Source organism: Blastococcus deserti (assembly GCF_042682525.1).
Classification (GTDB): domain Bacteria; phylum Actinomycetota; class Actinomycetes; order Mycobacteriales; family Geodermatophilaceae; genus Blastococcus_B; species Blastococcus_B deserti.
Map to the genome: position 1 here is coordinate 223,826 of NZ_JBHUHP010000004.1, position 45,931 is coordinate 269,756.

Genomic DNA, 45,931 nt, shown 5'->3' on the forward strand with positions numbered 1-45,931 from the left:
CGACTGGCCGACCGCCCGGCTCGCGACGTCGGGGATCACGGCGACGGATGCCGCGTCGAGCACCTCGGAAAGCGCCGGCCGCGACAGCATGCCCCGGTAGGAGAGCCGGCCACCGATCTCCCGCTGCAGGGCCAGGAGGCGCTCGACCGCCGGCCGGGGCCCGCACGGGAACCCCAGCTGCCGTAACGGGTAGCGTCCAGGCAGTCGAACGCCCTTCACCGGCGGCCCTGCCCGCGAGGACGGCGGTCGCCGAGGTGCTGGGCCGGGAGTTCGACTTCATCCGGGTCGATCTGTACGACGTCGACGGCGCCGTGTGGTTCGGCGAGCCGACCCCCTGTCCCGGTGGGGGGCTCGACCCGTTCGACCCCGGCCTCGACCGGGAACTGGGAGCCGCCTGGGTCCTGCCGCCGCTGGAGGACGTCCGGCCGCGCTGAGATCGGCGTCGTCCTCTAGCGTCCTGGCGGTGGGCAGGCGCGTGGTGGTGATCGGCGGTGACGCGGCCGGCGGCAGCGCCGCCTCACAGGCGAAGAAGCGGCAGCCGGATCTCGACGTGGTCATGTTCGAGCGGGGCCGGGCGACGTCCTACTCGGCGTGCGGGATCCCGTACTGGATCAGCGGGGCCGTCGAGACGGAGTCGTCCCTGGTCGCGCGCACCCCCGCCCAGCACCGGGCGGCGGGGATCGACGTCCGGATGCGCACCGAGGTCGTCGGCATCGACCTGGATCGCCGCGTCGTCCGGTGGCGGGGCCTGGAGGACGGCGGCGAGGGCACCGAGCCCTTCGACGACCTCGTGTACGCGACCGGCAGCGTGCCGATGCGCCCGCCGGTGCCCGGCATCGACGCGGCCGGCGTCTACGGCGTCCAGGTGCTCGACGACGGCGCCGCGCTGCGGACGGAGTTGGACGACGGTTCGGTGCGCAGGGTGGTCGTCGTGGGCGGCGGCTACATCGGGCTGGAGATCGCCGAGGCCTGCCGGGTGCGCGGACTGGAGGTCACGGTCGTCGACCTCTCGGCCACCCCGGTGGGCACCTTCGATCCCGACGTCGGCGCGACCATCGCCGACGCGGTGCGCGCCGAGGGCATCGAGCTGGTCCTCTCCGACGGGGTGGCGGCGATCGAGGTCGGGTCCGACGGCCGCGCATGCGCGGTGGTCACCGCGAGCGGGCGGGAGCTGCCGGCCGACCTGGTGGTGCTGGGCCTGGGCGTGCGGCCGAACGTGCAGCTGGCGCGCGAGGCCGGGATCCCGATCGGGACCTCCGGGGGTGTGGCGGTGGACGCCCGCATGCGCACCGGGATCGACGGGGTCTGGGCCGCCGGCGACTGCGTCGAGTCGTGGCACCGGCTCTCCGGTCAGCGGGTCGTGGTGGCGCTGGGCACGCACGCCAACAAGCAGGGCCGGGTGGCCGGGATCAACATCGGCGGCGGGTACGCGACCTTCCCCGGGGTGATCGGCACGGCGATCACCAAGATCTGCGACTGGGAGGCCGCCCGCACCGGGCTGTCCAGCACCGAGGCGGAGGCGGCCGGGTACTCCTTCGTCACCGCGTGGGTGGACTCCACCACCAAGGCCGGCTACTTCCCGGGCGCCAGCCCGATCCGGGTGAAGATGATCGCCGAGCGCCGCAGCGGACGGCTGCTCGGCGCGCAGATCGTCGGGCGGGAGGGGGCCGCCAAGCGCATCGACGCGCTGGCCATCTGCATCTGGAACGAGATGGGCGTCGACGAGATCCTGTCGCTGGACCTGTCGTACGCGCCGCCGTTCGCGCCGGTGTGGGACCCGGTGCTCATCGCGGCCCGCAAGGCGTTCGAGGCCGTGGAGGCCGACGTCCGGAAGCTGTAGCTCAGCGGGGAGGTGCCGGTGCCACCGGGCGGCGGGCGTCCCGGGGCAGGCACAGCGCGGCGGCCAGCGCCGCGGCGGTCACGGCGGTGGTGACGGCGAACGCCGCCTGGAACGACGCCACGTCGGTGAGCCAGCCGGCGATCAGCGGGCCGGCGATCGCCCCCAGGTCGGCCGACATCTGGAACACCGCCACCACCCGCCCGCCGCGCGCCGGGCTGACGTCGCCGACGAGGGCGGCCGGCACGCTTCCGAGCAGGGAGGCGGCGAGGCCGTAGACGGCCATCGACACGAGGAACGCCCAGAGCGCAGGCGGCAGCACGAGCACCGCCATGGCGCCGGTCGCGAGTGCGGCGCCGAGCACCAGGGAGGGACGGCGGCCCCAGGTGTCGGTCAGCCGGCCCGACCGCAGCAACCCGAGCGCCTGGGCGGCCGAGCCCGCGAGCAGGCCCGCGCCCGCCCACGCGACCGTGCGGCCCAGTTCCTCGGTGACGTAGAGCGGGACCAGGGAGTTGCGCACGCCGAACAGCACCCAGCCGACCCCGAGGTTGGCGACCAGCGCGGCGAGGTAGGCCCGTGAGCGCAGGGCGCGGCGCAATCCGACCCCGTCCGCGCCCAGGTCGGGTGCGGCGGCGGCCGCCGCACCCGCCGCCGACCCCGACGCCGGGACGGGCCGCAGCAGCACGAGCGCGACGCCGCTGGCGACCACGAGGAACCCGGCGTAGAGCAGGAAGGGCAGCCGCGGGGACAGCTCGGCCAGCAGGCCGCCCGCCGCGGGCCCGGCCACCCCGCCGAGCATGAAGCCGCCCTGCCAGGTGGCGGCCGCCCGGCCCCGGTGCGTCGGCGGCGCGGCCCGCAGGAGCAGGGAGAGCGCCGAGACGGTGAACATCGCGCTGCCGACGCCCCCGGCCGCGCGCAGGCCCAGGAAGACCGGGAAGGAGTTCGCCAGCCCGGCCAGCCCCGTGGTCACCGCGACGATCAACAGCCCGGCGGTCAGGACGGTGCGCTCGCCGAACCGCTCGACCAGCGAACCGCCGCTGAAGGCGGAGACGAACCGGAAGAAGGCGAAGGCGCTCACGGCCAGCCCGACGGCGGTGTTCCCCACGCCGAAGGACGAGGCGAAGACGGGGATGGCCGGGGCCACGATCCCGAAGCCGAGCGCGACCACGAACGCGATGACGGCGAGGACCCGGACCTCGCGCGGCAGCTCACTCCGTCCCGCTCCCCGCACGAGGACGGATACTCGCACGCAGGCGGGAGGCGGCCGGCGACCCGGATCAGCCCGGCAGGTCGAGGACTGCGCCTTCTCGGGCATCAGCACCGACGGCGGCTACGCCGAGTACCTCACGACGTCCCTCAAAGGCGTCGCGCAGCGTCGTCCGGATCGACGACCGGCTCGACCCGTCGGACGTGACGGCCCTGGCCGATGCCCGGCCCGACGGTGTACCACGCCGCCGCCAAGGCGGCGCGCAGGCTCCGGCCGGGGGACCGCCGCGTGATGATCGGCGCCGGCGGGCTCGGGCACATCGGCATCCAAGTGCTGGCCGCCCTGTCCCCAGCGGAGATCGTCGTCGTCGACCGGAACCCTCAGGCCGTGAAGCTCGCGGAGTCGATCGGCGCCCACCACGGTGCCGCGGCCGACGGCGGGCACGTGGATCGGGTCCTGGAACTGACCGGGGGGAAGGGCGCCGAGCAGGTCATCGACTTCGTCGGGGAGAACGGGTCGACGTCGGAGGGCATCCGGACGATGCCGGTCGGGTCCGCGGCCGCGCCGTCGTCGTCCCCTGAACAATGACCCCGTCCCCCTCGCCGCTCGCGAGCTCGCGGCGAGCCTCTGGACGGGGCCGATCGAGAGGAAGGAACCAGATGATCTTCATCACCGCCAAGTTCCGGGTGCTGCCCGAGGACGCCGAGTCCTGGCCGCAGATCAGCAAGGCCTTCACCGAGGCGACCCGCGCCGAGCCGGGCTGCCTGTGGTTCGACTGGTCGCGCAGCCTGGACGACCCGAACGAGTACGTGCTCGTCGAGGCGTTCCGGGACGACGACGCCGCCCGCGCGCACGTCACCTCGGAGCACTTCCACGCCGCCCAGAAGGACCTGCCGCCCCACCTTCAGGAGACGCCGCGGATCGTCAACTTCACGGTGCCGCAGGACGACTGGTCGGAGCTGGGGGAGCTGCGGGTCGACCGCGCCGGCTGACGGACTCCACACCCGGCGATCCCGGGCCCGTCTCCGGTGCGGACGGGCCCGGGCAGGCGCGTCCGGTCCCCGTGCGATCTAGTACTGCCGTGCAGGGACTACTGGTCGTGGTGAACCGGGCGGCCGGCACCACCGACGACGACTCCGTGGCCGCGGCGCTGAAGGCGCTCCGTGCGGGGGCGGACGTGCGGGTGGCCGCCACCGCCGGCGCCGACGAGCTCATGGAGGCGGTCGCAACGCGCGGGGACCGGCGGGTGGTCGTCGTGGGCGGTGACGGATCGGTGCACGCCGCTGTCCGGGCGCTGGACCGGGTCGGCGCCCTGGCCACCGAGGAGCCGGTCGGCATCATCCCGCGCGGCACCGGCAACGACCTCGCCGGCACGCTGGGGCTCCCGCCGGATCCGGCCGAGGCCGCTGCCGTGGTGCTGACCGGCGTCGGCCGTCCGGTGGACCTGGTCCGTGACGACGCCGGGGGAGTGGTGGTCAACGCCGTCCACGTGGGCGTGGGTGCCCTGGCCGGCGCGGAGGCGGTCCGGTTCAAGGACCGGCTGGGGGCGGCGGCCTTCCCGCTGGGTGCCGCGATCGCCGGGGCGACCACCAGCGGGTGGCCGCTCCGGGTGGAGGTGGACGGGCGGGTGGCCGTCCACGAGGCGGAGGGCTGGGCGGCGGACGGGAGCACCGACGTCCTCATGGTCGCCGTGTGCACCGGACGGACGATCGGCGGGGGTGCACCGCTGGCCCCCGATGCCCGGGTCGACGACGGCCTGGCCGACGTCGTCGTCTGCGCCGCGACGGGTCCGGTCGCCCGTGCCGCGTTCGCGACGGCCCTGCTCGCCGGCCGGCACGGCGAGCGCGACGACGTCGTCGTCACGCGGGGCCGGGAGGTGAGCTTCTCGGGGCCGCCGGTCGACCTCAACGCCGACGGTGAGCTCCAGGAGGGGGTCGCGTCGCGCACCTGGCGCGTGCAGCGGCACGCCTGGTCGGTGCTCGTCCCGCGGTGACCCGGCGACGGCCGATGGGTCAGTCGCCGTGCACCCGCAGGAGCACGGCCTCGCTCGGTCCCAGGCGCACCCGTCCCAGGTCCCGCTGCGCGCCGTGGTCGGGAGGATCCGCTCGCCCGGGATCGGTGGACACCAGGAGCTCCCACCGCGCGGCCGGGGCGGACAGCACGGCGAGGCCCGTCGGCCCGGGAGCGAAGTTGACCGCGGCGAGCAGGCGCTCGCCGTCGTGCTCGCGCCACCACGCCAGCACGCCCGGCCCCGCGTCCACGGTCTCCTGCCGGCCGGTCTGCAGCGTGCGGGATCGCGCCCGGAGTTCCGCCAGCCGGCGGACGAGGGAGAGCGTGGAGTCCGGGTCCGCGGCCTGGCGCCGGACGCACAGGCGCTCGGCGTCGGCCACCAGCGGCAGCCACGGCTCGCCGGTCGTGAACCCCGCCCCGGGACCGGCGACCGACGGCGGCTCCCAGGGGATGGGTGCCCGCTCGGGATCGCGCCCGTCGACGTCGACGACGCGGTCGGGCGGTATCACGGCGTCCGGGAGCCCCAGCTCGTCGCCCTGGTAGACGAACGGCGTGCCCCGCAGGGCGGTCAGCATGAGCGCGACCGCCCGCGCACGGGCGGGTCCGTGCCCGCCGTCGTCGTAGCGGGTGGCGATGCGGGAGTGGTCGTGGTTGCCCAGGAACCACGCCGGCCAGGCCTCACCCCCGGTCAGCGCCTCGCCCCCGGTCAGCGCCTCGAACCGGTCGATGACCGAGCGAAAGGCGTCGGCGTCCCACGGCAGGTGCAGGAACACGAAGTTGTGGGCCAGGTGGAGCTGGTCGCCGCCCGCGAGGTAGCCGACCACCCTGTCGAGGTCCAGGAGGTAGACCTCGCCGACGATCATGCGGTCGGGGAACTCGTCGACCACCCGCCGGATGCCCCGCAGCCGCTCGTGGGCGGTCGGCCAGTCCTGGTCGTGGCGGCGGGCGGCGCCGGCGTTGCTGCGCAGCAGCGGGTCCTTCGCCAGCCGCTGCAGTGCGTCGATCCGGAGGCCGTCGACGCCCCGGCCGAGCCAGAACCGGACCACGTCGTGCATGGCCGCCTCGACCGCGGGCTCCTCCCAGTTCAGGTCCGGCTGCTGCGGGGTGTAGGAGTGCAGGTACCACTGTCCACTGCCGTCGTCGAAGGTCCACGCCGGGCCCACCGCGGCGAACTCCGACCGCCAGTCGTTGGGCGGGCCGCCGTCGGGGGCGCCGTCCCGCCAGACGTACCAGTTCCGCCGAGGATCGTCGCGGGACGAGCGGGAGGCGCGGAACCACGGGTGCTGGTCGGAGGTGTGGTTGGGCACCCAGTCGAGGACGACCTTGATCCCGCGGTCGTGGCAGTCCTGGACCAGTCGGTCGAGGTCCTCGAGGGTGCCGAACAGCGGGTCGATGTCGCAGAAGTCGGCGACGTCGTAGCCGAAGTCCGCCATCGGCGACGGGAACACCGGCGAGAGCCACACGGCCTCGACGTGCAGGTCGGACAGGTGGTCGAGATGCCCCCGGATCCCGGCGAGGTCGCCGACACCGTCGCCGTCGCCGTCGGCGAACGAGCGCGGGTAGATCTGGTAGACGGCCCCGCGCTGCCACCACGCAGGCGCCGCCATGCCGCCGAGCCTAGGTCGGGCCCGCACCCGATGCCCGCCGACTACGGTTCGACGCCGAGTGCGCGGAAGGCCCGGTCGACGAGCCGGGGGAGGTCCTCGGTGCCGTCGGACTCCACCCAGGTGCCCAGGGCGACGGTGAGCGCGGCGAGCGCGGCGGCGGACTGGACGCGCAGGTCGAGGCTCACGTCGACACCCAGGCGCCGGGCGAGGGCCTCGGCGAACAGCCGCTCGGTGGCGAACTGGTTGTCGGCCATGCGGGCCCGCAGCGCCGGGGTGGTGAAGACCAGCCGCGTGCGGGCGAGGAGGACGTCGCGGTGCTCGGCGTGCACCGCGGCCAGCCCCGAACCGAGGGCGCGGTGCAGAGCGGTGAGCGGCGCCTCGTCCAGGGGGCGCTCGGCGATCAGCCGGGCGATCAGCGGGTCGTAGTCGTCGGTCTCCACCACGGCTTCCTTGGTCGGGAAGTGGCGGAAGAAGGTCATGTGGGAGACGTCGGCCGCCGCGGCGATCTCCTCGACGGTGGTCGCGTCGTAGCCCTTGTCCAGGATCAGGCGCAGAGCCGCCTCCTGGATCCGGCGGCGCGTCTCGGCCTTCTTGCGTTCCCTCAGCCCGGGGCCGGGTCCGGGGGCGCTCACCGATGCTCGACCTCCGGTCCGGGCAGGGACGACGACGGGAGGATTCTGCCCCGTCCGGAACCGAGCGCGGAGGCGAGCCGGGCATCCGGACCGGTCGCCGCGAGGCCGCCGCGCCAGAACAGGTGGGCGTCGGGCCGCACGAGCAACAGCTGCCGCGTGCGCGCGCCCGTTGCCGTCAGCACCTGGACCAGTCCGCCCAGTCGGTGGCGTACCGCCGCGGCGTGGTCGTCGATCCGCGCGGCCTCCCCGGCCGACCGGGCCGGCGGCACGAGCAGGGCCCACCGCGACCCCAGCTCCGCGTGCAGCCGGGTGGTCGATCCGTCGGGACGGCGGCACGGCAGGTCGGCCACCCGGTCACCGGGCCGTGGGCGCCGTCCGGCCGCCGCCCACCGGGAGCCGGCCAGCGGGCCACGCCGGTAGCTGATCCGCAGCTGGGACGCCTGCTCCCAGATCAGCCGCTGGACGGCGGCACGGCGCAGCGCCGGCAGGAAGACGCGGTCGCGCAACAGCCGCGCGGGCAGCGAGTCGCCCATGACCATGCGGGTCAGCGCACTCGTCGACTGCAGCACCTCCTCGGCCACGGGACGCCGCTCGGCCTCGTATGTGTCGAGGAGGACCGGATCGGCCACGCCGTGGGCCACCAGCGCCAGCTTCCACGCCAGGTTCTCGGCGTCGCCGATGCCGGTGTTCAGGCCCTGGCCGCCGACCGGGCTGTGGATGTGCGCGGCGTCGCCGGCAAGCAGCACCCGGCCCCGCCGGTAGTGGTCGGCCAGCCGGCGGTGGATGCGGAAGGTGGAGGTCCACTCCGCCGCGCCGACGACCGAGGGGGGCCAGCCGGTGCGCGCCCGCAGCGCGCCGGTGAGGAGGTCGACCACGGCGCCGTCGTCCAGGTCGTCCGGGGTGCCGGCAGGAGCGGGTGCCATGAGCCGCCACAGGTCCTCCCCGGGGAGCGGGAACGCCGCCACCATGTCCTCGCCGGAGACGAACACCGACACCGTGTCGCGGCCGGCCGGCAACCGGGCGTGGACGTCGGCCAGCAGGAACCGCTCGATGATCTGGACGCCGGGGAAGGGGATGCCGGCGAGCTTGCGCACCCGGCTGTGGGCGCCGTCGCACCCGACCACCCAGTCGGCGGCGAGGGCGGAGCCGTCGCCGAGGACGGTCGTGACGCCGTCGGCGTCCTGGCGGAGGTCGGTGACCTCCTGCCCCCACTCGACCCGTCCGCCGAGCTCGGCCAGGCGCACGCGGAGCCCCGCCTCGATCTCCGCCTGGGACACGAGGAGCCCCGGGCGGGTCACGAGCCGGGTCGTCCTGCCCAGGTCGAGCGTGGCGGCGGTGCGGCTCCCCAGGTGCACCGCCACGCGGGCGATCGGGTTCGACCGCAGCTCGAGGTCACCCAGCCCGCCGGCTCGTTCGAGCACCTCCACGCCGCGCGGCTGGAGCCCGAGCGCCCGCGACGTGGTGGCCGGCCCCGCTGCCGCGTCGACGAGCCGGACCGGGACCCCCGACGCCAGGAGATCGCAGGCGAGGATCAGTCCCGTGGGCCCGGCGCCCACCACGAGGATCGTCCTCTCCGTGTTAGTCACTAACATGCGAGAGAGACTAACGCGACCTTCCTCGCCTGGCAACGCCGTCGCCCGGGAGCAGAATCCTGGCCATGCCCTCCGCCCAGCGCCCGCTGTACGTCGCCCTGGGCGACTCCATCTCCATCGACGAGTACGCCGGCGGGCCGGGGCGCGGCGGGGCCAGCCTGCTGTTCGCGAACCGGGACGACGACTTCCCGGAGTGGCGCGGCCGGGACCTGCTGACCGCCGACCCCGGCACGGAGTTCGCCCTCCTGGCCACGGACGGCGCGACGACCGCGACCCTCCTCGACGCGCAGCTGCCCAGGCTCGCTGCGCGACCGGCGCCCATGCTGGTGACGCTGACCATCGGGGGCAACGACCTGCTGGGCGCCTACGGCGACACCGCCGCCGCCCGGCGGGTGATCTCGCGCGTGGGGGAGGCGGTGGACCGGGCGCTGCCCGTGCTCGCCGACCGGCTCGCCCCGTCGGGCCGCATCGTCGTCGGCACGGTGTACGACCCCAGTGACGGAACCGGCGACGCGGCCCGGCTGGGGCTTCCGCCGTGGCCGGACGCGGTGGCGGTCATCGCCGAGCTGAACGACGTGCTCCGCCGGACGGCGAGGGCGCACGGGGCGCTGGTGGCGGAGATCGCCGAGCGGTTCCGGGGCCACGGACTCTCGGCGGGGGACCCGACCCGCCCCGAGGCCCGGCCCGCGAACCGCCGTCAGTGGTACTGCCGGCTCATCGAGCCCAACGCCTGGGGCGCCGACGGCGTGCGCGCGGCGTTCTGGGCCGCGCTGCACCCCGGCGGATGAGAGCGCCCGTGGCACGGTCCCGGCGGTGGACGCGCGCCACGGGGTCATCCGGGCGGTCGGGGGCCGCCGGGGCCCCACGGGCCGGCTCAGCTGGTGATGGCGATCCGCCGGCGCTTCACGTGGGCGGCCTTCGGGATCCGCACGGTCAGGACACCGTCGCGCAGCTGGGCGTCCACCCCGTCGGCGTCGACGTCACCGGGCAGGGTCACCGCGTAGTGGAACCGGCCCACCCGGCGGTTGCGGCGGTGCAGGATGCCCTTGCGCTTCTTCTCGCGCACCTCGCCGGAGACGGTCAGCACGCGGTCGTCGAGCTGGACGTCGACGTCGTCGTCACCGGCGCCGGGCAGCTCGAGCTCCACCGAGTAGGCGTCGTCGGTCTCCTCCAGGTCCGCGAGCGGGACCCAGCGGTCCAGTCCGCTGCCGAGCACCGGCTCCCACAGGCTGGTGAGGCGCTCGCTCAACTCTTCGAGCTCCCGGAAGGGGTCCGGAGCGGACTGGGCGCGGGAGCGGATGGGAACGGGCAGTGCCATCGGATCCTCCTCTCAAGTGCGCTGCGTGATCGGGACACCGACAAGAACTTCCAGTGAGCGCTGTAGATTCCCGGGAGCAGCGTCAGTTGCCGTGCAGCGCGGCGAACTCTCCCGGGGTCATCGAGGTCACCCGGCCGAAGTCGCGGATGAAGTGCGGCTGGTCGGCGTAGCCGAGCGCCGCGGCCACCTCCGCGGGGCTCGCGGAGCCGGTGCGCAGCAGCTCGGCCGCCTCCTGCAACCGGCGTCGCTGGATGAGCCACTTGGGCGTCAGGCCCAGGCGGCGGTGGACCAGGCGCTGCAGCGCCCGCTCGGAGAGGTCGAACTCGCGGCAGACCTGGGCGACCCGCGTGACGTCGCTCCGCGACTCCACGAAGGTCACCAGCCGGTTGACCAGCCGCCCCTCGGGGTCGACGGGCAGGAACGGCCGGAGCGCCTCCCCGTAGGCCTCCATGGCGGCCCGGTGCGCGTCGGGCGCCGAGGGATCGGCGGCCATCGCGGTGCGGACCCGCTCCACCAGCGGGCCGGCCGCGTCCCCGAGGACCTCGGCGACGTCGACGAACCGGTCGGTGTAGGCCGCCATGGGCGCCCGCGCGATCAGGTGTCCGGCCGCCGGCTCGCACATCACCCCGACGGCCCACCCCGTCCCGGTCAGCGTGGTCGTCGACAGGCCGGACACGACGCCGTAGAACCGGGCGTAGTCCGGTGTGATCACGACGAGGCTCACCGGGTACTGCAGCACCCGCTGCGGCGCCTCCTGACCCGGTGGCACCGACCAGACGGGGATCCAGAACCGTTGCAGCAGCCCCTCGAAGGCGGGCGGGCGCTCGTACCGGTGCATCACGTGCGAGACGTCGCCGGGGTCCTTGAGGTGCGCGCGGTCGATCCGGTCCCGTTCGGCCGCAGCCGCAGCGGTGCCGGAGCTGTCGGGTTTCATCAATACCCAGGGTGCCGCACGGACCTAGCGTGCGGCCCATGACGACCACATCGACGCAGTACGAGAACGCCTCCCGCCCCCTGCTCGCCGTCCTCGAGGCGGTTCCCCGCGACGGCTGGGACAACGCGTCGCCGTGTGCCGGATGGTCCGCTCGGGACGTCCTCGCCCACGTGATCGAGACCCAGCGCGACTTCCTCGCCGGACGCGGCATCGAGCTCGGGCCGGCCCCCGACGTGGCGGCGGATCCCGTGGCGGCGTGGCGGGACCACGCCGAGCGCGTCACGGCGGTGATCTCCGACGATCGGGTCGTGGACACCGGGTACGACGGGTTCTTCGGCCCCACCACGGTGGGGGCGACCTTCGACCAGGCCTACGTGTGGGACATGCTCGTGCACCGCTGGGACATCGCCCGGTCGGTCGGCGCGGACGCCCGGCTCTCCGACGCCGAGCTCGACCGCATCGAGGCGGGCGCGGACAGCTTCGGCGAGGCGCTCTACATGGAGGGCATCTGCCGCCGCGGCGTCGAGCCCCCGGAGGACGCCGGCCGTGCGGCCCGCGTCCTCGCCCGGCTCGGTCGGAGCGCCTGAGCGGCCCGACCACGCGCCGGACCGGACTCCGGGCGCCGGACCGGACTCCGGCGCGCGGTCCCTCGGTGCAGCGCCGGGGGACCGGCGTCGTGTTGACTCCTGGTTGAGCGCTTGACGGCGACCGGTCCGTCGGCGCACCGCCGCGCCCGGGAGGACCGCCGTGCACCTCGGTATCGACAGTTTCGTCGCGGCGGTGACCGACCCCTCGACCGGCCGCCGGATCGGGCCCGCGGAGCGGATGGAGCACCTGCTGGAGGAGATCGCCCTGGCCGACGAGGTCGGGCTGTACTCCTTCGGGATCGGCGAGCACCACCGCAGCGAGTACTACGACTCCGCACCCCCGGTGATCCTGGCGGCGGCCGCGGCGCGGACCTCGCGCATCCGCCTGGGCAGCGCGGTCACCGTGCTCAGCGCTGCCGATCCCGTGCGGGTGTTCCAGCAGTTCGCCACCCTCGACCTGATCTCGAAGGGGCGCATCGACCTGGTCGTGGGCCGTGGCTCCTTCACCGAGGCGTTCCCCCTGTTCGGGCTGAGCCTGGCCGACTACGACTCGCTGTTCACCGAGAAGCTCGACCTGCTGCTGCGCATCCGGGAGTCCGAGCACGTCACCTGGTCGGGCCGGCACCGCCCGCCACTGACCGGGCAGGGCGTGTACCCCCGGGCGGTGCAGGATCCACTGCCCGTCTGGGTCGGCGTCGGCGGCACGCCGGAGTCCTTCGTCCGCGCCGGGCTGCTGGGCCTGCCGCTCATGGTCGCGATCATCGGCGGCCAGCCGCGCCAGTTCGCGCCGCTCGTGGACCTGTACCGGCGCGCGGGGGCGCAGGCCGGACACCCGCCGGAGCAACTGAAGGTCGGGCTGCACGTCTTCGGCTTCGTCGCCGAGAGCACGCAGGCGGCCGCCGACACCATCTATCCGGGCTGGCACGAGATGTTCACCAAGGTGTCCCGCGAGCGAGGGTTCGCGCCACCGACCCGGGCCCAGTTCGACGCGACCAGCGGTCCGGACGGCGCGTTCTTCACGGGCGATCCGGACACCGTGGCCGCCAAGCTGGTGCGCGTCTCCCACCAGCTGGGCGGGGTGGACCGGATCGCCCTGCAGATGACCAATCCGCGCCTGGCCCACGCCGACCTGCTGCGGGGGATCGAACTGCTCGGCACCGAGGTCGTGCCGCGGGTGGCCGGGGCGGCGTGACCCGCCCGGTCCGTCGTCAGGGCCGGCCCGAGGCCGCCGACCCCAGCGGGTCGACCCCGTCGAGGGTGCCCGACGTCGACCGGACGGCGAAGCGGGCGAACAGCTCCTCGGCGTACCACCCCTCCCGGGCGGTCCGGTCGACGACGGCGACGTGGGCGGTCCGCCGGTAGGCGAACGCGTTGAGCGCCGAGCCGGAGTCCCAGACGCTGAAGGTGCCCTGCAGCCCCACGGGTGCCTCGCCGATGCCCAGCGCCAGCCGCAGACCCGCGGTCCGGTGCAGGTCGGCGGACACGGGCGGGACGGCGGCCCAGAACCGCGCCGCCCGCCGCAGCACCAGGCGGGCCCGCGTGATCGCGGCGACCGGTCCCTCCCACGCCCGCGGCCGGGGGTGGCCGAACGGCTCCTGCCCCGACCAGCGGCCCCGCGCGGCCAGCGGCTCCAGACGAGCGACCCACTCCTCCGCGGAGAAGCGACGCCAGCGTCCGGGCACCGGCCCCTGCTCGAAGGCGGACGCCGCCGCGGCGTCGTCCCAGACGGCGAGCAGCCCCCACCGGCGCAGATCGGCGTCCCGGGCGGTGAAGGTCCGGCCGCTGCCGGTGCCCAGGAGCTTCGCGAAGCGCAGCCCGGGCGTGGCCCGCAGGGGTCCACGGTCGGTGGCCATGTGCGCCACGGCCCGCGGCACGGCGCGTGCGGGCACCCCCCAGAGGTGCATCGTCACGACGGCGGGACCGGTCACACCGACGATGCTGCCCGACGTCTCCCCGGCGTGCCGGTGCACCGCCGGCGTCAGGCCCGCGCCGTCCCGCCGTTCCGGCCGGGCGAACCGGGGCGGCTCAGCAGGGCCCGGGCCGGTGCCCCGTCGGCGCCGGGAATCCGCAGGGGCAGGCAGGTGAGGGTCCACCAGCCCGGCTCGACGCCGCGGAGGTCGAGCGTCTCGAGCACGGTGACGCCGGCCCGGAGGAACGTCTCGTGCGTCGGTCCCGGGTCCTGGTACGGGGCGATGGACAGGTAGTCGATGCCGACGAGCAGCAGGCGGCGACGAGCCAGGGCCTCGGCGGCGTCCGGCATCAGGGCGACGAAGTCCTCGACGAACGCCGGGGCATCCCACAGCGCGGAGTTCGACGTCCTGAACAGCACGCGGTCGGCCTCGTCGGGGATCTCCAGACGGTCCAGGGCCGCGGCGTCGATGTGGCCGTGCACGCCGCCGGCGTCGGCGACCCACGCCGGTCCGAGCAACGTCTCGACCGGCACGGCCTCGATCCCGGGGGAGCCGTCGAGGAAGTGCACGGGCGCGTCGACGTGCGTGCCGCAGTGCAGCGAGCAGGTGAGCGAGGAGACGTTGGCGGGCGCGCCACGCGCCCGGTGCTGCTCGCGCCGGACCTCGAGTTCGGTGTCGCCGGGGTACAGCGGCACGCGACCCGGGACGAGGGGCACGGTCACGTCGACGTAGTAGGTCACGGCGGCGTGCTACCCACGAGGCGGGCGACCCACGACCTCCGGGTGCCAACGGTTGCGGGGCCGGTCACCCGTCGGGCTGGTGTGCCGCCGACCGGCGCGGCGGCTCGACGACGCCGGATCCCGCCCTGGCAGGATCCGCGGGTGGCACATGTGGCGCGACGGCGCGCCCGGACCCGGAGGTGGCGATGACCCGGTCCCGCGAGTGGACGCTCGACGGCCACGGCGGCCGCCTGGTCGCCCGGACGTGGGAGGGCCAGGGCGCCCCGTCCTACCTGGTCCTCCTGGCCCACGGTTACGGCGAGCACGTCGGGCGGTACGAGCACGTCGCGAGTGCCCTGGTGGCCCACGGGGCCGTCGTCCACGCCGTGGACCACGTGGGCCACGGCAAGAGCGAGGGTGAGCGGGTTGTGATCGCCGATTTCGAGCGGGTCGTCGACGATCTGCACGAGGTGGACCGGAAGGCCCGCGAGGAGCATCCGGACCTGCCGGTGGTCCTGGTCGGCCACTCGATGGGTGGGCTCATCGCCGCCCGGTACGCGCAGCGCTACGGCGACTCGCTGGCCGCCGTCGTCCTCTCCGGGCCGCTGGTGGGACGGTGGGAGGCGGCCGCGGCACTGCTGGCGCTGCCGGAGATGCCCGACGTCCCGCTGGACAGCACGACGCTCAGCCGCGACCCCGAGGTGGGCAGGGCCTACGACGACGACCCCCTCGTCTGGCACGGGCCCTTCCGCCGCACCACGGTCGAGGCGATCGAGCGCGCACTGGCCGCCGTGCAGGCAGGCCCGTCGCTGGGGTCCCTGCCGCTGATGTGGGCCCACGGGGAGGCCGACCAGCTGGTCCCCGTCGGTGGCACCCGCAGCGGGATCGAGCACGTGCGGGGCGAGCGCTACGTCGAGCGGATCTACCCGGAGGCCCGGCACGAGATCTTCAACGAGACCAACGCCGACGAAGTGCTGTCCGACGTCACCGCCTTCGTCGACGAGGCCCTGCGGGTGCGGCGGGCCTGACCGGCCGCCCCCGGCCGCCGCGCCGGCTCACGGGCCGGCGAGCAGCGCCCGGACGGCGTCGACGGTGTCGGCGTCCGCCGGGCTCTTGTCCGGCCGGTAGCGCACCACGCGGGCGAACCGCAGTGCCACCCCGCCCGGATACCGCGGGCTGCGCTGCGCGCCGTCCAGCGCGATCTCGACGACGAGCTCCGGCCGCAGCCGCAGGCCCCACCCGGTCCGCTCGGCGGCGTGCGCGGGGAACGTCCGCGTCTGCCAGTCGAGCAGCTCGTCGGTCATCCCCTTGAACGTCTTGCCCACCATGACCGGCTCGCCGCCGTCGGGGTCGCGGGCGCCGAGGTGGATGTTCGAGAGCTTTCCCGAGCGGCGGCCGTAGCCCCATTCCGCGCCCAGCACGACCAGGTCGAGGGTGTGGACGGGTTTCACCTTCTGCCAGGCCCTGCCCCGCCGGCCGGCCGCGTAGGCGGCGCCGAGCGCCTTGACGACGACGCCCTCGTGGCCGGCGTCGAGGGCGGCGTCCAGCACCGCGGCCGCCTGCCCGGGGTCCGGCTCGCGGACGCCCGGCATGCGCAGCGGGGCGTGCTCCTCGGCCGACAGCAGCCCGGCCAGCGCGTCGAGGCGGACGTGCAGCGGTTCGTCGAGGAGATCACGCCCGTCCAGGTGCAGCAGGTCGAAGAAGAACGGGCTGAGCAGCACCCCCTCGTCCGCCGTCTCCCCGCCCGCCCCGCTGCCGAAGCGGCTCATCGTGTCCTGGAAGGCGCGTGGCCGGCCGTCGTCGTCCAGGGCCAGGGTCTCGCCGTCGAGCACGGCGGTGTCGCACGGCAGGGCCCGGACCCGGTCGACGAGCTCGGGCACGCCGCCGGTCACCTCGCGCAGCGTGCGGGTCCACACCCGCACCACGTCGCCGTCCCGGTGCACCTGGATGCGCGCGCCGTCGAGCTTGTGCTCGACGGTGACCCCGGGGCCCAGGTCGGCGAGTGCGGCGTCGAGCGAGGCCCCCGGGCTCGCCAGCATCGGGCGCACCGGACGGCCCACCTCGAGGCGCACGGCGTCGAGCGCGGCCACTCCGCCGGTCAGGGCCAGGGCGGCGGTCCCGGGGAGCCGGCCGGACAGCATGAAGGCCCGGCGCACGGCCGCGGACGGCACGCCGGCCGCCGCCGCGACGGCGTCCAGCACGACTCCCTCCAGCGCCCCCTGGCGCAGCTCGCCGGAGAGCAGCCGGACGAGGAAGTGCTGCTCCTCCGCGGTGGCCGCGGCCAGCAGCGCGGTCACCGTCGCGTCGCGACGCGCTGTCGAGCCCGCGCCACCCGTGGCGGCGAGGTCCGTGAGGGCGCCGTCGACCTCGACGACCTCCAGCGACGGCGCCGCGGCGGGTTCGCCCGCCAGCCGGGACAGCGTGCGCCACCCGACGCCCAGCCGGCCCTGCCGTGCCTCCCCGGCCAGCCAGCCCGTGACCGGCTCCACCTCGTCGATGCCGGCCCGGCGCAGCAGGTCGGCGATGACCGCGGCCTTGCCCGTGCGGGACCGCGTGCCCGCGACCGCGGCGGAGGCGGTGACGACGTCGGCGAGGAGCACCGCGCCATGCTCGCAGGGGCGGCCCCGCGGCGGCATTCCCGGACGCCGGCCGCGGCTGCCCTTCCGGCTAGAGCCGGCCGAGGGCCCGGTCGATCGCGGCGCGGAGGTCGTCGATGCCCTCGCCGGTGAGCGCCGAGACGGGAATCGCGGCCGGATAGGCGCTGCGCAGGGCGGCCACCCACTCCGGCGGTGCGACGTCGATCTTGTTGATGGCCAGGAGCTCGGGCTTGTCGCGGGCGCCGATCTCGTAGAGCACCCCGCGCACCGTGGTCACCTGCGCCATGGCGTCGGCAGCGGTCGCGTCGACGACGTGCAGCACCAGGTCGGCGTCCACCACCTCCTCCAGCGTGCTCCGGAAGGCGTCGACGAGCTGGTGCGGCAGGTGCCGGACGAATCCGACCGTGTCGGTCAGGGTGTACTCGCGTCCCCCGGCCGTCCGGGTCCGGCGCACGGTGGGGTCCAGCGTGGCGAACAGGGCGTCCTGGACCAGCACGTCGGCGCCGGTGAGCCGGTTCAGCAGAGCGGACTTCCCGGCGTTGGTGTACCCGGTCAGCGCCACCGAGGGCACCTGGTTGCGCCGGCGGCGGGAGCGGGTCCGCTCCCGGCGCTTGCCGGTCTCCTCGACCTGCCGGCGCAGGACGGTCATCCGGCGGCGCAGGTGCCGGCGTTCGGACTCCAGCCGCTGCTCACCCGGGCCGCGCACGCCGATGCCGGCGCCTCCGGCCGTCCGGCCGCCGCCCACCCGGGACAGCTCCGTGCCCTGCCCGCGCAGGCGGGGCAGCTGATAGGCCAGCTGAGCCAGCTCCACCTGCGCCTTGCCCTCACTGCTCCGGGCGTGCTGGGCGAAGATGTCGAGGATCAGCGCGGTCCGGTCGACGACGCGGGCGCCGAGCCGGTCCTCCAGGTTCCGCACCTGGCCGGGGGTGAGCTCGCCGTCGGCGATGACCAGTGCGGCCGAACGCTCCTGCACCATCCCGGCGAGCTCGGTCACCTTGCCCGACCCGAGATAGGTCGCCGGGTCCGGGCGGTCCCGGGTCTGGACCAGCCGGCCGACGACCGCCACCCCGTCGGTCGACGCGAGCCGCTCCAGCTCGTCGAGCCCCGGCTCGTCCTCCGCGGACCCGAGACCGACCAGGACGGCGCGGGTCGCCTCCTCGTCGGGCAGCGAGCGCCCGTCCCCGTCGTCGCGCGTGCCGGCACCGCCGGACGGAACCAGCCATGGACCTGGCATCGGTCACTCCTCGTGGAGTGGGGCGGGCACTTCCGGCCGGCTCTGCTCGCCGGTGTCCCGCGCCGCGCCCGTCCCGGCAGGGAGGGCCCTCCGCAGTCAGGCTCGCCGCACCGGTCCCGGTCCGCCACCGGAGCGGTCCACCGGCGCTCGCCGGTTTCGAGCCGGAGCCGGGGGGCATCACTGCGGAACGCCACCGGGTGGAACAGACCGCCCCTGGATCGACGCGCTCGACGGATCGATGTCGACGCCGGTGCAGCCGCACGCGGTGGGGACCGGAGTCCGTGCTCGTCGGGTGCACGACCGAGGATCGACCATGGGTGACGGCAGGAACGGCCTCGACGGCGCGAACCGGGAGAACCGCGGGGGCGCGTCGTGGTGATGAGGCCCGAGGTGCGTCGCATGACGTCCTCTCTCGCACGGATACCGATGACCGGCGCCAGCTGGCCGGTGCCCTCGGAGCACCAGCTGCGCGGGATGCAGCACGAGGCCGTGCTCGATCTGGGGTGGGGCCGCCTGCTCTTCGGGCAGACGTTCGCCTCCCCGAGGCGGCTGGTGGAGGAGCTGCGCGGGGAGCAGCCCGGACGCCGGGACATCTGCATGTACCCGCGGGACCCGCAGGTGCTGGTCGGGCTGGCTCCTGACGAGCTGTTCGTCGACCCCTCGTACACCTTCCGTCTCGACCTGCACCGGTACCGCCCCCGCCGGGAGCTGATCGAGGACGTGTTCGTCCGCACGGTCACCTGCCCGGCCGACGTCGCCGAGATGAGCCGCATCCACGCGGCCAACGGCATGCTCCGGGCCGAGGCCGCCACGACGTGGGCCAACCACCACACGCGCACCGTCACCTACCTCGTCGCAGAGGACCGTCGCACGGGGCAGATCGTCGGAACGGTCACCGGCGTCGACCACGTCGCCGCCTTCGGGGATCCGGAGGGCGGGAGCAGCCTGTGGTGCCTGGCGATCGACCGCAGCCGCGCCCCCGCGGGAACCGGCGAGGCGCTGGTCCGGGTGCTGGTCGAGCGCTACGGCGCCCGCGGCCGCGCCTACCTCGACCTGTCGGTCCTGCACGACAACGACGCCGCCATCCGGCTGTACCGGAGGCTCGGTTTCCGGCCGACCTCCGCCGTCTGCGTCAAGCGCAAGAACGCGGTCAACGCGCCCTTGTTCGTCGGGGAGCCGCCCGGCCTGGAGGAGCTGAATCCCTACGCGCGGATCCTGGCCGACGAGGCGCTGCGCCGCGGGATCCGCGTGGAGGTGACCGATGCCCCCTCCGGCGAGCTGCGGCTCACCTGCGGCGTGCGCAGCGTGTACACCCGTGAGTCCCTCTCGGAGCTCACCACGGCCGTGGCGATGAGCCGCTGCGACGACAAGCGGGTCACCCGCCGCATCGTCGAGCGGGCGGGCGTCCGGGTCGCCGCCGCTGCCGAGGCGAGGGACGGCGACCTCGCCGCCGCGCTGGGCCTGCTGGCCAGCTGCGGGCAGGTCGTGGTCAAGCCGGCCCGGGGGGAGCAGGGGAAGGGCATCACCGTCGGGATCCGGGAGGCCGCCGAGCTCGAGCGGGCGGTGGCCCTGGCGCTCCGGCACTGCCCGGACGTGCTCGTCGAGGAACTGGTGTCCGGCCACGACCTGCGCGTCGTCGTCATCGACCACGAGGTCGTCGCCGCCGCCGTCCGCCGGCCGGCCGAGGTGGTCGGCGACGGCCAGCGGGACGTCACGGCCCTGATCCGGGAGACCAGCCGCCGTCGCGAGCGCGCGACCGCCGGGGAGTCGCGCATCCCGCTCGACGACACGACCCGCGGTGACGTGCGGGCGGCCGGCTGGGCCATGGACGACGTGCCGCCGGCGGGTGTCCGGATCCGCGTGCGCCGGACCGCCAACCTGCACACCGGCGGCACGATCGAGGCCGTGACGGACCGGCTGCACCCCGACGTCGCCGCCGCGGCCGTGCGCGCGAGCCGGGCCATCGGCATCCCTGTGACGGGTCTGGACTTCCTGGTGCCCGACGTCGAGGGCCCCGACCACGTCTTCATCGAGGCCAACGAGCGCCCGGGGCTGGCCAACCACGAGCCGCAGCCCACCGCGGCGCGGTTCGTGGATCTGCTGTTCCCGGAGACGCGCCGGCGATGACGGCGGCGCGCGGGCAGGAGGGGAGGACACGCTGATGGGAAGCGACGGACGTCCGAGGGTGCTCGGCCGGGCGGCCGCGCGGGGCGCGGCTGCCGGCCTCCTGGGTGTGGCCGTGATGACGGCGGCGGAGAAGCTGGAGCAGTCGGTGACCCACCGGCCGAACTCCTACGTCCCGGGGCGGACTCTGATGACCCTCTTGGGACGCCACCCTTCCGACAGCGACCGCCCGCTCGTCTGGAACCACGCCATGCACTGGGGCACGGGCGCCGTGCTGGGGGCCCTGCGCGGCGTCTGGGCCGCGGTCGGGCTGCGCGGCCCGCGGGCGCACCTGGCGCACACGGCCGTCCGCCTGTCCTTCGACCAGACCCTGGAGAACGCCTCGGGCTGCGGCGCTCCGCCCCGGACATGGCCGCTCCCGGAGCAGGCATGGGACACCGCCCACAAGGCCGTCTACTCGCTGACGACGGGGTTGCTGGCGGAGCGGTTCGTGCCGCCGTCGCTGGAGTCGCGCCGCGGCACGCTCAGCCACTGAGGAGTGGCCGGACCGGTCCGGTCCGGTGGGTGTGAGGCGGCGGCGCCATGGGGAACCACCAGCACACGCCCACGAGAAGGAGGACGCGATGACCGAGCAGTCGGGCACCCCGGTGCCGGCAGGGGACGCGGAGGACGGCTCGCACGCCAGTGTCGGCAAGGACGTCGAACGGCCCGGCGGCGGCCGCACGGAGGGCGAGACCACCGTCGACGACGCGATGGGGCAGGGGCCGGCGCCGGGGGAGTGAGCTGCGCCGCACCCCGCGCCCCGGCCGAAAGCGGTGCGGCGCACGCGCGACCCCGCCGGTGACGTGGCCCTGCCACCGCTGGGACGTCCCCGCGGAACCGCTCGTCCCGCGGGGAGGGGACGGGCTCTGGCGTTCGCGGCGCCGGTCGTGCTGGTCCTCTCGGCCTGGAACAACGTGGTGGTCACCCGGCTCCCCGGACACCCCGGCTCCTACGTCGTCGTCAACGTGGCGGCCACCGGATCGTTCGTCGCGGCGGCGCGGGTCAGCGGCCTGACCTGGGGGGACATCGGCCTCGGCCGACCCCGTCTCCCCGACGGGCTGCGGTGGGGTGCGGCCGCCTCCGCCGCGGTCGCGTGCGGCTACGGCGTCGCCCTCGCCGTCCCCGGTCTCCGCCCCCTGCTCGACGACGCCCGGACGGCCGACCTCGACGGCCGTCAGCTCGTCCACCAGGCCCTCGTCCGCATCCCGTTGGGCACGGTCCTGTGGGAGGAGGTGGCGTTCCGCGGGGTGCTCCTGGCCGCGCTGGCCCGGCTGTCGTCCGTGCGCGCCGCGACGGTCGCCTCCTCGACGGTCTTCGGGATCTGGCACGTCCGTCCCACGGCCGAGGCACTGTCGGCGAACGGCCTGGCGGACGGCCCGGTCGTCCGGGCCGGTGCGGTGGTGGCGGCCGGTGTGGCCACCGGGGCCGCCGGCCTGGCGTTCGGGTGGCTGCGGCTGCGCAGCGGAAGCCTCCTCGCGCCGGTGCTGGTCCACGTCGCCACCAACAGCCTCGGCATCCTCGCCGGCGCGGTGGCACGCCGCCGGAGCTGACGGACCCCGGCCGGCTCCGGGGGCTGCCCACGGTCCGGATGCAGCGCGGGCCGCGGTCCGCCGTCGCTGCCACCTGGCCGACGACTCCCGGGCACCGGGTTCCCCGGTGTCGCGCGGGTCCGGGGTCGGGACATCGAGCCGCAGGTCCGGGCGGACTTTCCGCTGATCGGGCGACTGTGCCCTTGCTGCGCGGGCGTGGACAATGAGTCGCCTCGGACGAGGCGCGTCCTCGACGCCGCGTGACTGCCCGGACGGACGGTGACCTTGAAGAGTGACCGAAGCGCGACGCTCGTGCTCCGGGTGTGGCTGGAGTCCGGCTCCGACGACTTCCGTGGTCGCCTGACGGCCGTGGACACCACCGTCGGGCACGAGGGGGGCGAGGTCACCCTCGGCGTGGTGTCCTCCGCCAGCGACGCGGTGGAGGCGGTCCGAGCGTGGTTGGACGACTTCGTGGGAGGACGCGCGCCGTCGCAATGACGGTGCTGCATGCACGCGGTCAAGGCGCACGCACCTACCGTCACCCGCGGATCGGGCAAGGCCGCGTGGCACCTCACGTGATTGACACCTCCGAGCAGGCCTGGTGAGGATCGCTGGTCGGCGACATGCCCCTGCCGATCCGTCCGGCCATCCAGCAGGACGTCACGAGAGGGGACACCTCGTGGACGTTTCCCCCCACCTGCGGGTCGGTCTGCTGGACGGCTTCGTGCTCCACCGCGGCGTCGACGGCCGGGAGACGGTCGTCGACGGACTTCCCCGGTGCGCACAGCGACTGATCGCGTACCTGAGCCTGTGCGGGCGGCCCGCGCGAGCAGCCGTGGCCGGGCAACTCTGGCCCGACGTTCCCGAGAGCCACGCGCACGGCAGTCTGCGGTCGGCGTTGTGGCGGGTCCAGAAGGTTGCTCCCGGACTGGTGGACTCCTCCGGGGGCGCCCTGGGACTGGCCGGGGGCGTGCGCGTCGACGCCCGTGAGTTCAAGGACTGGGCGCAGGGGGTGCTGGACCCGACCGCCGCCGTGGACGGCTCCTCGTGGCCGCACCCGGGCCTCGACGGCGAGCTGCTCCCCGGGTGGTACGACGACTGGGTGCTGCTGGAACGGGAGCGACTGCGCCAATTGCGGCTGCACGTCCTCGAGGCGCTCTCGGCCAGGCTGTTGTCCGCCGGACGCTACGGCGAGGCGGTGCAGGCGGCGTACGCGGCGGTACGTGCCGAGCCGCTACGGGAGAGTGCGCACCGCGCGGTCGTGGGGGCCCACCTGACCGAGGGCAACGTGGTCGAGGCGGTGCGGGCCTATCGCACCTTCCGTGAGCTGCTGGCACGCGAGCTCAGCGTGACGCCGTCGAAGCAGATGGAGCAGCTGATCGCGCGTGCGCAACCCGTTCGCGCCGAGCACACGACCGGCGTCCCGACCCAGCGGCTGCCCCACGACCTGGCCGGGCCCGAGCTCCGCAGCGAGGTGACCGCGCACTTCACGCACCGTGGTCGGCGCTGACGCCAGGAACCCGGCCGGGCGGCACGTGGCCGACCCCGGCCGGACCGGCTTGGAGGACGGCCGACCCCCCTCGCTGGATCGAGCCGGTGCTGCTGGGCAGGAACGCCGTGGTGGTCCACCCGACGCTCTGGGCGAGGAGCAGGTGGGGCCCCGGGTCGTGGAGGTGCTCCGCCTGCGCCGGCCCCCTGGCGCCCTACGCTCGGCCCGTGGGTGCGAAACGGACCGGTCTCCCGGGGCAGGACCTGCTGGTCCATCTGCGCCGGGCACGGGACCACATCGACCGGCACTACGCCGGCCCCCTCGACCTGGCCGGCCTCGCGTCGGTCGCCGGCATCTCGAAGTACCACTTCGCCCGCTGCTTCGAGGCCGCCTACGGCGAGACGCCGATCCGCTACCTCACCCGCCGCCGCATCGAACGGGCGCAGGACCTGCTGCGCTCGGCCAACCTCACGGTGACCGAGGTGTGCACGGCGGTGGGCTTCGCCAGCCTGGGCTCGTTCTCGTCGCGGTTCCGCGAGCTGGTGGGGGAGAGCCCGACCGGGTACCGCGCACGCTGGGCGGCGAGGGGCGGTGCGCACGTCCCCGGCTGCTGGCTCTTCATGCGGGGCGTGCTCGACCCGGGCGGTACGACCGGAGCGCGCCCGGCCGCGATCGCGCAATCTGGGAGAAGCCTTCCGACCGGCCGTCCCTCTACGGTCGACGCATGATCACGAACATCTCCCTGATCACCATCCACTGCCTCGACCAGGATCAGGCGAAGAACTTCTACGTCGACGTCCTGGGGTTCGAACCGCGTACCGACATCACGATGGGGGAGGGCTTCCGCTGGGTGACCGTCGGCCACCCGAGCCAGCCCGAGCTCGAGATCACCCTGATGACCCCCGGCCCGCCGTTGGACGACGAGGCCGCGGCGTTCGTGCGGCGGCAGCTGGAGAAGGGGCAGTCGGGGGGGCTCGGCCTGCACGTCGACGACTGCCGGAAGACCTTCGAGGAGCTCTCGGCCAAGGGCGTGGAGTTCCTCCAGGAACCGGCCGAGCGGCCCTACGGCGTCGAGGCCGTCATGCGCGACAACTCCGGCAACTGGCTGGTCCTCGTCGAGCGTCGCGAGTTCAGTCCGGCCGACTTCGCCTGAGCCGGTGGGTTGCGCCCGCCCGGTCCCCGGGCGGGCGACGCCGCGCGTGCGGCACCCGCCCGTTCCGGCGTCGCACGGGCAGGATGGCGGGCATGGAGTTCGAGTCCGGCCTCGAACCGGACATGCAGCCGAACCTGGACGAGTTCCTGCTCGCCCGCATCGCCGAGGACAAGCGGATCGCCACCGAGGCCGCCCGGGCGAGCGGGCGGGACCGGTGGACCGCTGCTGATCTGCCCCTTTCCGGGCCCGCGCACCAGCAGGCCGCCGCGCACGTCACCCGCAACGACCCCGCCCGGATCCTCGCCGAGTGCACCGCCAAGCGCCGGCTCGTGCTGGCCTGCCGGGAGATCCGGCCGGACCTGACCTTCCTCGGCGCGCGCCCGCCCGGCCTGGCGGACTTCCCGCTCCCGCCCTCGGATCAGCACCAGCTGGCCGCGGTGGCCCTGGCGCTGCTGGCACTCCCCTACGCCGACCACGCCGAGTACCGGCAGGAATGGCGGCCGTGACACTCATCGCCGTCGTCCTGTTGGCCACCGCCCTCGACACGACCGTTCGCTGCCGCCACCGACGCGGTCGGGCACATGGCAGGCCGGGGCGGGACCTGCCGGCGCGTCCTCCGTCGTCCGGCCTCCCGCGCGCCCGGAGTTCCGGCGGTCACCGAGGACGACGAGATCCTCCCGAGCGAGGCCACGCGGGACCGGCTCGACGATTTTCCCGGTCACGGGCTGGACCCGATTGACGGCGGGAAGTGGGAGTCCAACCATCGTGACTCGCCGGTGCTCGACATTCCGGCCACCCGGGGCTGCGGCACGCGCTCGAGGGGGTGCCTCACATGGATCCCGCGACCGCCCCACGCATCACGTTGCTGGACGGGTTCAGCCTCCGGTTGGGCGGCAGCGGACCCGGGACTGCGGTCGGGGTCCTCCCGCACGGAGTGCAGCGGCTGGTTGCCCACCTGTGTCTCACGGAGCGGTCGGCCCGCGCGGCGATCGCGGGCCATCTGTGGCCGGACGTGCCCGAGGAGCACGCCCACGGGAGCCTGCGGTCGGCGTTGTGGCGGCTGCACAAGACGGTCCCCGGCCTCATCGAGACGTCGAGAAACGCCATGCGTCTCGCCCCGGGGGTCCGCGTCGACATCCGGGAGCTCAGGGACTGGGCGCGAGGAGCGCTGGACCCACGTCTGGGCGCCGACGACGTGGTGGTGCCGCCAGCGGAGCTCCGCGGGGATCTTCTCCCCGGCTGGTACGACGACTGGGTGCTGCTCGAGCGGGAACGGCTGCGCCAGCTCCTGATGCACTCGCTGGAGGCCATGGCGGTCAAGCTCACGGATGCCGGACGGCACGGTGAGGCGCTGCAGGTGGCCTACTCGGCGGCGCGGCTCGAGCCGTTGCGCGAGAGCGCGCATCGCACGGTGGTCCGGGTACACCTCGCGGAGGGGAACGTCGCCGAGGCCCGGCGGGCGTACGACCTGTTCCGTGAGCTGCTCGCGGACGAGCTGGGTGTCGTCCCGAGCGATCAGATGGCGCGGATGATCCCCGAGATCCCTCGTCCCCGGCGGAGCAGCCGTCCGGCGCAGGGAGACGGAGTGGGGTGACGTGAGCGGCCGGTTCCCCGGCGTCACGACACGGTGCCCTCGAGTGCCGCCCCTCCACGACCTTGAGCGGCGGGAGCACCGGCGGCCCGGGTCGTCGGCCGGAGCGGACCGTGCACGGTGCTCATGGCGAGCGGCCGCGGGCATGACGGCCGGCGTCCGGGGCTCGTCGGTCGAGGCGCGGGCCCGGGCACGATCGCCGTGACCATCGGACGTCGCCAGCTGCTGGCCGAGGCACCGGGGCGCCTCCCGCCGCCGTCCGGCCGATCCTGCGGAGACGGCCCCGCGGTCGCGGCGGGGCCGCACCCTTGGGGCAGGGCCTCCATCCGGGTGACGGAGCGGTGACGTCCGGGTGACAGGGCAGGCCTAGTTTCCCGAGCCTGGACCTTCCGCGCCGGGCCGAGGAGACCTCGCCATGGACCTCAAGCAACTCATGGGCCGCGTCATCGACACGCTCTACGACGGCCTCACGGGGGGAAGCGCCGAGCTGCCGCTCCCCGACAACGTGATGCTCAACTGGCTGATGCCCGGAGTGCCCTTCGACCCGAGCGCCTTCGACTTCGCGATCCAGGGCCCCTTCGCCGGACCCAGTGAGCTGACCCTGGACTCCTTCCGCGAACTGGTCGAGGCGCTGATGGCTGACGACGGGGACGGTCAGGGAATGGATCGCGCGCAGGCCGTCGAGCAGGCGAAGGTGCTGTACCAGCAGAACCTGCTGGGCTCGTGGGAACAGTGGTCGCGACTGGTCGACTTCATCCCGCTGGGTGTTCCGAGTGCCGAGGGCTCACGGTGGTCGGCGACCCGGGGTCAGGGGAAGCACAAGCACGTGTCCGTGGTGTTCGCCCAGGCGAACCAGACGCTGAGCCACGTGTACCGGGACACCCTGGAGCGTTGCGAGGTGGCCGACGAGCCGCTGACCGAGCAGCAGCAGAAGATCGTCGACCGGATGCGGGAGCTGCTCACCGAGAACGTCGAGGTCGAGGACTTCATCACCGGCGAGAAGCGCGTCGAGCCGCGGGAGAGCCGGGCGATGATCGCCTACAAGGAGAAGCGCAGCGCCTACGACAACGCGGTGACCGACTATGCATCGCGGCTGGCGCGGGCCAACAACGGCACCGCCGCCGACCTGATCGAGTGGCAGCGCAGCGGGGGGATCTATCGCCGTCGGGCCACCGACGCGCTGCGTGACTGGATCGCGACCGGATACAAGAACGACATCGAACGGGCCCAGGCGACCCTGAGTCACATCCTGGGCGGGTCGATGGTGCAGTGGAAGGACAACCTCCTGCAGATCCTCGCCGACATCGACAACAACACCACGGGTGCCTTCGGTTACCCGTTCCACCCGGCCTCGGTCCTGCCCGGGGGCTTCGCCCGTTCGACCGGGTGGTCGCACTTCTCCGAGACGGACATGCAGCGGCGGGTCTCGTCGTCGTCCACGTCGCGGCAGGGCACGGCTTCCGTGGGGTTCACGCTCGGGTTCTTCTCCTTCGGCGGCGCCGGCGGCGGCGGTGTGAAGGAAGAAGAGTTCTCCTTCCAGAGCGAGAGCTTCGGCATGGAGTTCGACTACACCACCGTCGAGATCATGCGCCCCGCCTTCAATCCGAACTTCTTCCTCTCCCGCGGATGGCGCCCACGGGACTCCTTCATCCGGGACCACGGTCCGCTGCACTCGAACGGGGAGCAACCGCCCAAGGGGGCGATGATCGGCTACCCGACCAAGGCGCTGTTCGTCCGCGACCTCAAGATCTACTCGACGGACGTCGCGAGGTTCATGCGGTCGAGGGAGACCGACGTGAAGGGCGGTGCAACGTTCGCGATCGGGCCCATCGGGGTGGGCGGCACCTATCAGCAGTCGAGCAAGCAGGGCCAGAGCAACCTCACCGTGCACAGTGATTCGATCGAGGTGACGGGGCTGCAGCTCGTGTGCTTCCTGTCCGCTCTGTTCCCCTACACCGCCAATCCCTCGCCGGACGTCAAGCACTGGATCTGACGGCGGTCGACCATGCTCCCCGACGGACTCCACATCGGGCTGGCCGCGTGGATCGCCGCCCGGCGTGAGGGTGACGGCTTCCCCGCGTGGCCCGCGCTACCCCTCGAGACCCGACTGGTCGACCTCGAGGCGCTGCAGACGGTTCACGACCTGGCACGCGCCGCCGAGTTCGCCCGCATGGTGAACTTCCTGCCGCAGAAGGGCGCCTATGCCGATCCGTTCGGCGGCACCCAGCCGCTCTGGGGCCTGCACCGCGACCTGCTGGGCCGGATGGTGTTCGCCGTCCGGGCCTGGACCGCGGCGGAGGACGAGCAGTGGCGCGCGGCGCGGCGCATCCTCTGGGAGGAGGGTCCGGACGGCAGCCCGAGGATGACGTCGGCGTTCCGGCTCTACGACGAGCTGCGGCTGGCCTACCAGCAACTGGTCGAGGCCGGAGCCGGGGCCGCCGAGCTCACCGTCGCCCACGCGGCATGGACCGCCACCGGACACAAGCTCGAGGTGGAGGCGGCCCTCGCCACCATCAACCGGCTGGCTCGACGGTCGTCTCTCCCGCAGGCCGAGAACGAGCGGCTGTCCCTGGAGCCCGACCGGCTGCCGGCCACCACGGACGGGTCGTACGCGGTCACCACCTTCTCGCCCGTGTCGGCCGTGCGGGTCGAGACCTGGCTCACCGCGGAGGCGACGCTCGACGAGCTGGAGGCTGCGGTCGGGGACGCGCAGCCGCGAGCGAAGTGGACGGCGTGGCGGTCGGTGCGTACCGGGGCGGTCCGCTTCCGCTACGCGGTCCTCGACCTGCACCGTGCCTGGTTCACCGGCACCCTCTACCGGGCCGACGACTGGCGACTGGGCGACGGCTCGGTCGCCGCTGCGGGCGACGGCGCCGGCGGCCAGATCCCCGCGTACGTCCGCAGTGTCTACCTGGTGTCCCTCGAGGAGGTGCGGACCGGCCCGAAGCCGCCCCTGCCGGACCCACGTCCCCCGCCGTTCCCGCGCTTTCCCGTCGTCGTCGACCGGGTGCGTCCCCGGCCGGGGCTCCATGCCCCTGCCGAGAGCCGGCTCTCGCTCTCGGAGGCGCCTCGGGCGGGCGTCATGGTCTCCGCGTCTCCACCGGCCCCCGCGGACGTCTCCGTGATGCCGGTGCACCCGGTCGCGCTGGCCGCGTCGACCCGGGCCCCCGACCTGGAGTGGCATGCGGCTCCTCTCGGCCGGCTCCGGGTGGCCACGGTCGCGGACTTCTCACAGCGCCTCACCATCGCCACCACCTTGATCGCGGTCCAGGAGTCCTCCTCCGCTCCGTCGACGGGGCCGGTGCCGCCGACCGCTCCGGTCTTCGTGGTGGGGTTCGGCTGCGTCCCGCTGCCGGCCTCACCCCAGCCCAATCCCGCATACCAGTGGACCCTGCCGTAGGACGAGAGGCACCCCGATGTTCCAGTCCAGCCGCTTCACCACCGTCGTCACCCAGGACACGCGCGACCGGCTCACCCGGGCGGTCGACAACAGCAAGCCCGTCGCGCGGGGGGAGACCCACCGCGGCGCGGTCACCGCGATCCAGGCCGCCCTGGCCGAGCTCAACAGCGGATACCTGGTCGGCGCCGAGGTCGACGGCTACTTCGGCAACCGCACCTCCCGGGCCGTCGAGGTCTTCCAGCGCGACTACGGCCTGATCGCCGACGGCGTTGTCGGCCGACAGGTCCTGACCCAGCTCGACTCCATCTACTCGGGGACGGTGCGGCGCGCGCCGCACGGTGTCAGCGTCCACATCGGCGTCGACCGGGTGGACCCGGGGCACTACGGCGACCCGATGACGCTCCCCTCGTGCGAGAACGACGCCAAGGCGATGCGGGACCTCGCCGAGTCCATCGGTTACGACACCCTGCTGTTCGTGAACGAGCAGGCGACCACGGCCAACTTCTGCGCCTTCCTGCGGTCGGCCGCGGTCAACCTCTTCGCGGGCGACAGCATGTTCGCCACCTTCTCCGGCCACGGCGGGCGGCTGCCCAACGCCTCGGACGACGAGGAGCCCGACCTGCTCGACGAGACCCTCTGCTTCTACGACCGCATGCTGCTCGACGACGAGCTCTACGCGATGCTCGGTGACCTGCGGGAAGGCGTCCGGGTGCACGTGGTCTTCGACAGCTGTCACTCCGGCACCGCGCTGAAGAACATCATGATCACGCCCGACGAGGCCGCGGAGGAGCAGCGCAGGCGGTACGTGGAAGGGGTCGCGACGGCGCTGTCGAAGACCTTGCCGTTCACGGGTGCGGGACCGGATGCCGGCGAGGGCGGCGAGGACGGCGGGCCGTCGCCGATCCCGATCGTGCCCGCGTTCCTGGAGAAGGCTCTGGACGGGGAGAAGCCCGAGCTGGTGGACCCGCCGAAGGGTGATGCGGCGAAGGACGAGGTGATCGCCGCGCTGTTCGGCGACCTCTATCACGACACGTCGTTCGGCAAGGGCAAGTTCCTCGAGGGAACGCAGGTGTACGACCGCAACAAGGCGGTGTACGACACGGTGCTGGACCTCGTCGGGTCGAAGGCGCAGGGCCAGCTCCCGTGCACGGTCACGTCCCTGTCCGCCTGTGACGATCCGCAGACCACGCCCGCCGGCAATCCCCTGTCACTGTTCACGTTCAACCTCACCCAGGCCTGGTCCGGTGGTTACCCCGGCTCCTACAGCCAATTCCTCCGTGCCCTGCGGGAGAGGTCGCGGCCGGACGCGACGCCGCAGCTCAATGCCTACGGCTCGGGGGGCGCTCTCGCTCGCCTGCACGAGCGGCCCTTCGTCTTCTGAGTGCACGCGGTCGCGGGGACCGGACCCGCCGCCGGACCCGGCCGGTCGCGGAGGGCGGCCGTACCGCAGGGATCCGACGGCCCCTGGCCGCGGCACGCATGACGGGATGCACCCGGCCCTGCGCCGCGCCGGCTCGCCGCCGGCTGGCGCGCCGTGGTCCCCGGGTGTCCGATGGGTGTCTGCGCATCGACGCCCGTCGAGGAGTTCCCATGCCGCGTCGCCGGATCACTCTCCTGGCCCTGGGTGGACTCGCGGCCGGCGCCCTCGCGGCCGGCGCGCCCTCCAGCACGGCTGCCGGGGTTCCGGCGCAGGAGAAGGTGCCGCTCGCCGTCGGCACGGGCGGTGCCGTGGCCACGGTGGACCCCGACGCGACGCGGGTCGGCCTCGAGGTCCTGGCCGACGGCGGCAACGCGGCCGACGCGGCGGTCGCCGCGGCCGCCGCGCTGGGCGTGACGGAGCCGTACTCGGCGGGGATCGGGGGTGGCGGCTTCTTCGTCTACTACGACGCCGCCAGCGCGACGGTGACCACCATCGACGGACGGGAGACCGCGCCCCTCGCGATGGGCGCCGGGGCCTTCCTCGACGACGCGGGCAACCCCCTGCCGTTCGACGAGGCCGTCCAGAGCGGCCTGTCGGTGGGGACGCCCGGCACGCCCCGCACCTGGGCCCGCGCGCTGGAGCAGTTCGGGACGCTGTCGCTGCCGGACGCGCTGCGGGGTGCCATCCGGCTCGCCGACGAGGGGTTCGTCGTCGACGAGACGTTCCGGCAGCAGACCGCGGACAACGAGGCGAAGTTCCGCCGGTTCCAGCCGACGGCCGAGCTGTTCCTGCCGGACGGCGCGCTTCCCGAGGTCGGGTCCGTCTTCCGGAACCCGGACCTGGCGCGCACCTACGAGCTCCTGGCCGCCAAGGGTGTGGACGCCTTCTACACCGGAGAGCTCGCCGGGGACGTCGTCGCGACGGTCCAGGACCCACCGGAGGCGCCAGGTACCGCCGAGGTGCGTCCCGGCCTGCTGACCGAGGAGGACCTGGCCCGCTACGACGCCCCCTTCCGCGAGCCGACCAGGGTGGAGTACCGGGGCCTGGAGGTGTACGGCATGGCCCCGCCGTCGAGCGGTGGCTCGACCGTCGGCGAGGCACTGAACATCCTCGAGCGGTTCGGCCTGGAGTCGATGCCCGACGTGCCGGGACTGCATTCCTACCTGGAGGCGAGCGCACTGGCCTTCGCCGACCGCAACGCGTACGTCGGCGATCCCGCATACGTGCAGGTTCCCCTCGCCGAGCTGCTCTCCGAGGAGTACGCCGCCGAGCGGGCCTGCGCCCTGGATCCGGCCACCGCCCAGGACAAGCCGACGGGGGCGGGCAGCCCCGACGGCGAGTACGGACCGTGCCCGGTGCCGGACCAGCCGACGGTGGGGGAGGGCGCGGAGGGCCCCTCCACCACCCATCTGACCGTCGGGGACGCGGCGGGGAACATCGCGAGCTACACCCTGACCATCGAGCAGACCGGCGGCAGCGGCATCACGGTGCCCGGCCGCGGCTTCATCCTCAACAACGAGCTGACCGACTTCACGTTCGCGGCCGCCGACCCGACCAGGCCGGAGCCGAACCTGCCCGCCCCGGGCAAGCGCCCGCGCAGCAGCATGTCCCCGACCATCGTCCTGCGCGAGGGGGAGCCCGTCCTGGCCCTCGGCTCCCCGGGCGGCAGCACGATCATCACGACGGTGCTCCAGACGCTGCTGAACCGGATCGACGGCGGCATGAACCTGGCCCAGGCGATCGCCGCGCCCCGGGCCAGCCAGCGGAACGCTCCGACGACCGACGCGGAACCTGCCTTCATCGACGCCTACGGCGCGGCCCTCGGGGCGCTGGGCCACGAGTTCCGGTCCGTCGCGGAGATCGGTGCGGCGACGGGCATCGAGTACCTGCCCGACGGGCGGGTGCTGGCCGCGGCCGAGGCCGTGCGGCGCGGCGGTGGGAGCGCCGCCGTCGTGCACACCCCGCCGGGGGGCCCCGGCGCCCCGGCACCGGACGACCCGGGGCTCGCGCCGGACCTCGGGGACGACCGGGAGCCCGCCGCTCCGGAATGACCCTCCCCGGCCTGTAACCGAGGTCATCGACCACCCCGGTCGGCTGACCGACCGAAATGGTCGGTAGCCGTTACCGTAGGGCGCATGGGGCGTCCCTTCCGGCAGCAGATCGACGAGGGCATCCTCGACCGCGCTGCCGCACTGTTCGCGCGCCACGGCTTCGAGCACACGTCGGTGCAGGCCGTGGCGGACGCTGTCGGCCTGTCGAAGGCCGGCCTGCTCCACCACTTCCGCAGCAAGGAGACCCTGCACCAGGCGGTGCTCGCGCACGCCGAGGGCCTGGGGCAGCGGGTGCTCGGGCAGGTGCGGGAACTGCCGCACGGCGCCGCGCGGGACCGGCGGGCCGTGGAGGTCCTCGTGGACGTCGCGCTGGCGCACCCGGGCGTCGTCGCCCTGCTCCTCGCGCCGGTCACCCAGGCCGGCACCGGCGCCGGTGCCCTCGAACCGGGCAGTGCGGGCGCCGCGGCCCTGGAGGCGTTCGGCGTCGACCTGGAGACCGCCGATCCCGACCGCGCCGTCCGCGTGGTCGGCGCCCTGGGGGCGCTGGCGGTGCTCACGCTGGCGGCCCACCAGCAGGACCAGATCACCGCATGGCGCCCGCTCGTGGTCGCCACCTGCCTCGACGCACTCGGCTCCCGCCGTCCCGGCGCCGCTCTTCCCGACCCCGACCAGGTGGAGGCCTGACCCGCATGGCTCGACTGCTGTCCCGACTCGGCTCGTTCTCCCACCGGCACCGCTTCGCGGTCGTCGCCGTCTGGCTGCTCGTCCTCGTGGGTGGCGGCGTGGGGGCGGCCACCCTCGCCGGGGAGACGTCCGACTCCTTCTCCATCCCCGGCCAGGAGTCCACCACCGCGCTGGACCGGATCGGCCAGCAGTTCGGCGCCGCGGGCGGCGCGACGGCCCGCGTCGTCGTCCGGGCGCCCGAGGGGCAGACGCTGACCACGCCCGCGAACGCCGCGGCCGTGGGGGAGCTGGTCGCCCAGCTGGGTGGGCTGCCCGGCGTCGCGACCGCCGGCGATCCGCTCGACCCGGCCGCGCCCGCCGTCAACGCGGCGCAGGATACCGCCTACAGCACCGTCACCTACACCGCCGCACCCGGTGAGGTGACCACCGAGCAGCAGGACGCGCTCATCGCCGCCGTCGACGGCGCGCGGAGCGGCGGCCTGACCGTCGAGGTCACCGGCGAGGCGGTCCAGGAACCCCCGCACATCGGCGGCATCGCCGAGGCCCTCGGCGTGGTCGTCGCCCTCGCCGTCCTGGCGGTCACCTACGGGTCTCTCGTGCTGGCCGGGATGAACCTCCTCACCGCGCTCGTCGGCGTGGGCATCGGTGTCCTCGGCGTCACCATCGCGACCGGCTTCACCGAGCTGTCGTCGACCACCCCGACCCTCGCGGCGATGCTGGGCCTGGCGGTCGGCATCGACTACGCCCTGTTCATCGTCACCCGGCACCGGCAGGAGCTGCGACGGGGCCGGGACCTCGACGGGGCCGTGGCCACGGCCGTCGGGACGGCGGGCTCGGCGGTGGTCACCGCCGGTCTCACCGTGGTCATCGCCCTGGCCGGCCTGTCGGTCGTCGGCATCCCCTTCCTCACCCAGATGGGCGTCGCCGCGGCCGCGACCGTCGTGGTCGCCGTCCTCCTGGCCGTGACGCTCGTGCCGGCCGTGCTGGGCTACCTCGGGCGCCGCGCGCTGCCGCGCAGGCACCGGGCCCTGACCGGAGCGGCGGAGGCGGTGCCCCACGGGCGCGCCTTCCTCTCCGGCTGGGTCGCCACGGTCACCCGCCGCCGCGTCCTGACCCTGCTGGTGTCGGTGGCGGCCCTGGGCGCGATCGCCGTGCCGGCGTTCTCCATGCAGACGACGCTGGTGCAGACCCCGGCCGAGGGCACGACCGCGGCCCGGGCGGACGCGCTGCTGGCCGACGGCTTCGGCGAGGGCCTCAACGGTCCCCTGACCATCCTGTTCGAGGGCGACGGCGCGGCCCAGGCGGCCGCCGGGACGACCGAGGCCATCGCCGGTCTCGACGACGTCGTCGCCGTTCCCCCGCCGATCCCGAGCGCCGACGGCACGGCCGCGCTGCTCACGGTGATCCCGGTGTCCGGCCCCACCGACCCGGCCACCGAGCAGCTCGTGGCCGATCTGCGGGAGCTGCTCGCCGACACCGACGGGGTCACCGCTGCCGTCACCGGGGCCACCGCGGTCAGCGTCGACGTCGCCGCCAGCCTCAACGACGCGATGCCGGTCTACCTGGCCCTGGTCGTGGGCCTGGCGCTGGTGCTGCTCGTGCTGGTCTTCCGGTCCCTGCTCGTGCCGCTGGTCGGCGTGCTGGGCTTCCTGCTGACGATCGGCGCCTCCCTCGGCGCCACGGTGGCGGTGTTCCAGTGGGGCTGGCTGGCCGGCGCGGTCAACCTCGACAGCACCGGTCCGCTGATCAGCCTCACGCCGATCCTGGTGATCGGGATCCTGTTCGGGCTGGCCATGGACTACCAGGTCTTCCTGGTCTCCCGCATGCACGAGGCGCACAGCCACGGCGCGGCGCCGCTGGACGCGATCCGCACCGGGTTCCGGCAGGCGGCTCCGGTCGTGGTCGCGGCGGCGCTGATCATGTTCTCGGTCTTCGCCGGCTTCGTGCCCGCCGGTGACCCCACGATCAAGTCGATCGCCTTCGCGCTCGCCGCCGGCATCCTGTTCGACGCGTTCGTCGTCCGCATGGTGCTCGTCCCGGCGGCGCTGGCCCTGCTCGGCGGGCGGGCCTGGTGGCTGCCGCGCTGGCTGCGCTGGCTGCCCACTCTCGACGTCGAGGGCTCCGGGCTCGAGCAGCCGGCGGTACGGCAGCGGGACGACGTGCGCGAGGCCGTGGGTGCCACCCGGCCCTGACGGGCGGACCCGGCGTCACCGCGTCCGGGAGCTATCCGGAAGCGCCGGGACCAGCCGTTCCACGGGCGCGGAGCAACGGACCGCCACCGGCCGGCCGGCGCGGCCGGCGGCCTCGAGGTGGTCGCGCACCAGGTCCGCACCGGGCGCCGACAGGACCGTCACCGAGCCCGCGTCGATGCCGTCGACCGGCGCCGGCTCCCGGCCGTACCTCCGGAGGAAGGCGTCGACGGCCGCGGCGTCGACCTCGCCGGCCAGGCAGAGGACCCGCCCGCCGGCGGTGTTGAGCAGGCGCACGATGCCGCGTCGTGTCACGGGGCGCTCCGGCACCGACGTCACCGGTCCAGTGTGCGCCCGCCGGCCGCGCACCTCGCCGGTGGTGCGGCGCCCGGCGGGCTCGCCCGTCGGGTCGTGGGCCTCGTCGGCCGGGTCGTGGGCCGAGGTGCAGGAGCCGGTCGAGGCGGCCTGACGGTCACCGGCCCGACGGCGCGCGGTCCCGCCGTCGGGGAACGGCCGGGCGGCCCGCCGGAGGGTGACCGGTCCGCCGCCCGGACGGGTCAGACCTGTCCCTGGTTGTGCGGCTCGATGCTGGCGGAGGGGTCGACGCCCTCGTCGGCGGCCGGCTGCACGGGGCCCGGCCCGGGCTGGGAGCCGCTGCCCGCGGCGGTGTTGCGCGACGACCGTTCCGGGTCGTTCACGTCCGTGGTGGTCGGCGCCTGCCCGATGCGCTTGGCAGCCTCTCCGGTGCCGGTTTCCTCGATGCCTGACTCGGACACGTGTCCCCCATCGGTGCGGTCGGTGCCCGGCACGCCATGTGCGTCCCGGCCACGCCATCGGGTACCCGCGCAGCCGCTCCCACACGCGCCAGTGCTCAGGCGGCGTCGCCGATCACGCGGTCCCGCAGGAACGGGGGGCCGCCCTCGTCGAGCCCGGAACGATTGCCGCACGGCCCCCCCGAGACGCCTTCCGCATCGGTGGCGACGGGCTCCGATGTGGCCGGTGCCACACCGGAGGGCGCGCGAAGGGATTCCGTACCGGCGTTCCGGCGCTAACGTGCGCCCCGATCGCAGGACCGGCCGACGTCGCCGGCCTGCCCGACGAGCCGAATCCCGGAGAAGCGCATGATCCGCCGCAAGCAGGTCGCCACCGGCGTCACCGTCACCTTCGCCCTGGAGGACACCGTCGCCGGCCCGGTATCGGTGGTGGGCGACTTCAACGGCTGGACGCCCGGCGCGCACGTCCTCCGCCGGCGCAGCAACGGCACCCGCAGCGTCGCCGTGACCCTCCCGGCCGGTCAGCCGGCCCGCTTCCGCTACCTCGCCGAGGGCGGCCACTGGTTCGACGACCCGCAGGCCGACGCCCACGAGGAGCAGGGGTCGCTGCTCCTGCTGTGACCGGCGGTCCCGTCGGGGACGCGGCCGGCGGCGCCTGTCCGCCGCCGGGGGCATGCGCGCCCGCCGGCTCCCGGACCGGCTCCCCGCTCGCCGGCCGGAGGACGGCGATAGTGTCGGACGCCATGCCCACCAGGTCTTCGAGGGATGAGCCGGCGCGATCGGTCCGCGAGCTGGGACTGCCCGGTCGGGCGGTGACCGCGCTGACCCGCGCGGGGGTGACGAGCGTCGACGACCTGGCTGCGCTCACCCGCCGGGATCTGGCCGCGATCAGCGGCCTGGGGCCGGGCATGATCGCCGCGATCCGCCTGGTCGTGCCGGAGCCTCCCGCGAGCAGCCCCCGCCTCGAGGGCTCGCCGGCCGACGACCGGGGCCGCTCCCCGCTGCCGGCGACCGATGCCGGGCCCGGACCGGACGAAGAGGAGTCGCCGGCCGCGACGGCGATCCCGTCCCTCGACTCGCTGCGGGCGGCGCGACGTCGCAGCGCGGTCGACCTGCTGGTCCCGGGAGCCTCGCCGTCCGGGTCCTCGCCGTCCGGGTCCTCGCCGTCCGGGTCCTCGCCGTCCGGCTCCTCGCCGTCCGGGTCTCCGCCGTCCGGCTCCTCGCCGTCCGCACCGTCGTCCACACGGCCGCGGGCTGCGGCGTCTCCGACGGGGACGACGCCGCGGCCCGCGGAGTACGCCGACCTGCTCCGCCTGGCCCTCTACCTGGGGCGCACGCTGGTCGCCGTACCCGTCCGGCTGGTCCGGTGGTCCTTCCGGGAGCCGGTGCGGCTGCTGCGCCGGCCGCTCGGCGGCTGAGCCGACGACCGGCGACGGCGGTCCCGGTGGACACCGGGCCTCCTCAGTGCGCGGGCGGGATGGAGTGGTTGGCGAGGAACAGACCGCCGGGATCGGCCTGCGCCCGGATGCGGCGCAGCCGGTCCCACGCCGCGGGGTCGAAACCGACGGCCGCGTCGACCGGCCGCTCCACAAAGTTGAGGTACTGGCGGCCGCTGGCCCACGGCGACAGCGCCCGCATCACGTCCTCGGCCGCCGCCTCCATGGCGCGTCCGGTCTGCTCGTCCAGGGGCATGCCGCCGGCGAAGGCGATCAGGTCGCCGTCGAAGCGGGACAGCGCACCGCCGCCCGGGTGCGGCCGGCCGAGCGCCCCGCCCAGCTGACGGAGCTCGAGTCCCATCAGGACCGTCGACCGGGCATCGGCGCCTGCGACCTCGTCGACCACGTCGACGATCTCGGCCGTCGAGCCGCGAGCGAGCGTGAGCATGCTGGTGGCGCTCGCCGTCGGGGTCGGTCCCTCGGGATCCATGTGCAGCCGCGCCAGCGCCGGGGCTGCCACCCGCGTGAACGTGTCGATCTCCGGGCGGAGCTCGCGCAGCGGCGCGAGCACGGCGGCCGCCTGCTCGTCGGAGCCGAGCGCCGCCCCGTCGACGACGACCACGGACCAGCCGCGGAGGGGCTCGGGCAGCATCGGCACGTCCGGTAGGTGCATGACCCGGTAGGACGTCGTCACCGCGTCGGGGGCCTCGAGCGCCCACTGCAGCCAGCGGCCCAGCACCGCGGAGTTGCGGGAGCGGTCCCACACCAGCATCCCGGCGTAGGCCGAGGTGACGGGGTGGAGCCGGAACTCCAGGGCCGTCACCGCGCCGAAGTTCCCCCCGCCGCCGCGCACCGCCCAGAACAGGTCGGGCTCGGACCGGGCATCGGCCCGGACCAGCGACCCGTCGGCGGTGACCAGCTCCACGGCGGTCAGCGCGTTCGTCTGCAACCCCAGCGCCCGCGCGTACCACCCGGTGCCGCCGCCCAGCGAGTAGCCGGCGACGCCCACGTCCGGTGAGGAGCCGTGCAGCGCGGCCAGACCGTACTCGGCCGCGGCCTGTACCACGGGCAGCCACACGGTCCCGGCCGCGACGCGGGCGGTGCGGGTCCCCGGGTTCACCACCACGCCCGTCATACCGGTCGTCCGCAGCAGGACCACGTCGTCGAGCGGACCCAGCGGGCCGGCGTTGTGCCCGGTGCCCTGCACGGCCACCCGGTGACCGGCGTCCGCGGCCGCGCGGACGACCGCGGCCACGTCCCGGGGGGTGCGGGGCAGCGCCACGGCGGCCGGTCTCTGGTCGACGGTCAGGTTCCAGGCCTGGCGTGCCTGGTCGTAGCGGGGGTCGTCGGGAGTGATCAGGTCAGGGGAGGTCAGGGTCTCGGTCATGGCGACGACGGTCGCCCCCCATCACCCCGTCCGGATCCGGGGCGGCCACCGAGCTAGCGGCCGACGTCCACCGAGGCAGCGCCGCGGAGCTCCGTCCGGCTACGGACGCCGAGCTTGGCGAGCAGGTTGGCCACGTGCGTCTCCACGGTTCGGACCGACAGCACGAGGCGCGCGGCGATCTGGGGGTTCGACATCCCCTGCCGCACCAGCTCCAGGACCTCCGCCTCGCGGGCCGTCACGCCCAACCGGCGGAGCCCGGGCGGCACGGCGGAACCGTTCCGGCCGGTACGGGGCAGTGGCAGACCCAGTCGGCGCATCTGCTCCCGGCACCGGCGGGCGAGCGCCACCTCCCCGGCCGGCTCGAGGTCCGCCAGCGCCGCCCGGAGCCACCGTTCCGGGGCACCGAACCCCTCCTCCGCCGCGGCCCCGGCCATCATCAGGTGCAGCACGTGCCGCCAGTACGGGTGGCCGGTCACCGCCTCGTCCCCGACGGCGAACAGCCGCCCGGCGTCGTCGGCGCGACCGGCGCGCGCGGCGGCGATCGCCTCGACGTAGGCCAGGGCGGCCCGGTTGCCCGCCTGGACGTCGACCCGCGCCTGCCGGAGGTGGTCCGCGGCCCGCGCGTCGCCGGGGGTGGCGAGCGTGCGCAGCAGGGCCCACTGCCCCCAGTACGGGGTCGGGGCCGCGTCGGGGCGTCCGCGCAACGGGGCCACGGCGCGGTCGAACAGGTCGAGCGCGGCCGCGTCGTCCCCGTCCAGCCAGGCGGCCCAGGCCCGCACACCGGCCACCCGGAAGGCGACGTCCACCAGGTCGGGCGCCAGCCCCGCCGCCTCGGCGAGCAGCGGCTCGACCGGCTCGGCGTCGCCGGCGCAGAGCCGGGCCAGGGCGAGGAAGAAGCGGGCCGCCGCTCCTGCCGCCGGCAGCCCCAGCCGGTCCGCGGCCTCGATGCCGCGGATGGCGTAGGGCAGGGCGGCGACGTGGCCGTCACGGACGGAGACGCACCCGCTGAGCTGGACGTCCAGGACCGCGGCGGTCGCCAGCATCCCGGCCCGGACGGCGAGCCGGCGGGCCTCCTCCAGCCGGTCGGACCGCCCGGTGCGGAGCAGGTCCATGGCGCCGAGCTCGGAGAGCGCACGCACCCGCCAGACGTGCAGCCCGTGCCGGTCGGCCAGCCGCTCGCTCCGGTCGAGGGCTCGCTCCGCCGCCGCCGGGTCGACCCGCCGCAGGCAGCGGCCGACGACCTCGAGGGCCTCGCACGCCGCCTCGTGCCGCCCGTCCCGCTCCGCGGTCTCCACGGCGACCCCGGCGATCGCCAGCGCGTCGTCGAGGTCTCCCCGGCCGAGCGCGACGGCGGCCCGGAGCGCCTGCACCCGCGCGTCGTCCACTGCGGCGACCGGTGCCAGGTGACGCGCGGCGTCGGCGAACCGCTCGGCGACCGCCGCCGCGCGGGCCATGTGCAGGCACAGCTCCACCCGGCGCTCACCGTGCACGGTGTCGAGCACCCGATCGCCGAGCGCCTCCGCCTCGTGCGGCCGCCCTGCCAGCGCGAGGACCCGCACGTGCTCCACGGTGAGCGCGGTGCGCAGGCCGCCCCGCGGTCCGGCCAGGTCGAGCGCCCGGAGGAGAGCGTCCTCGGCCGTGCGCAGCGCGCCGGCGGCGACGGCGTCGCGCGCGATCCGCAGGAGCAGCCCGGCCGCCTCCGCGTCCTGCCCGGCCGCCACCATGAGCTCGGTGACCAGCACGAGTCGCTCGCCGGACAGCCGGGCGGGATCGTCCCCGCAGAGGGCGCCGACGGCGCGCCGGGCCAGCGCCGCGCGCTCAGGAGGGAGCAGGGTCGCGAGCACCGCGTCCTTGGTGAGGGCGTGCCGCCAGTGCAACCCGCCCGTCGCGGCCGGCTCCGGGACCACCAGCTGCGCGTCGACGGCCAGGCGCAGGGCCTCGGCGACCGTGCCCTCGTCCGCTCCGGACACGGCAGGCAGCAGCCGCCAGTCCACTCCGCCGCCGAGCACCGCGGCCGCGCGCACGACGTCCCGCGCGGTCGGCGGGAGCCGGGCCAGCCGCCGTGCGGTGAGTGCCGCCAGGGTGCGCGGAACGCGTCGCGGCGTGGACGGGGGGTGTCCTCCGGAAGCCTCCACGGCCTCGACCAGCTCCTCCACCAGGAGCGGCAGGCCGTCGCTGGCCTCGGTCACGAAACGGGCGACCTCCGGGGACAGCCGCGTGCCCGCCCGGTCCGCCGCGAGCTCGAGCACGTCCTCCGGCCCCAGCGGGGTCAGGGGCAGTGCCTCCGCACCGGGGTGCCGGAGGAGCTGGCCGACCGCTGCCCGGTCGGCATCGTCGTCGCGCGCGGCCGCCACCGCGAGGACGCCCGCTCCGGTCAGCCGGCCGGCGAGGTAGCCGAGCAGGGCGAGGGTGTCCCGGTCGGCCCAGTGCAGGTCGTCGAGCAGCAGCAGCACGCCCCCCGAGCGGCCCTCGTCCCCCAGCACGGTCAGCAGGGCGAGGACGGCCTCGCCGATCTCGACCAGTGGGTCGACCAGCGACGGCACCGGCGCGCGCTCCGCGGGCCAGCCGGGGAGCAGCCGGGCCAGCACCGGCCGGTAGGGGGTCAGGCGCGGGTCCTCCGCCAGCGTCGCCGGGGCCGCCGGGAGCAGTGCCTCGGCCAGCGGGCGGAAGGCGCCGGCCCCCTCGACCGCGCGACCGGTCAGCACCGGGATCCCGCGGGCCCGCGCCCGCCGGTCGGCCTCCGCCAGCATCCGGCTCTTGCCGATCCCGGCTTCTCCGGTCACCACCAGCAGCCCGCCGCGGCCGCGCTGCGCCTCGAGCAGCCGGCGGTCCAGGACGGCGAGCTCGTGCTCCCGGCCGACCGTCCGGGAGCCGGGGTGGCCGCGCGTCGGCGAGCGCGCAGGCGGGCCGTGCACGGGCCGAACTGTAGGACCGCCGGCCCCCGGGCGGGAGGGCCGCGCTCGGCCGCCGGGAGCCGGCGCCGGGGGGCGGTCACCCCGTCCTGACCGCCGAGACGTCGATCTCCAGGGTCACCAGGTTGCTGACCAGCACCCCGCCGGTCTCCAGCGTCGCGTTCCAGTTGATCCCCCAGTCGCGGCGGTCGATCGTCGTCGTCCCCTCGAAGCCGATCCGCCGGTCGCCGTCGGTGTCGGTCGCCGCGCCGGTGAACTCCATGTCGAGGACGACCGGCCGCGTCGTCCCCTTGATGGTCAGGTCGCCGGTCACCCGGAACGTCGTGGGCTCCAGCTGCTCGACGCGGGTGGTGCGGTAGGTGATGAACGGGTGCTGCTGCGCCCCCAGGAAGTCGTTGCTGCGCAGGTGCTCGTCCCGGACCGCGAGGCGGGTGTCGATGCTGGCTACGGCGATCCGCACCTCGGCGCTCGACCGGGACGGGTCGCTGCCGTCGACGTGGATCGTGCCCTCGAACTCGTCGAACCGCCCGCGCACCTTGGTCACCATCGCGTGTCGCGCCACGAAGCCCAGCCGGGAGTGGCGCGGGTCGACGGCATAGGTGCCGGTCAGGTCCTCGTACCCCGCGGATCCCGACGCAGGGGGTACGGCCAGGGTCGTGGTCATGGAGTCCTCCTCGGTGTGCGCGTGGCGGGGGGCCACGGCCCTCACCATCGCGGTCACGGCCACGCCCGGGATCCGTGGTCGCCACGGAGGGAAGCCGCTCCGGTCACGGAGGTGGCGGTCAGGCGCCGACGATCAGCGGCTGGTGCGGGCGGGGCTGCGGATGATCCTGCGCGGGGAGGCGGACATCGTCGCGCAGGATCCTCACCGAGCTGGATCTCTCGAGCCGGACGCAGGCCGCGGTGACCGCCTACGAGACCGGACTGGTGCTGCCGGGGTCCCACCGCGGCCCCGGGCCCGGCTACCGTCCGCGCGCGTGACCGTGCCCGGAACTTCTCAGGGGCGCTCTGTCGATCCGGTGCGGTGGTGCGTGTCGGAAGGGTGTGGGCCCGGTCGGCGGGCCCTGGACGGGAGGAACCCGATGAGCCAGTACATGATCCTGATCTACGAGGACGAGGCCGCGTACGAGAACGCGTCACCGGAGGTTCTCGGCGAGGTCATGCAGGCGCACACCGATTTCGCGGCGCAGGTGGAGCAGCACGGCGCCAAGCTGCTGGGCGGGGAGGCGCTGCAGCCGACGGGCACGGCGACGAGCGTGCGGGGCGGTGGCGAGGTCACCGACGGCCCGTTCGTGGAGACCAAGGAGGCCCTCGGCGGCTTCTACCTCCTCGAGGCGCCCGATCTCGACGCCGCCCTGACCGTGGCCAAGCTGTGCCCGGCGCGGTTCGGCGGGGTCGAGGTCCGTCCGGTCATGACGTTCGACTGAGGTCGCAGGGACGCGTCGCGGCATGACCGTCGACGACATGTCCGCCGTCGCGGCCGCGGTCGCCGACGCGCACCGTCGCGAGTGGGCCTTCGTGCTCGCCGCGACGGTGCGCGTCGCGCGCGACCTCGACGTCGCCGAGGAGTGCGTCCAGGAGGCCTTCGCGACCGCGCTCACCGACTGGCGCGCCCACGGCATCCCCGCACGACCCGGGGCGTGGCTGACGACAGCGGCCAAGCGGCGGGCGCTGAACGTGCTGCGCCACCGGGGCGTGGAGCGCCGCGCCCTGCCGCTGCTGGTCGACGAGGTGGCCGTGCCCGGACCCGACGACCTGCTCGACGAGCGGCCGGGCGGCGGGGAGATCCCGGACGACCGGCTCCGGCTGATCGTGACCTGCTGCCATCCGGCCCTGGACCGCCCGGCGCAGGTCGCGCTGACCCTGCGGCTGATGTGCGGCCTGTCCACGGCCGAGGTGGCGCGCGCCTTCCTCGTCAGCGAACCGACCATGGCCGCGCGGATCACCCGGGCGAAGAAGAAGATCGCCGTGGCCCGCATCCCGTACCGGGTGCCGGCCGCCGACGAGCTGCCCGAGCGGGTGGACGCCGTCCTCGCGGTGATCCACTTGCTGTTCACCACCGGGCACACCACCCCGGCCGGGGACGACCTGGTGCGGCGGGACCTGGTCGAGCGGTCGGTGGAGCTGTGCCGCATGCTGCGCCGGCTGCTGCCGCGGGATCCGGCCGTGGCGGGGCTGCTGGCGCTGTTGCTGCTCACGGACGCGCGGCGGGAGACCCGGACGGGCCCGGACGGCCGGCTGCTCCTGCTCGAGGAGCAGGACCGGTCCCGGTGGGATGCCGCGGCGATCGCCGAGGGGGCGGCGCTGGTCCGGGAGGCGTTGCGCGCCCGGCCGCCGTCCCGGTACGCGCTGCAGGCCGCGATCGCCGCCGTCCACGCCGAGTCACCGACGTGGGGCGACACCGACTGGCACGAGATCGTGGCCCTGTACGACGTCCTCACGCGGCTGTGGCCCTCCCCGGTCGTCGCGCTCAACCGCGCGGTCGCCGTGGGCTTCGCCTACGGGGCCGCCGCCGGCCTCGCCGCGCTCGACGTGCTCGCCGGGGAACCGCAACTGGCCGGTTACGGCTACCTGGCCGCCGCCCGCGCCGACTTCCTGCGCCAGCTGGGCCGCGTGGAGGACGCCCGCGAGGCGTACACCGAGGCGCTGCTGCTCACCGGGAACGCCGTCGAGCGGGAGTTCCTCACGGGTCGACTGCGCGCCGTCGGCGGCGATCCGGGGCCCACGCCGCCGGGGAGCGGGTCCGCGCGGGCACACTGACCCACCGACCGCTGCGTCCCGGCCTGGCAAGGGCGGCTCTGTCCGGGAAGGTCCGGACGGCCGGGTGACCGCACGATGTCTGCGTCCAGCCGGAGCGTCGGCAGACCACCGGACCCGGTGCGTTCCACCGCCCTTTCCGCGGGAAGGGCACTTCCCCGGCCGAGCCGTCACGGAGTGTCGTCCCTCGCCGGACGGCCGGACCGACCCCGCGTCGGTGATTGACCCCGCCACCTCGCCCGGCGAGCCTGCTGGTCCGTACCGCAGGCGGACGTGGTGGGGTCGTCTCCTGGATGCAGGGCGACCGGGGGTCCCTCGGGAAAGGAGCCCGTATGGTCTCCCGTGGCGGCGTGGTCGCTTCTCATGGACGTCCGCCAACACTCGCCGCGACGGCGTCCTGGGCCGGTACTCGGAACTGGTCCCGGCTGCTGTTCAGCGTGCTCTCCGGCCTCGGCCTGACCCTGATGTTCTCGGCGGTCCTGATCGCGTTCGCGGGGCTCGCTTCCGCCGACGGCGCGACGCCCGCCGCTGCACCGTCCCCCGATCCGGCGATGTCCGATCCGGCGATGTCGGACCCGGCGATGTCCGACCCGGCGATGTCCGACCCGGCGATGTCCGACCCCGCGATGTCCGACCCCGCCACGTCCCAGGTGCCGCCACCTGGCGATGTGCAGCCGCCGGGCGCCGACCATGCGCTCGGATACGAGGTCACCGAGGCGCCGGAGGCGTCGTCCTCCGAGCCTTCCGCCGCGCCCATCGGACCCGCCGTGCCCGCCGTGGCGGCCGGAGGTGATCCGTCGGCGGGGCCGC

Annotated in this window: 44 protein-coding genes and 1 pseudogene; 30 read left to right on the forward strand and 15 right to left on the reverse strand. The window is 74.8% G+C overall.

From position 1 onward, the window contains the following. The first annotated feature begins 47 nt into the window (after nt 1–47). Entirely contained in the window at nt 48–434 is a 387-nt protein-coding gene (locus ACFSHS_RS05915) for an ATP-grasp fold amidoligase family protein (RefSeq protein WP_376873014.1), read from the forward strand. 29 nt (nt 435–463) lie between these two features. Beyond that, nucleotides 464–1,840 carry an FAD-dependent oxidoreductase gene (locus ACFSHS_RS05920; RefSeq protein ID WP_376873017.1) on the forward strand — a complete coding sequence of 459 codons (1,377 nt, stop codon included), beginning with the start codon at nt 464–466 and terminating at the stop codon, nt 1,838–1,840. 1 nt (nt 1,841) lies between these two features. Here ACFSHS_RS05920 and ACFSHS_RS05925 read toward each other — a convergent pair whose 3' ends face one another. Next, the gene (locus ACFSHS_RS05925) at nt 1,842–3,086 is read right to left on the reverse strand and encodes an MFS transporter (RefSeq protein ID WP_376873019.1); all 1,245 of its coding nucleotides are present in this window, start codon (nt 3,084–3,086) and stop codon (nt 1,842–1,844) included. Between the two features lie 177 nt (nt 3,087–3,263). Between ACFSHS_RS05925 and ACFSHS_RS05930 the strand changes: the two genes are divergently transcribed. The 3 genes from ACFSHS_RS05930 to ACFSHS_RS05940 all read left to right on the forward strand — a co-directional run bounded on the left by ACFSHS_RS05930 (nt 3,264) and on the right by ACFSHS_RS05940 (nt 5,037). Continuing rightward, nucleotides 3,264–3,632, forward strand: coding sequence for a zinc-binding dehydrogenase (locus ACFSHS_RS05930; RefSeq protein ID WP_376873021.1), 369 nt, complete (start codon nt 3,264–3,266; stop codon nt 3,630–3,632). A gap of 71 nt (nt 3,633–3,703) precedes the next feature. Beyond that, nucleotides 3,704–4,036, forward strand: a complete 333-nt coding sequence (locus ACFSHS_RS05935; protein WP_376873023.1) for a putative quinol monooxygenase — start codon at nt 3,704–3,706, stop codon at nt 4,034–4,036. A gap of 89 nt (nt 4,037–4,125) precedes the next feature. Further along, the gene (locus ACFSHS_RS05940) at nt 4,126–5,037 is read left to right on the forward strand and encodes a diacylglycerol/lipid kinase family protein (protein ID WP_376873025.1); all 912 of its coding nucleotides are present in this window, start codon (nt 4,126–4,128) and stop codon (nt 5,035–5,037) included. A gap of 19 nt (nt 5,038–5,056) precedes the next feature. On the opposite strand, the gene ACFSHS_RS05945 is transcribed toward ACFSHS_RS05940, so the two are convergent. From ACFSHS_RS05945 to ACFSHS_RS05955, 3 genes are read right to left on the reverse strand one after another with little or no spacing between them, the layout of a single operon-like run. Beyond that, nucleotides 5,057–6,661, reverse strand: coding sequence for an alpha-amylase family glycosyl hydrolase (locus ACFSHS_RS05945; protein ID WP_376873027.1), 1,605 nt, complete (start codon nt 6,659–6,661; stop codon nt 5,057–5,059). A 41-nt stretch (nt 6,662–6,702) separates the two neighbouring features. After that, nucleotides 6,703–7,293, reverse strand: a complete 591-nt coding sequence (locus tag ACFSHS_RS05950) for a TetR/AcrR family transcriptional regulator (RefSeq protein WP_376873029.1) — start codon at nt 7,291–7,293, stop codon at nt 6,703–6,705. Further along, a complete protein-coding gene (locus ACFSHS_RS05955; protein ID WP_376873032.1) occupies nt 7,290–8,885 on the reverse strand; it encodes an FAD-dependent monooxygenase in 1,596 nt (531 codons plus the stop codon). The genes ACFSHS_RS05950 and ACFSHS_RS05955 overlap by 4 nt, the downstream gene beginning before the upstream one ends. A 65-nt stretch (nt 8,886–8,950) precedes the next feature. Between ACFSHS_RS05955 and ACFSHS_RS05960 the strand changes: the two genes are divergently transcribed. Next, entirely contained in the window at nt 8,951–9,673 is a 723-nt protein-coding gene (locus ACFSHS_RS05960; protein WP_376873034.1) for an SGNH/GDSL hydrolase family protein, read from the forward strand. A gap of 86 nt (nt 9,674–9,759) precedes the next feature. On the opposite strand, the gene ACFSHS_RS05965 is transcribed toward ACFSHS_RS05960, so the two are convergent. Further along, nucleotides 9,760–10,203 (reverse strand): Hsp20/alpha crystallin family protein, encoded by a 444-nt coding sequence (locus ACFSHS_RS05965; protein WP_376873037.1) that lies wholly within the window; start codon nt 10,201–10,203, stop codon nt 9,760–9,762. Nucleotides 10,204–10,285: 82 nt separating this feature from the next. Continuing rightward, nucleotides 10,286–11,137 (reverse strand): helix-turn-helix domain-containing protein, encoded by an 852-nt coding sequence (locus tag ACFSHS_RS05970; protein ID WP_376873040.1) that lies wholly within the window; start codon nt 11,135–11,137, stop codon nt 10,286–10,288. A gap of 38 nt (nt 11,138–11,175) precedes the next feature. Here ACFSHS_RS05970 and ACFSHS_RS05975 point away from each other — a divergent pair, with 38 nt between their 5' ends. Both ACFSHS_RS05975 and ACFSHS_RS05980 read left to right on the forward strand, forming a co-directional pair. Next, nucleotides 11,176–11,724 carry a TIGR03086 family metal-binding protein gene (locus ACFSHS_RS05975; RefSeq protein ID WP_376873042.1) on the forward strand — a complete coding sequence of 183 codons (549 nt, stop codon included), beginning with the start codon at nt 11,176–11,178 and terminating at the stop codon, nt 11,722–11,724. A 160-nt stretch (nt 11,725–11,884) separates the two neighbouring features. After that, a complete protein-coding gene (locus tag ACFSHS_RS05980) occupies nt 11,885–12,916 on the forward strand; it encodes an LLM class flavin-dependent oxidoreductase (protein ID WP_376873045.1) in 1,032 nt (343 codons plus the stop codon). Between the two features lie 16 nt (nt 12,917–12,932). On the opposite strand, the gene ACFSHS_RS05985 is transcribed toward ACFSHS_RS05980, so the two are convergent. Both ACFSHS_RS05985 and ACFSHS_RS05990 read right to left on the reverse strand, forming a co-directional pair. Further along, nucleotides 12,933–13,652 (reverse strand): monooxygenase, encoded by a 720-nt coding sequence (locus ACFSHS_RS05985; protein WP_376873047.1) that lies wholly within the window; start codon nt 13,650–13,652, stop codon nt 12,933–12,935. Between the two features lie 50 nt (nt 13,653–13,702). Further along, nucleotides 13,703–14,374 (reverse strand): cyclase family protein, encoded by a 672-nt coding sequence (locus ACFSHS_RS05990; RefSeq protein WP_376873049.1) that lies wholly within the window; start codon nt 14,372–14,374, stop codon nt 13,703–13,705. A 185-nt stretch (nt 14,375–14,559) separates the two neighbouring features. Here ACFSHS_RS05990 and ACFSHS_RS05995 point away from each other — a divergent pair, with 185 nt between their 5' ends. Next, nucleotides 14,560–15,381 (forward strand): alpha/beta hydrolase, encoded by an 822-nt coding sequence (locus ACFSHS_RS05995; protein ID WP_376873052.1) that lies wholly within the window; start codon nt 14,560–14,562, stop codon nt 15,379–15,381. Between the two features lie 27 nt (nt 15,382–15,408). Here the strand turns inward: ACFSHS_RS05995 and ACFSHS_RS06000 are convergent, their stop codons facing one another. Both ACFSHS_RS06000 and hflX read right to left on the reverse strand, forming a co-directional pair. Continuing rightward, entirely contained in the window at nt 15,409–16,953 is a 1,545-nt protein-coding gene (locus ACFSHS_RS06000; protein WP_376873054.1) for an ATP-dependent DNA ligase, read from the reverse strand. Between the two features lie 67 nt (nt 16,954–17,020). After that, entirely contained in the window at nt 17,021–18,184 is a 1,164-nt protein-coding gene (gene hflX, locus ACFSHS_RS06005) for a GTPase HflX (RefSeq protein ID WP_376873056.1), read from the reverse strand. Between the two features lie 399 nt (nt 18,185–18,583). Between hflX and ngg the strand changes: the two genes are divergently transcribed. The 16 genes from ngg to ACFSHS_RS06085 all read left to right on the forward strand — a co-directional run bounded on the left by ngg (nt 18,584) and on the right by ACFSHS_RS06085 (nt 35,859). Further along, complete coding sequence (gene ngg, locus ACFSHS_RS06010; protein WP_376873059.1) at nt 18,584–20,311, forward strand: N-acetylglutaminylglutamine synthetase; 1,728 nt, start codon at nt 18,584–18,586, stop codon at nt 20,309–20,311. A 34-nt stretch (nt 20,312–20,345) separates the two neighbouring features. Next, nucleotides 20,346–20,843, forward strand: a complete 498-nt coding sequence (locus ACFSHS_RS06015; protein ID WP_376873061.1) for a hypothetical protein — start codon at nt 20,346–20,348, stop codon at nt 20,841–20,843. Nucleotides 20,844–20,931: 88 nt separating this feature from the next. Next, nucleotides 20,932–21,090 carry a hypothetical protein gene (locus ACFSHS_RS06020; protein ID WP_376873064.1) on the forward strand — a complete coding sequence of 53 codons (159 nt, stop codon included), beginning with the start codon at nt 20,932–20,934 and terminating at the stop codon, nt 21,088–21,090. A gap of 147 nt (nt 21,091–21,237) precedes the next feature. Further along, nucleotides 21,238–21,900, forward strand: coding sequence for a CPBP family intramembrane glutamic endopeptidase (locus ACFSHS_RS06025; RefSeq protein WP_376873067.1), 663 nt, complete (start codon nt 21,238–21,240; stop codon nt 21,898–21,900). A gap of 258 nt (nt 21,901–22,158) precedes the next feature. After that, on the forward strand, nt 22,159–22,377 hold the full coding sequence (locus tag ACFSHS_RS06030) for a hypothetical protein (protein WP_376873070.1): 219 nt from the start codon (nt 22,159–22,161) through the stop codon (nt 22,375–22,377). A gap of 181 nt (nt 22,378–22,558) precedes the next feature. Next, nucleotides 22,559–23,389: an AfsR/SARP family transcriptional regulator gene (locus ACFSHS_RS06035; protein WP_376873073.1), complete on the forward strand. Its 831-nt coding sequence runs from the start codon at nt 22,559–22,561 to the stop codon at nt 23,387–23,389. Between the two features lie 206 nt (nt 23,390–23,595). Next, on the forward strand, nt 23,596–24,096 hold the full coding sequence (locus ACFSHS_RS06040; protein WP_376873075.1) for a helix-turn-helix domain-containing protein: 501 nt from the start codon (nt 23,596–23,598) through the stop codon (nt 24,094–24,096). Further along, nucleotides 24,093–24,521, forward strand: coding sequence for a VOC family protein (locus ACFSHS_RS06045; RefSeq protein WP_376873077.1), 429 nt, complete (start codon nt 24,093–24,095; stop codon nt 24,519–24,521). The genes ACFSHS_RS06040 and ACFSHS_RS06045 overlap by 4 nt, the downstream gene beginning before the upstream one ends. A 92-nt stretch (nt 24,522–24,613) precedes the next feature. Then, entirely contained in the window at nt 24,614–25,027 is a 414-nt protein-coding gene (locus tag ACFSHS_RS06050; protein WP_376873079.1) for a DUF6221 family protein, read from the forward strand. Between the two features lie 326 nt (nt 25,028–25,353). Then, nucleotides 25,354–26,115 (forward strand): AfsR/SARP family transcriptional regulator, encoded by a 762-nt coding sequence (locus ACFSHS_RS06055; protein ID WP_376873082.1) that lies wholly within the window; start codon nt 25,354–25,356, stop codon nt 26,113–26,115. Between the two features lie 412 nt (nt 26,116–26,527). Continuing rightward, the gene (locus tag ACFSHS_RS06060; protein WP_376873085.1) at nt 26,528–28,105 is read left to right on the forward strand and encodes a hypothetical protein; all 1,578 of its coding nucleotides are present in this window, start codon (nt 26,528–26,530) and stop codon (nt 28,103–28,105) included. Between the two features lie 12 nt (nt 28,106–28,117). Next, a complete protein-coding gene (locus tag ACFSHS_RS06065; protein ID WP_376873087.1) occupies nt 28,118–29,512 on the forward strand; it encodes a hypothetical protein in 1,395 nt (464 codons plus the stop codon). A gap of 16 nt (nt 29,513–29,528) precedes the next feature. After that, nucleotides 29,529–30,893: a peptidoglycan-binding protein gene (locus ACFSHS_RS06070; protein WP_376873089.1), complete on the forward strand. Its 1,365-nt coding sequence runs from the start codon at nt 29,529–29,531 to the stop codon at nt 30,891–30,893. A gap of 209 nt (nt 30,894–31,102) precedes the next feature. Next, on the forward strand, nt 31,103–32,983 hold the full coding sequence (gene ggt, locus ACFSHS_RS06075) for a gamma-glutamyltransferase (protein WP_376873092.1): 1,881 nt from the start codon (nt 31,103–31,105) through the stop codon (nt 32,981–32,983). Nucleotides 32,984–33,067: 84 nt separating this feature from the next. After that, nucleotides 33,068–33,667: a TetR/AcrR family transcriptional regulator gene (locus ACFSHS_RS06080; RefSeq protein WP_376873094.1), complete on the forward strand. Its 600-nt coding sequence runs from the start codon at nt 33,068–33,070 to the stop codon at nt 33,665–33,667. A gap of 5 nt (nt 33,668–33,672) precedes the next feature. Next, complete coding sequence (locus tag ACFSHS_RS06085) at nt 33,673–35,859, forward strand: MMPL family transporter (RefSeq protein ID WP_376873096.1); 2,187 nt, start codon at nt 33,673–33,675, stop codon at nt 35,857–35,859. Between the two features lie 15 nt (nt 35,860–35,874). Here ACFSHS_RS06085 and ACFSHS_RS06090 read toward each other — a convergent pair whose 3' ends face one another. Both ACFSHS_RS06090 and ACFSHS_RS06095 read right to left on the reverse strand, forming a co-directional pair. After that, complete coding sequence (locus tag ACFSHS_RS06090) at nt 35,875–36,171, reverse strand: hypothetical protein (RefSeq protein ID WP_376873099.1); 297 nt, start codon at nt 36,169–36,171, stop codon at nt 35,875–35,877. Between the two features lie 242 nt (nt 36,172–36,413). Further along, entirely contained in the window at nt 36,414–36,632 is a 219-nt protein-coding gene (locus tag ACFSHS_RS06095) for a hypothetical protein (RefSeq protein WP_376873102.1), read from the reverse strand. 345 nt (nt 36,633–36,977) lie between these two features. Between ACFSHS_RS06095 and ACFSHS_RS06100 the strand changes: the two genes are divergently transcribed. Further along, nucleotides 36,978–37,250, forward strand: a complete 273-nt coding sequence (locus tag ACFSHS_RS06100; protein ID WP_376873104.1) for an isoamylase early set domain-containing protein — start codon at nt 36,978–36,980, stop codon at nt 37,248–37,250. 122 nt (nt 37,251–37,372) lie between these two features. After that, a complete protein-coding gene (locus tag ACFSHS_RS06105; RefSeq protein WP_376873107.1) occupies nt 37,373–38,047 on the forward strand; it encodes a DNA-directed RNA polymerase subunit alpha C-terminal domain-containing protein in 675 nt (224 codons plus the stop codon). Between the two features lie 43 nt (nt 38,048–38,090). Here ACFSHS_RS06105 and ACFSHS_RS06110 read toward each other — a convergent pair whose 3' ends face one another. The 3 genes from ACFSHS_RS06110 to ACFSHS_RS06120 all read right to left on the reverse strand — a co-directional run bounded on the left by ACFSHS_RS06110 (nt 38,091) and on the right by ACFSHS_RS06120 (nt 43,028). Beyond that, nucleotides 38,091–39,452 carry an FAD-binding oxidoreductase gene (locus tag ACFSHS_RS06110; RefSeq protein WP_376873109.1) on the reverse strand — a complete coding sequence of 454 codons (1,362 nt, stop codon included), beginning with the start codon at nt 39,450–39,452 and terminating at the stop codon, nt 38,091–38,093. Between the two features lie 53 nt (nt 39,453–39,505). Further along, the gene (locus ACFSHS_RS06115; protein ID WP_376873111.1) at nt 39,506–42,367 is read right to left on the reverse strand and encodes an ATP-binding protein; all 2,862 of its coding nucleotides are present in this window, start codon (nt 42,365–42,367) and stop codon (nt 39,506–39,508) included. A gap of 76 nt (nt 42,368–42,443) precedes the next feature. Beyond that, nucleotides 42,444–43,028, reverse strand: a complete 585-nt coding sequence (locus ACFSHS_RS06120) for a YceI family protein (RefSeq protein ID WP_376873113.1) — start codon at nt 43,026–43,028, stop codon at nt 42,444–42,446. A 418-nt stretch (nt 43,029–43,446) separates the two neighbouring features. On the opposite strand from ACFSHS_RS06120, the gene ACFSHS_RS06125 reads away from it, so the two are divergent. The 3 genes and pseudogenes from ACFSHS_RS06125 to ACFSHS_RS06135 all read left to right on the forward strand — a co-directional run. Continuing rightward, nucleotides 43,447–43,791 (forward strand): YciI family protein, encoded by a 345-nt coding sequence (locus ACFSHS_RS06125; protein WP_376873116.1) that lies wholly within the window; start codon nt 43,447–43,449, stop codon nt 43,789–43,791. Nucleotides 43,792–43,813: 22 nt separating this feature from the next. Further along, the gene (locus tag ACFSHS_RS06130) at nt 43,814–45,124 is read left to right on the forward strand and encodes an RNA polymerase sigma factor (RefSeq protein ID WP_376873119.1); all 1,311 of its coding nucleotides are present in this window, start codon (nt 43,814–43,816) and stop codon (nt 45,122–45,124) included. Nucleotides 45,125–45,558: 434 nt separating this feature from the next. Beyond that, nucleotides 45,559–45,931: pseudogene (locus ACFSHS_RS06135) on the forward strand (hypothetical protein); the annotation flags it as partial.

Bases quoted from the DNA above. Each gene is read 5' to 3' on its own strand.
- ACFSHS_RS05915 (WP_376873014.1), top strand. From the start codon at position 48: ATGCCGCGTCGAGCACCTCGGAAAGCGCCGGCCGCGACAGCATGCCCC.
- ACFSHS_RS05930 (WP_376873021.1), top strand. From the start codon at position 3,264: ATGCCCGGCCCGACGGTGTACCACGCCGCCGCCAAGGCGGCGCGCAGG.
- ACFSHS_RS05935 (WP_376873023.1), top strand. From the start codon at position 3,704: ATGATCTTCATCACCGCCAAGTTCCGGGTGCTGCCCGAGGACGCCGAG.
- ACFSHS_RS05945 (WP_376873027.1), bottom strand. From the start codon at position 6,661: ATGGCGGCGCCTGCGTGGTGGCAGCGCGGGGCCGTCTACCAGATCTAC.
- ACFSHS_RS05955 (WP_376873032.1), bottom strand. From the start codon at position 8,885: ATGTTAGTGACTAACACGGAGAGGACGATCCTCGTGGTGGGCGCCGGG.
- ACFSHS_RS05960 (WP_376873034.1), top strand. From the start codon at position 8,951: ATGCCCTCCGCCCAGCGCCCGCTGTACGTCGCCCTGGGCGACTCCATC.
- ACFSHS_RS05965 (WP_376873037.1), bottom strand. From the start codon at position 10,203: ATGGCACTGCCCGTTCCCATCCGCTCCCGCGCCCAGTCCGCTCCGGAC.
- ACFSHS_RS05970 (WP_376873040.1), bottom strand. From the start codon at position 11,137: ATGAAACCCGACAGCTCCGGCACCGCTGCGGCTGCGGCCGAACGGGAC.
- ACFSHS_RS05975 (WP_376873042.1), top strand. From the start codon at position 11,176: ATGACGACCACATCGACGCAGTACGAGAACGCCTCCCGCCCCCTGCTC.
- ACFSHS_RS05995 (WP_376873052.1), top strand. From the start codon at position 14,560: ATGACCCGGTCCCGCGAGTGGACGCTCGACGGCCACGGCGGCCGCCTG.
- hflX (WP_376873056.1), bottom strand. From the start codon at position 18,184: ATGCCAGGTCCATGGCTGGTTCCGTCCGGCGGTGCCGGCACGCGCGAC.
- ngg (WP_376873059.1), top strand. From the start codon at position 18,584: ATGACGTCCTCTCTCGCACGGATACCGATGACCGGCGCCAGCTGGCCG.
- ACFSHS_RS06015 (WP_376873061.1), top strand. From the start codon at position 20,346: ATGGGAAGCGACGGACGTCCGAGGGTGCTCGGCCGGGCGGCCGCGCGG.
- ACFSHS_RS06020 (WP_376873064.1), top strand. From the start codon at position 20,932: ATGACCGAGCAGTCGGGCACCCCGGTGCCGGCAGGGGACGCGGAGGAC.
- ACFSHS_RS06045 (WP_376873077.1), top strand. From the start codon at position 24,093: ATGATCACGAACATCTCCCTGATCACCATCCACTGCCTCGACCAGGAT.
- ACFSHS_RS06050 (WP_376873079.1), top strand. From the start codon at position 24,614: ATGGAGTTCGAGTCCGGCCTCGAACCGGACATGCAGCCGAACCTGGAC.
- ACFSHS_RS06055 (WP_376873082.1), top strand. From the start codon at position 25,354: ATGGATCCCGCGACCGCCCCACGCATCACGTTGCTGGACGGGTTCAGC.
- ACFSHS_RS06060 (WP_376873085.1), top strand. From the start codon at position 26,528: ATGGACCTCAAGCAACTCATGGGCCGCGTCATCGACACGCTCTACGAC.
- ACFSHS_RS06065 (WP_376873087.1), top strand. From the start codon at position 28,118: ATGCTCCCCGACGGACTCCACATCGGGCTGGCCGCGTGGATCGCCGCC.
- ACFSHS_RS06070 (WP_376873089.1), top strand. From the start codon at position 29,529: ATGTTCCAGTCCAGCCGCTTCACCACCGTCGTCACCCAGGACACGCGC.
- ggt (WP_376873092.1), top strand. From the start codon at position 31,103: ATGCCGCGTCGCCGGATCACTCTCCTGGCCCTGGGTGGACTCGCGGCC.
- ACFSHS_RS06080 (WP_376873094.1), top strand. From the start codon at position 33,068: ATGGGGCGTCCCTTCCGGCAGCAGATCGACGAGGGCATCCTCGACCGC.
- ACFSHS_RS06085 (WP_376873096.1), top strand. From the start codon at position 33,673: ATGGCTCGACTGCTGTCCCGACTCGGCTCGTTCTCCCACCGGCACCGC.
- ACFSHS_RS06100 (WP_376873104.1), top strand. From the start codon at position 36,978: ATGATCCGCCGCAAGCAGGTCGCCACCGGCGTCACCGTCACCTTCGCC.
- ACFSHS_RS06105 (WP_376873107.1), top strand. From the start codon at position 37,373: ATGCCCACCAGGTCTTCGAGGGATGAGCCGGCGCGATCGGTCCGCGAG.
- ACFSHS_RS06110 (WP_376873109.1), bottom strand. From the start codon at position 39,452: ATGACCGAGACCCTGACCTCCCCTGACCTGATCACTCCCGACGACCCC.
- ACFSHS_RS06120 (WP_376873113.1), bottom strand. From the start codon at position 43,028: ATGACCACGACCCTGGCCGTACCCCCTGCGTCGGGATCCGCGGGGTAC.
- ACFSHS_RS06125 (WP_376873116.1), top strand. From the start codon at position 43,447: ATGAGCCAGTACATGATCCTGATCTACGAGGACGAGGCCGCGTACGAG.
- ACFSHS_RS06130 (WP_376873119.1), top strand. From the start codon at position 43,814: ATGACCGTCGACGACATGTCCGCCGTCGCGGCCGCGGTCGCCGACGCG.